Here is a 55,510-nt window from a genome sequence, read left to right on the forward strand (position 1 = left end):
GCGGACGATCACGTGCCGCACCTTGCCGCGGTCGACGCGGTCGCGCAGGTCGGCGGGGCCGAGCAGCGGGGTGGCCGGGATGACGACGGCGCGGAGCTTCATCGCGGCGAGCGCGGTCTCCCAGAGTTCGGTCTGGTTGCCGAGCATGACGAGGATGCGGTCCTCGGCACGCACGCCCCACTCCCGCAGCCGGTTGGCGACCCGGTCGGAGCGGGCGGACATCTCGGCGAAGGAGACCCGGACCTCGGAGCCGTCCTCCTCGACGATGTGCAGCGCGGTGCGCTCGTTCCCGTCGGCGATGACGTCGAACCAGTCCAGCGCCCAGTTGAAGTCCCGGGGGCGGGGCCAGGTGAAGCCCTCGTAGGCGGCGGTGTAGTCCTCGCGGTGCTCCAGCAGGAAGTCCCGCGCGCTGCGGAACAGCTCCGTGGCCGTCGTCATCTGTCCTCCTTCGTGCCGGACCTTGCCGGGCGGCTCTCTGCCATCGTGTAATCCGTGATGCAGGTCTCACTACCCCCGAACGGGGGTGTGCGCCCCGGGACGGGCGCTTGGGGTCTCGTTCGGATCAGGCCGGCTCCGGACGACGGTGCCGTGTACTCGGCCCGAGCGGGGTCTGGTGCGTGCAGCTGCAAGGCGGAGGAGGGCGACAGGGCGGAGCCCTGGCAACCGACGACAACGCCGCAGATGTGCGTGCCAGACCCCGCGACCCCGGCAGGATACGAACGAGACCCCCTAGGGAGGACGGATCGGGTGGCGGTGGACACGGCCGACGGAGTGGAGATCCGGGGTGCGCTGGTGCGGCTGCGGCGGGCGACCGGGCTGCCGGTCGCCTTCGGCGGGCTGGTGGAGCCGGGCCGGCGGCAGGTGCGCATCAGCGAGCTGAGCGGCACGGCGACGGCGGCGCTCAGCGCCCTCGCGGTGACCTCGGGCAACGGTCTTGGCGGCCGGGCGGTGGCGCTGTCGCGGCCCTGCGCGGTGACGGACTACTCCGTCTCCGCGCAGATCAGCCACGAGTACGACCGGCCCGTCGCCGCCGAGGGACTGCGCTCGGTGCTGGCGGTCCCGGTGGTGGTGCGGCGCCGGGTGCGCGGTGTGCTGTACGGCGCCCTGCGCACCGCGCAGCCGCTGGGCGACCGCACCCTGGGCGCGGCCGTGGCGGCGGCCCGGGACGTGGAGCAGGCGCTGGTGCTGCGGGACGAGACGGACGAGCTGCTGGCGGCGGCCCGGCCCGGCCCGGGGCACGACCCGGCGGACGCGGCGGTCTTGGAGCAGGTACGGGAGGCGCACGCGGCGCTGCGGGCGCTGGCCCCCCGGATCTCGGACCCCGCGCTGCGCGAGGAGCTGCTGCGCGCCTGCGGTCTGCTGGCGCCCGGGGGCGGGCCGGGAACGGGGCCCCGGCCCGCGCCGCGCGAGGTGGACGTGCTGGCCTGCGTGGCCGCGGGCGCGACGAACGTGGAGGCCGCGGAGCGGCTCGGGCTGGGCGCGGAGACCGTGAAGAGCTACCTGCGCTCGGCGATGCGCAAGCTGGGCGCCCGCACCCGCACGGAGGCGGTCGCCCGGGCCCGCCGGACGGGATGGCTGCCGTAGGGCGCGGAGCGGCCCGGGGATTTCCCCCGGCTCTTTGATTTCCGTGTCCGCCGGTTTGTTATTTGCCTCACCTCCTCGTCCCTCCTTAATCCAATGGCCCGTTGCCTAACATTGGCCCGGACACGACACTCGGAGGGAGCGGTCACCGTGCCACGGGACTTCGCGGAGTCTGCCGGATTCCGCTCCGACCTGGTCATCGGGCGGGAGGAGTCGTTCGGCGCGGCACGTGAGCAGCTGGCCCGGGGCGGCAGTGTGTTGCTGCACGGGCCCGCCGGAATTGGAAAGTCGACCGTCCTGCGCACCCTGGCGGCGGAATATGCCCGCACCTCGCACACCGTGTTGCGCTGCTCGGCCACGGAGTCCGAATCACATCTGCCCTTCCTCGCCCTGGCCGACCTCCTGGGCCTGGTCCTGGACGACGTGTCCCAGGCGCTGCCCGCCGCGCAGCGCACCGCGCTGGAGTCGGCGCTCACCGGACGCGGCGAGTCCACCCTCCAGCGCGACGGCCTGGCGCTGCGGCTGGCGGTGCTGTCCGCCCTGCGCGCCCTCGCCGCCGCGGGCCCGGTCCTGGTCGTCGCCGACGACCTCCAGTGGCTGGATCCGGCCAGCGCGGAACTCCTCGGCTTCGCCGCCCGGCGCCTGGGCGAGACCCCGGTGCGGCTGCTGTGCGCGGTGCGGACCGAGGGGCCCGAGACGGAGGACGCCGCGTACGACCGCCATCTGCGCGCCTCCCCGCCGGACACCCGCGCGGTCCGCCTCGGCCCGCTGACCCGCGCCCAGGTCGCGACGCTGCTCGGCGAACGCGGCTACGCGGGCCTGCACCGGGCCACGGTCCGCGACATCCACCGCACCAGCGGCGGCAATCCGCTCTTCGCCCTGGAACTGGGCCGGGCGCTGGCCGAGAGCCCCGCGGCGCCCCGGCCCGGCGAGCCGCTGCCGGTGCCGACCTCGCTGCGCGCCCTGGTCCTCTCCCGCCTGGAGATGCTGTCGGACGAGGCCCGCCGCACCCTGCTGGTGGCCAGCGCCGGCGCCCGCCCGACGCCGGCCCTGCTGCGCGCGGCCGGCCGGGAGAACGCCGAGGCCGAGACGGCCCAGGCGGCGGCGCTGGGACTGCTGGCGACCGACCCGGAGGGTCCGACCGTACGGTTCGCGCACCCGCTCATCTCGGCCGCGCTGTACGCCGAGGCCCCGGCGCCCGAGCGGCGGGCCGCGCACGCCGCGCTGTCCACGGCCGCCTCCGACCCGATCGAGCGCGCCCGGCACCTCGCCCTGGCCACCACCGGCACCGACCCGGAGGTCGCGGCGCGGCTGGCGGAGGCCGCCTCGCTGGCCCGGGACCGCGGGGCGCCGTCGGTGGCCGCCTCGCTCGGGCTGCTCGCCGCCCGGCACACCCCGGCGGACAGCGTGCCGGGACCGGACGAACGCCGGGTGGCGGCCGCCGAGGACGCGATCACGGCGGGCGAGCAGGATCTCGCCCGGGACATCGCCCGCGAGGTGCTGACCCGGGCCACCGCCCCCGGCGACCGGGTCCGCGCCTGGATGGTGGTGATCGAGGCCGCCGGGCAGGCCATCGGCGAGGTCGACGCCGTCTTCCCGCAGGCCCTGGCCGACGCGGGCGACGACCCGCGGCTGCTCGCCCAGGTCCACTACCAGCTGGCCTGGCGCTCCTTGGTGGTGCAGGGCGACTTCGCCCAGGGCCGGGAGGAGGCCGCGCACGCCGCCCGGCTGGCGGCGCGGGGCGCCGACCGGCGCACCGAACTGCTCGCGCTGGCGTTCCAGGCCCAGTGCGAGACGCTGATGGGGCATCCGGACGCCCCGGCGACCATCGGGCGGGCGCTGGCCGAGCCGCAGGACCCGCGGGTGGCGTGCCACCACAACGGGGCCGGATCGTCCCGGTTCCGGTGGCTGGTGATGAGCGACCGGCTGGCCGAGGCGCGGGCCACCGTCACCACGCTGCTGCGTGAGGTGCGCCGCCGCGGCATGGCCGAGAGCGAGGTCCACTACCTGCGCTTCCTGGCCGAGACCGAGCTGCACTCCGGGCACTGCGGCCGGGCCCTGGAACTGGCGCGGGAGAGCCTGACGCTGGCCCGGGACGCGGGCATCGGCGAGGGTGCCGGCGCGATGCAGGCCGCGCTCGCCGAGGCCGCGGGCGGCGACCCGGGCCGGGCCCTGGAGCTGGCGCGGGAGGCGGTGCGGCGGGCGGAGGAGGACGGTGACGCCGTGTACCTGTCGCGGGCGCTGGCCGCGCTCGGCCACGCGAACCTGGTGGCGGGCGACGCGGGTGCGGCCGTGCGGGCGCTGCGCCGGGTGCGGGAGCTGGAGGCCGGGGCGGGCATCACCGACCCGGCGCGCGGACGGTGGCAGGGCGATCTGGCGGAGGCGCTGGTGCGGACCGGCGAGCCGGCCGAGGCGATGGACGTCATCGAGGTCAGCCGGGCGCACGCGCTGCGGCTCGGGCGGGGCAGCGTGCTCGCCGTGCTGGACCGGGCGGAGGCCCTGGTGCGCGCGGATCGGGGCGAACACCGGGCGGCCGTCGCGCGGTTGACCTCGGCGCGGGAGCGGCTGGCCGGGCTGGGGTACGGCCTGGAAGAGGCGCGGGCGGCCTTCGCGCTGGCCGAACTGCACGCCGAACGGCCGGGCCGGGCGCCGGGGGCGGCGTCGTACGACGAGGCGACGCGGCTGTTCCGGCGCTGCCGGGCGCTGCCCTGGCTGGAGCGGGTGGAGGCGGCCGTCGCGGCACGGTCGGCCGGGCCGCCCCCGGCACCGGCCGCCACGCCGGACGGTCTCGCGGGGCTGGCCGCGATGGAGCGTCAGGTGGCCGCGCTGGTCATGGAGGGCGCGACGAACCGGGAGATCGCCGCCCGGCTCTTCGTCAGCGTCAAGACCGTCGAGGCGACCCTGACCCGGGTCTACCGCAAGCTCGGGATCCGGTCCCGGGTCGATCTCGTCCGGCTGGCGGCGGGCGGGCGAACGGACTGAGAACGGCGGGGGTTTACCGGCCGCGCACCGAGGGTTTTCCCTGCCCGCCTCCCCTAGGGGGTTCCCCCATTGGGGTGCCCCGACCGCCGGTTCTAGCGTGAACACGTGCCGCTCGCCCGGGCATACGGGGGTCTGTCCCGAGACCCCCGTGCAACCCCCCACGTCCGTGCGACCCCCCACCGGCAACCCCTTGAGGAGACTCATGTTCGGGCTCACCCGCGCCAGATCGGCAGCCGCCGTGCTGGCCGCCGCCGGCGCAGCCGCGCTGCTCGCCGCCCCCTCCGCCGTCGCCGCGCCGCAGCCGATCGTCGGCGGCACCACCACCACGACGGCCGCCTACCCGTACGTCATGCAGGTCACCGACGCCTCCCAGAACCAGTTCTGCGGCGGCACCCTCGTCTCACCCACCAAGGTCGTCACCGCCGCGCACTGCATGGCCGGCGAGAGCGCGCGCAGCGTCCGCGTGGTCGGCGGACGCACGTACCTCAACGGCTCGAACGGCACGGTCGCCCGGGTCAGCCGGATCTGGGTGCACCCGGACTACACCGACGCCACCAACGGCGACGACGTGGCGGTGCTGACGCTGGCTTCGTCGATGCCGTACAAGCCGGCGAAGTACGTGTCCTCCTCGGACACCTCGGTCTACGCGGCCGGCAACGAGGCCCGGGTGCTCGGCTGGGGCACCACCCGGGAGAACGGCAGTTCCTCCAACCAGCTGCGGACCGCGACCGTGCCGGTCGTCTCCGACTCGGACTGCGGCGGCTCGTACGGCTCCGACTTCGTCGCGAGCGACATGGTGTGCGCCGGGCTGCCGTCCGGCGGCGTGGACACCTGCCAGGGCGACAGCGGCGGACCCCTGGTCATCGGGGGCGTCCTGGCAGGAATCACCTCTTGGGGCGAGGGCTGCGCGAGGGCCGGTTACCCGGGGGTCTACTCCCGGCTGACCACGTTCTCGGACCAGGTGACCGCGCAGGTCACCTCGTAGCCCCGCCCCGGCAGGGTCTCCTGATCTCCTGAGTACTCCTCAGGTGCAAGCCAGGGGGCGTTGCGAGCCTCCACGAGCGGCCCGCAACGCCCCCTCTCCAACGCCTCAGCCGCGTACCGTCCCGAAGCGGACGCCGTACGCGGCTTCCGGCTGCATGACGGCCAGCATCCGCTCCCCCTCGGCCACGACCTCGGCCCGGCGCTCCTCGGGCAGGCGGTCGAAGGGTTCGACGACGAGGGCGTCCTCCTCGGTCTTCCACAGTCCGGCCACGAAGCCGTCGACGACGAGGACGCGGTGGGCCTGGTTCCCCGTCCAGGTGCGGCCCTTGTGGGCGGGCGGGACGACTCGGGCGCGGTCGGCGTGGGCGAGCAGCAGGTTGTCGAACTCGGGCAGGAAGCGCGGCGGGGCCGGGGTGTCGGGGTCGGGGCGCGGCGCGTCCGGGAGGTCGAAGAGTTCGGTGCCGTCGGGGGCGCGGAAGGTGACGAGCCGGGGGCGGAGCCGTTCGAAGGCGTCCCGCAGCCGGGTCAGGCCGGCCCACGTCTGCATGTCCTTCACGGAGGCGGGTCCGAAGGCGCCGAGGTAGCGCAGGACGGTGTCGTCCGGTGCGGGCGCGGGCCGAGCGGGGCGGGCCAGCCAGTGCTCGGCGGTGGTGAGCGTGACCTGGCCGCTCCTTCCCCACAGTCCGCGCGGGGTGACCTGGACGAGGGGGAGGCGGCAGCGGGCGGCGACGGCCAGGGACTGCGGGTCGGCGTCGGGCCACTCGGCGAGCAGGGCCTCGCGCAACTGGGCCATGGTGCGCGGCTCGGCCTCGACCAGTTCGCGGGCGAGGCCGGCGAGCCGGTCCAGGTCGACGCCCGCCAGGCCCTTGCGGAAGGCGTGCAGCTCCCGGTCCCGGGCGGCCTGCACCAGGGGGCGCAGGGTGAGGCAGTCGTCGGCGGTGTGGGTGTGGATGGTCGAGCGCATGGTGACGAGGCGGGCGACCCGTCGGCCGGCCATCGCCTCCGAGAGGTCCTCGGGCGTGAAGCCGTCGAGGCGGGCGGCGAGCGCGTAGTACGGGGGCTTGACGTTCTGCGCCTGGAGTCCGACGAGATGCGCGACGGCGGCCTCGGCGGACATGGCCGTGCGGCGCAGCAGCAACTGCCGGGCGAGGGTGGCGCGGTTGAGGGCGCGGATGCCGAGGACGGGGGCGCTCGGGCCTGCCTTGGTCGTCATGGGTGCACGGTAGCGGGGCTCGCGGACGGGTTCTGTCCGCGATCGGCCCGGCTCAGCTCCACGACGAACCGGGCACCGGCCAGCAGGGAGAGGTGAGAGACCCACAGCCATACCAGGAAGACCACGACTCCGGCCAGGGAGCCGTAGAGGCGGCCGTAGGTGCCGATGCCGGAGGCGTAGAGGGAGAAGACGCCGGAGGAGGTGAGCCACAGCAGTGCCGCCAGGGCGCCGCCGGGCACCGCCTCCCGGCTGCGGCGGGCCGGGGCGGGGCCGGTCCGGAACAGGACGAGGACCAGCAGCGCGACCCGGCACAGCAGCAGCGGCCAGCGGAGCAGGGACCAGGCGGCGGTCGCCGTCGTGCCGATGCCGGCCAGCCTGCCCAGGGGCCGGGCCAGGGGTCCGGTCAGCAGCAGGACCAGGGCGCCGGCGACGAGCAGTCCGAGCAGACTCAGCGCGGTGAGGACGATGCGGTGCAGCCGGTGCCACAGGGGGCGCTGGTCGGGCAGGCCGTGCATGTCGTGCAGGGCGCGCCGGAAGACCGCCAGGTAGCTGGAGGCGGACCAGAGCGCGCCCACGCCGCAGGCCACGGCCACGGTCAGCGCGGCGGAGCGCTCCCCGGCCATCTCGTGCAGGGTGCGGTGCAGTTCGGCACCGGACTGGGCGGGCGCCCAGGACGTCACGTCGGCGATCAGACGGTCCGTCAGGTCGGGCGCGACCAGGCCGATGACGGAGGCGGTGACGACGAGGGCGGGCACGAGGGCCAGGACGGCGTAATAGGTGAGGGCCGCCGCCCAGTCCGAGTCGTTGTCGTCCCACATGGCGCGCGGCACGCGGCGCAGCGCGCCGGTCCACGGCACGGAGCGTTTCCGCAGCCGGGTCAGCCTGGTCTCCAGGTACGCCGCCATCGTGGTCATCGGGTACGCCGCTCGCGACGGGACCGTACGCCCATGCGGACGTGGGTGCGCAGCGGGTGCGGGGCCAGGGAGGCGCGGGCCTCGTCGAACGGGCCGTGGGTGAGCTGTTCGAGGACGTGGCCGGGTGCGGCGCCGGGTTCGAGCAGCAGCCGGACGCGGGCCCGTGAGCGTTTCCGGCCGGCGGGCAGCCGTACGTGGGCGCGGGCGACGCCCGGGGTGGCCTCCGCCTGGTGGGCGACCGCGTCGGCCAGCGCGCGGGAGCGCAGGGTGAGGTGCGGGCCGGCCAGCGGCAGCCGCCGGTCACCGCTCGGGCGCGGCTGGGCGAGGAGCCAGGTGAGGCACAGCAGCAGCGCGGCGGCCGTACCGGCGACCACCACGGGGGTCCACCAGTCCGCACCGCGCAGGTCGGCGAGACGGGCCCGGTCCAGCAGGGCGGTGCCGTCCTCGGGCCGGGGCCACCAACCGGGCAGCCGGTCGGCGACCGCGACGCCGCTGAGCCCGAGCCACCCGCCGCCGGCCAGCAGGGCCGCCCCGGTCAGCGCGAGCAGCGTCCGGTTGGCGGCGTTGCGCAACGGGTTCACGATTCGGTCTCCTTCGGGAGCGGCGGCGGCCCGGTGACGGGTCCCGGCTCGGCGGGCGGCGCCGTCGGTGCCGGCTCCGGTGGGCGCCAGTGGGGTTCGGGGCGCAGGGTGACGCGGGGTTTGAGGGGGCGGGTGAGGCCGAGGGCGTCGAGGGTCGTGGCGGTGGCGGTGCGGACCGCGGTGCGGGTCGTGGTGCGGTCGCCGAAGCCGAGGCGGGCGCGGACGCGGACGCGCCGTCTGCCGCAGCGCACGCGGACGTCCGTCACCCCGGGTACGGCGGTGCCGGCGTCCCGGAGGAGTTCGGCCACCGCCGACCGTTCCAGTACGGCCCGCTGCGGGCCACTCCCGGGCACCGGGGCCATCGGGAGCACGCCGCGCAGGCCCGGGGTGAGCGCCAGCCACAGCAGCCAGGCGCCCAGGGCGGCCGCGACGGCGCCGCCCGCGACGACCGGGGTGTTCCCGGGGCCGTGTGTGGCCGCCCAGTCGACCGCGTCGGTGCGCCAGGCGGCCGGGTCGTGGCCGGCGACGTGCACGGCCAGGACGTCGTACAGCAGGAGCGCACACGCTCCCGTCCCGACGAGGGCGACCAGCGCGGCGGGCACCCGGCGTCCCGACCAGGGCCGCCGGGCCCGGCGCGAGGGACCGGCACCGTCGGCCGGGTGCGGCGACGGGGCCGCCCGGTGAGCGGCCAGCGACTGGACGCGGACCGTCGCCGCCCGCACCGTCAGGCCGCTCAGCTCGGCGACCCGGTCGGCCATCCGGCTCCGGACCCGCTCCCCCGTCTCGCCGAGCGCCGCCGGATACGGCAGCCGCACGTCCACGCGGACGTCGGCGTGGCGCCCGTGGACGGCCGCCGTGCCGTGCGTCACCCGGGCGCGCCGCCCGCCGAGGTCGGCCTCGGTGGCGGCGCGTTCGGCGATGCGGCGCACGGCGCGGTCGGCGACGACGGTCCTGCCGCGTTCGGCCGGTGCCGCCGTCACCTGATCCTCCGGTCCCGGGGTGCCAGGAACTCACGCCAGTCGGTGCCGTCGTCGATCAGGCGCCCCAGCACGGCGCCGACCGCGCCCAGCGCGGCCACCAGCAGGAACGCCCCGAACCCGCCGAAATATCCGGCGAAGGCCAGCGCCATGCCGACCAGCATGCCGATCACCGCTCTGCTCATCACTCACCTCCGCCTCGCACCTGCTCCGGAAACCGCTCCTCACTCCACGCGCGCCTCCACCGGCCGCTCCGGGTCCTCGTCGTCGGGCAGGTGGACGTCGTTGACCGTGATGTTGACCTCGACGACCTCCAGGCCGGAGATGCGCTCGACGGCGTCGATCACGTTCTCCCGCACCTCCCGGGCGAGGTCCGCGATCGGGACGCCGTACTCCACGACCAGGTCCAGGTCGATCGCGGTCTGCCGCTCGCCGACCTCGACCTTCACGCCGCGGCCCACGTTGGGCCGGCCGCCGGGCACCCGGTCGCGGACCGCGCCGATGGTGCGGGACAGGCCGCCGCCCATGTCGTACACGCCGGGGATCTCGCGCGCCGCCATGCCCGCGATCTTGACGACCACCACGTCGGCGATGGACGTACGGCCCCGCGTGCCGGCCGGTTCGGTGGCGCCGGTGGAGCCGCCGCTCACGGTGGTCGCCCCGCCCTGCGCGCCGATGCCGGTGCCACCGCTCTTCTTCTCGATCGTGGCCGCCTGCGGTGTGGTCGTCATGGTGTCCTCCGTCAACGGTGGTCGTTTGGTGTTGCTGGACGTTGGACACGGGTCGCGGTGCGGCGTTACGCGGTCCCGGAAGATTTCTTCTCCCGCGGCTCTGCGCGTAACGCCGGGAGCGGACGGCGTGTCCAACCGGGGAACCCGCCCATGGGAACCGTGGGGAACGACGGAAGGGAGCGCACGTGCCGGGCGACGACGGACTGCTCGCGGTGCGGGCCGCCGAGGGCGACGAGGACGCCTTCGAGGCGCTCGTGCGCCGGCACGCGCCGGGCCTGCTGCGGCTGGCGGCGAGCATGCTGGGCAGTCCCTCCGAGGCGGAGGACGCGGTGCAGGACGCGTTCGTCAGCGCGTGGCGCAGGCTCCCGGAGTTCCGGGGGCAGTCGGCCTTCGGCACGTGGCTGCACCGCATCGTCGTCAACCGGTGCCTGAACATGCTGCGTTCCAGACGCCCCGTCACGGACCTCGACAGCGTGCCCGAGCCGCAGGCGCCGGACCACGCGGTCTCCCCCGCACGGGCCGCCGAGTCGCACGCCGCCGCGGTGGCGCTGGGCAGGTCGCTGTCCGAGCTCTCCCCCGAGCAGCGGGTCTGCTGGGTGCTCAGAGAGCTGGAGGGCCAGTCGTACGAGACGATCGCGGAGACGGTCGGGATCAGCCCCGAGGCTGCCCGCGGCCGGGTGTTCCGCGCACGACGCTGCCTGACGGAGGCGATGACCGCATGGCGATGAACACCGGCGCTGAGCTGCCCGGGCCCGGCACCGGGCCCGGCGGTGCGCACGGCACCGGCGACGACGAACGGCTGGAATGCGGGCGGCTGCTGTCCGCGGTGTGGGAGTCCTGGGAGGACGCCGCGGACGACCCGCACCTGCGGGACTGCCCGCACTGCTCGGCCGCCGTCCGGCAACTGGACCTGCTCGGGGCAGCGGTGCGCGAGGCGGGGAGCGGGCGGGAGCCGGAGTGGGACGCCGGGGCGCTGACCGAGCGGGTCATGGACGTCGTCCGGCTGGAGTTGCGGCCCGGCCGGCCGCTGCCTCTCGGGGAGCGCGCGGAGGACCTGTGGGTGCGGGAGGCGATGGCGGCCAAGGCGCTGCGGGCCGCCGCCGAGACCGTGCCGGGGGTGGGCGCGGGCTCCTGCCGGATCCGGCCCGCCGAGTCCGGCACCGGGCCCTCGCGCGGACCGGTCCGGGTACGGCTGGAGGTCGTCGTACCGCTCACGGCGCACCTGCCCGACCTGGCGGAGGAGATCCGGCGGCGGGTGCGCGAGGCGGCCGACGACGCCCTGGGACTGCCGGTGGACCACGTCGACGTGCACATCACCGATGTGACCGTGCCGGCCGGCACGGAAGAAGGGAGCTGACCGTGACCGCTGCCGCAACCGGCCGTGACGCGCTCGCCGGAACCGTCGCGCGGGTGACCGCCGACGTGCCCGGCGTCGCCTTCCTGCGCCCGGGGCTCGCGGACCTGGTCCGGGGCTCCGCCCGCACCGGACCGCCGCGCGCGGCCGGGCGGGCGCCCGCGGGCGTTCGGGTGGCCCGGGCCTCCGGGGCGGAGCCGTGGGAGGTCGACGTCCAGATCGTCGTGCACCGCGGCCACCGCGCCCTGACCGTCGCCCGCGCCGTGCGCGACGCCGTGACCGCCGCGCTCGCCGGGACGGCGCCCGGCGCGCAGGTGACGGTCACCGTGACCAACGCGCTGTGAGCCGGGGGCGTCACGGATGGCCGTCATACCCTCCGGCGCCGACGTGCGCGAGGCCTTCGAGCCGGGCGCCGGGCGATGACGGGCCGGTCGCCGGGGGCGGTTCGGGCAGGGCCAGGCGGTAGACCTGTTCCACCGCGTCGGCGACCCGGGCCCAGGTGTGGTGGCGCAGGACCCGTTCGCGGCCGTTCCTGCCGTACTGGCGGCGCAGCCGTTCCTCGGCGAGGAGCGCGCGGACGGCGTCCGCGAGGGCGGCGGGGTCCCCCGGCGCGACCAGGCGGCCGGTGCTGCCGTCCGCCACGCAGTCGCGGTGGGCGCCGACGTCGGTGGCGAGGACGGGCACCGCGCACGCCATCGCCTCCAGCGGCACGAAGCCGAACGGTTCGTGGACGGGGGTGCACAGCACCAGGTCGGCGCTGCGGAGCAGGGCGGGCATGTCGTCCGGGGGGACCGCGCCGAGCAGCCGGACCCGGTCGGCGACACCGGCGCGGCGGGCCAGCGCGGTCAGGCGCCGGGCCTCCGGGTCGGCCGCCACGGCACCGGCCGGCGGGCCGCCCGCGACGAGGAGTTCGGCGTCGGGGACCTCGGCGAGGGCGCGGACGGCCTGGTCGTAGCCCTGGCCGGGCACCAGCCGTCCGCAGGCGAGCAACCGGTGCCGTTGGCGGCGTTCGGGGGTGCGGCCGGTGTCGGCGGCGGGGTGGAAGTGCTCGGCGTCCACTCCGCAGGGCACCACCGACACCCGGCGGGCGGGTACGCCCAGGACGCCGAGGGCGTCGGCCTCGTCGGTGCTGACGGCCAGGGCGCGTCGGCAGGCACGGCCGAGCAGCCGTTCGGCGCCGACACGTTCGGGCGGGCCGCCGGTGCCGGTGCCGAGGGTGTGGAAGGTCTGCACGAGGGGGATGCCGTGCGGCCGTACGCCGGTCCGCGCGGCCAGGCCGGACAGCCAGAAGTGGGCGTGCACCACGTCCGGCCCCTCCCGGGCCCAGACCCGGGCCAGGTGTGCGCCGAAGCCGCCCATGTGCGGCAGGAGCCCGTCCACGGGCAGCACCTCCGGCGGACCGGCCGGCACGTGCTCGACCACTGCGCCGCCGGGCAGCGCGACCCGGGCGGGCAGGTCGGCGGCGTCGCGGCGGGTGTGCACCGTGACGTCGTGGCCGCGCGCCGCCAGCTCCTCGGCGAGACGGGCCACGTAGACGTTCAGCCCGCCGGCGTCACCGCCGGGCTCGCTGAGGGGGCTCGCGTGCCCGGACACCATGGCGATCCTCATCGGGCCACCTCCTTGGGGGGCCGCTCCAGGCGCCCGCGGTCGGGCCGTTCGGGACGGCCGGGCTTCGGGGGGCTCATGCGGGCGTCTCCCGCCAGGCGGGGGCGTTGCGGTGGCGCCACAGGCCGCTCAGCCGGTGCCAGGTCGCGGTGGGCGGGATGAGCGCGCTGGTGACCAGCACGGTCGTGACCTCGTGGCGGGTGCGCGGGCCGGGCGCGATGCGGGCCCAGGCGAACTCGGCGGTGCCGGCCGCCCAGCCCAGGCCGGTGACGGCCGCGACGCGGGGCCGCCCGGCGACGGTGAGGGCCACGGTCGCGGCGCCCGCCGCGGTGATCGCCGCATGGCGCCGGATCCGGCCCCGGGGCGCCACCGCCTTGGCCCACCAGTCGGGGCCGTGCAGCCGTCGCATGAGGGCGTCGTCGGCGTTGGCCCGCTGCTGGCCCAGGGACACCCAGCGGGCGGCGGGCGGCACGGGGTGCCGGGTAGTGCGGCGGCCCCGCCGGATGCGCCACCCGGCGTCGAGGACGCGCAGCGCGAGGTCGGCGTCCTCCCGGAAGGCGCGGGTGAACCGTTCGTCGAAGCCGCCGACCTGCCGGAGCACGGTGGTGCGATACGCCATGTCGGCGTTGGTCCAGCGGGCCCGCGCCAGCCCCGCGGTGTCGCGCTCCCAGTCGGTGGGGCGGCGCTCGCCGGGCAGCGGGACGGCGATCACGCCCTGCACGGCACCGGTGTCGGCGGCCGCCTCGGCGAGGTCCTGGATCAGCTCCCCGCACCAGTGCGGGCCGACCTGGACGTCGTCGTCGAGGAACGCCGTCCAGGGCGCGGTGACCGCGCGGAGCCCGGTGTTGCGGGCGGCGGCGGGGCCGCGTCCGCCGCTGCGCAGGACCACCGTGCGCTCGCGCAGGTCGCCGAGGACGGTCAGCGGGTGCTCCAGCGCGCCCGGGTCGGCTCCGGGCCCGGGCCGGTCGTCGACCAGGACCATCTCGTCGGGGCCGGGGCCGGTCGCGGCGGCCAGCGCGGCCAGGCAGTCGGCCAGGGAGTCGCGGACGAGAGTGGGGACGACGACGGCGTAGCCGTTCCCGGGGCCCGCGCCGCCGTGTCCGGCGCTCATGCGGCCGCCCTCCCCCGCCGCGCCGCGGTGCCGGGGCGCTGCGGGTGGCGCGGGTCGTGGGACGTGGCGTCGGTACCGAGGTTGCGCATGAGGGGTGCTCCGAGCGGCGAGGTGTCGCGGGGGTCCGTCTCGGCTTCGCGGGTGCCGCGGCGCGGTCGCCTCAAACGCTCATGGACGCACTCCGTTTCCGGACAGGCGTCCACATGTCACCGAGCGTGAGGTCTGCGATGGCCTGCTGATGGAGCGGCACCGCCCGGACCCGCCGGCGGCACCCCGGGGCCCGCGTTCCCTACGATCGTCGCGTGGTCACCTTCTCGCTGGAACGCACCGCCCCACTCCCCCTCGACGAGGCGTGGCGGCGCCTCACCACCTGGTCCCGCCACGGCGACGCCGTACCGCTGACAAGGGTCACCGTCGAGACGCCCGGGCCCACGCGCCGGGGCACGGTGATCGTGGCCCGCACCGGTGGCGGCCCGTTCGCCTTCGACGACCGGATGGAGGTCACCGTCTGGCAGCCGCCCGGGGACGACACGCCGGGCCGGTGCCGGCTGGAGAAGCGCGGCCGGCTGGTGCGGGGGTGGGCCGAGATCGAGGTGCGCCCGGGTCCCGGCGGCCGGACCCGGGTCCGGTGGCGCGAGGAACTGGACGTCCGGCTGCTGCCGTCCGCCTTCGACCGCGCGCTCGGCGGGTCGGGGCGCTACGTCTTCGGCCGGGCGGTCAACCACCTGCTGAGGCACCCGTGAACCCGGGGTGGCGGACGAGGTACGGGCCGGCGACGAGTTCGCGCGGCGCGGCTCGCGGCGCCCGATTCCCGCGTACCGTGCCGTCATGTCTGCCAGAGCGCGCACCTTCGTCCAACTGTCCGTAGCGGGAGCCCTGTTGACGCTGGCCGTGGCGGCCCCGCCCGCCTCCGCCGGCCAGGGGCGCACCGTTCCGCTGCGCATCGCCACCTACAACATCCACGCCGGCACGGGCTCGGACGGCGTCTTCGACCTCGACCGGCAGGCCGCCGCGCTGCGCGCCCTCGACGCGGACGTGATCGGCCTCCAGGAGGTCGACGTGCACTGGGGTGACCGCAGCCAAGGGCTCGACGTGGCCGGGGAGTTGGCGCGGCGGCTCGGGATGCGGGTGTCGTTCGCGCCGATCTACAGCCTCGACCCCGTCACGGTGGGCGGCCCCCGGCGCGAGTACGGCGTGGCGGTGCTGTCCCGCTTCCCGATCCGGTCCGAGGCGAACCACGAGATCACGCGCCTGTCCACGCAGGACGAGAACCCGGTACCGGCTCCCGCGCCCGGGTTCGGCGAGGTGACGCTCAAGGTGCGCGGGGTGCCGGTGCAGGTGTTCGTGACCCACCTCGACTACCGCGCCGACCCGGCCGTGCGGGTCGCGCAGGTCGCCGACACGCGGCGGATCATGGCCCGGGAGCGGGCGGACCGGCCCGGGGCACGCCAGGTGCTGCTCGGCGACTTCAACGCCGAGCCGACGGCCCCCGAGCTGGGGCCGCTGTGGCGGGAGCTGCGCGACGCCGGGACGGGCACCGGTGGCACGTTCCCGGCCGCGGCCCCGGTGAAGCGGATCGACTACGTGACCGTGGGCGAGGGCGTGCGGGTCCGCGGCGCCGCCGTACCGGAGGAAGCGGTGGCCTCGGACCACCGGCCGGTGGTGGCGGACGTGTCCCTGACGCGCCGCTGAGGGGGCCGGGGGCCGCCCGGGCTAGCCGAGCCGCGGCGACCCCGACCGGGCATGCGGCAGCAGGTCCGGACCGCCGCCCGCGCCATCGGCCCTCAGACCGGCCCTAGGCCACCGAACCGATCCGCCCCGCCGGTGTCGTCGGGCCGTCGTGGTGGATCGGGGTGTGGGCGCCGGTCAGGGAGGCGCCGGTGCCGCCGCGGCGGGTGGCGACGATCTCGGCGGCGATGGAGAGGGCCGTCTCCTCGGGGGTGCGGGCGCCGAGGTCGAGGCCGATGGGCGACCTGAGGCGGGCCAGCTCCAGGTCGCTCACGCCGACCTCGCGCAGGCGCGCGTTGCGGTCCAGGTGGGTGCGGCGCGAGCCCATCGCGCCGATGTATGCCACCGGCAGCCGCAGCGCCAGTTTGATCAGCGGGATGTCGAACTTGGCGTCGTGGGTCAGCACGCACAGCACCGTGCGCGCGTCGACCTCCGTGCGCCGCAGGTACTCGTGGGGCCACTCGACGACGATCTCGTCGGCGTCCGGGAAGCGGAGCCGGGTCGCGAAGACGGGGCGGGCGTCGCACACCGTCACGTGGTAGCCGAGGAACTTTCCGGCGCGGACCAGCGCGGAGGCGAAGTCGATCGCACCGAAGACGATCATGCGGGGGGCGGGCACCGAGGACTCGATCAGCAGCGTGAGCGGCGCCCCGCAGCGCGAGCCCTGCTCACCGATCTCCAGCGTGCCCGTGCGGCCGGCGTCCAGGAAGGCGCCCGCCTCGGCGGCCACCGTGCGGTCCAGTTCGGGGTGGGCGCCGAAACCGCCGGCGCGGGAGCCGTCCGGGTGGACGAGGAGCGCGCGGCCCATCAGCTCCGCCGGGCCGCTGACGACCCGCGCCACCGCCGCCGCCTCCCCCCGTGCGGAGGCGGCGAGCGCGGCGGCCAGCACCGGCCGGGCGGGGTCCGCCGCCCGAACCGGAGTCACGAGGATGTCGATGACCCCGCCGCAGGTCAGACCCACGGCGAAGGCGTCCTCGTCGCTGTAGCCGAAGCGCTCCAGGACGGTTTCGCCGTCCTCCAGCGACTGCCGGCACAGCTCGTACACGGCCCCTTCCACGCAGCCACCGGAGACCGAGCCGATCGCCGTGCCGTCGGCGTCCACCGCGAGGGCGGCGCCGGGCTGGCGGGGGGCGCTGCCGCCGACGGCCACCACGGTGGCCACGGCGAAGTCGCGTCCCTGCTCGACCCACCGGTTCAGCTCGTCGGCGATGTCCAGCATCTGTCGGTCCTCCTAGGACGAGGGTTACGTGAAAGGGTTCCCGTCGTGGCGGCTAGTGCACGCCCAGCCAGTTCTCGATCGGGTTGAGGGCGAAGTAGACGACGAAGATCACCGTCAGGGCCCACATGAACGCGCCGATCTCCCGGGCCTTGCCCTGGGCGACCTTGATGGCGACGTAGGAGATCACTCCGGCGGCGACACCCGCCGTGATGGAGTACGTGAACGGCATCAGGACGACGGTCAGGAAGACCGGGATCGCGGTGGCCCGGTCGGCCCAGTCCACGTGCCGGGCGTTCATCATCATCATCGCGCCGATGACGACCAGGGCGGCCGAGGCCACCTCCTGCGGCACGATCGCGGTGATCGGCGTGAAGAAGAGGCAGGCCGCGAAGAACGCGCCGGTGACGACCGAGGCGAGCCCGGTGCGGGCGCCCTCGCCGACGCCGGTCGCCGACTCCACGAAGACGGTCTGGCCGGAGCCGCCCGCCACACCGCCGATGGCGCCGCCGGCGCCGTCGATGAACAGCGCCTTCGACAGGCCCGGCATGCGGCCCTTGTCGTCGGCGAGCTTGGCCTCGGTGCCGACGCCGATGATGGTGGCCATCGCGTCGAAGAACCCGGCCAGCACCAGCGTGAAGACGATCATGCCGACCGTCATCGCGCCGACCTGGCCCCAGCCGCCGAACTCCAGGGTCCCGAAGAGCGAGAAGTCCGGCATGGAGACCGCGCTGCCGTGCAGTTCCGGAGCGCCGTTCGCCCACTGCTTGGGGTCGATGACCCCGGTGGCGTTCAGCACCGCCGCCACGATGGTGCCGGCGACGATGCCGATCAGGATCGCGCCCGGGGTGTTGCGCGCCTGGAGCATGAAGATCAGGAGCAGCGTGCCCGCGAAGAGCAGCACGGGCCAGCCGGCGAGTTCACCGGCGGGGCCGAGGGTCAGCGGGGTCGCCTCGCCGGCGTGCACGAAGCCGCCCTTCACCAGGCCGATGATGGCGATGAAGAGGCCGATGCCCATCGTGATGCCGTGCTTGAGGGCGAGCGGGATGGCGTTCATGATCATCTCGCGCAGCCCGGTGACCACGAGCAGCATGATGACCACGCCGTACATCACGCACATGGCGAAGGCCTGGCCCCAGGTCATCTGGGGGACGACCTGGCCGGCGATGACGCCCGACACCGAGAGTCCGGCGGCCAGGGCCAGCGGCACCTTGCCGATGAAGCCCATGAGGAGCGTGGTGACCGCCGCGGCGAGCGCCGTCGCGGTGATCAGAGCCTTCTGGCTCAGGGTGTCGCCCGCGACGTCCTTGCCGCCGAGCAGGACGGGGTTGAGCAGGACGATGTACGCCATCGCCATGAAGGTGGTGATGCCGCCGCGCACCTCACGCGCGACCGTGGATCCTCTGTGCGATATGTGAAAGTACCGGTCGAGCCAAGACCGGCCGGAGGGGACGCGGGAACCCGCGCCCGCGTCCTCGGCGGTGGTCTTGGGCTCCACTGACTGCTGGGTCATGGGGCCGTCTCCCAAGGTTCAAAGGGGCACCCGCGCGTGCCGCTGGGGCGGCTGCGGGGATTTGGGATGTGCACGACCCGGGGGACGGCCCGAGACGAACGCATGTGGGTGGGTACTTCGAGGCCCGCGAGCGGGACGGGACCCGGTCGGTGCTCCGGGCGGCGCGGAGTGTGTGACGTTCCGTGCGCCGCCCGGAGGTTCAACTCACGCCGTGCCGGTGAGGTGTTCCGGCCGTACCGGCGTGCGGTCGAGCGCCAGCCCCGTCGCGTTCCGGATGGCCGCGAGGACCGCCGGGGTGGACGACAGGGTGGGGGCCTCGCCGATGCCGCGCAGCCCGTACGGCGCGTGGTCGTCGGCGAGTTCGAGCACGTCGACCGGGATCGTCGGCGTGTCGAGGATGGTGGGGAGCAGGTAGTCCGTGAAGGAGGGGTTCCTGACCTTCGCCGTCTTGGGGTCGACGACGATCTCCTCCATGATGGCGATGCCCAGCCCCTGGGTGGTGCCGCCCTGGATCTGCCCGATGACGGACAGCGGGTTGAGCGCCTTGCCGACGTCCTGCGCGCAGGCCAGTTCGATGACCTTGACCAGGCCCAGCTCGGTGTCGACCTCGACGACGGCGCGGTGCGCGGCGAAGGAGTACTGGACGTGGCCGTTGCCCTGGCCGGTGCGCAGGTCGAAGGGCTCGGTCGGCCGGTGCCGCCACTCCTCCTCGACCTCGACGGTCTCGCCCTCCAGGACGTCGACGAGGTCGGACAGGACCTCGCCGCCGTCGGTGACGACCTTGCCGCCCTCCAGCAGGAGTTCGGCGGTGGCCCAGGCGGGGTGGTAGGAGCCGAACTTGCGGCGCCCGATCTCCAGGACCTTCTCGCGCACCAGCTCGCAGGCGTTCTTCACGGCGCCGCCGGTGACGTACGTCTGCCGGGAGGCCGAGGTGGAGCCGGCCGAGCCGACCTGGGTGTCGGCCGGGTGGATGGTGACCTGGGTGACGCCCAGCTCCGTGCGGGCGATCTGCGCGTGCACGGTGACGCCGCCCTGGCCGACCTCCGCCATGGCGGTGTGCACGGTGGCCACCGGCTCGCCGCCGATGACCTCCATGCGGACCTTGGCGGTGGAGTAGTCGTCGAAGCCCTCGGAGAAGCCGACGTTCTTGATGCCGACCGCGTAGCCGACGCCGCGGACGACGCCCTCGCCGTGCGTGGTGTTGGACAGACCGCCGGGCAGCTGGCGCACGTCGGCGCCCTCGCTGGACTCCCACTGGCGCTCCGGCGGCATCGGCATCGCCTTGACGCGGCGCAGCAGTTCGGCGACCGGCGCCGGGGAGTCGACCGGCTGGCCGGTGGGCATGATCGTGCCCTGCTCCATGGCGTTGATCCGGCGGAACTCCACCGGGTCCATGCCGAGTTCCTTGGCCACCTTGTCCATCTGCGCCTCGTAGGCGAAGCACGCCTGGACCGCGCCGAAACCGCGCATGGCGCCGCAGGGCGGGTTGTTGGAGTAGAGGGCGATGGCCTCGATGTCCACGTCGTCGATCACGTAGGGGCCGACGGCGAGCGAGGAGGCGTTGCCGACGACCGCCGGGGAGGCGGAGGCGTAGGCGCCGCCGTCCAGGACGATCCGGCACTTGAGGTGGGTGAGCTTGCCGTCCTTGGTGGCGCCGTGCTCGTAGAAGAGGCGGGCCGGGTGGCGGTGCACGTGGCCGAAGAAGGACTCGAACCGGTTGTAGACGATCTTGACCGGCTTGCCGGTGCGCATCGCCAGCAGGCAGGCGTGGATCTGCATCGACAGGTCCTCGCGCCCGCCGAAGGCGCCGCCGACGCCGGAGAGCGTCATGCGGACCTTGTCCTCGGGCAGGCCGAGGACCGGGGCGATCTGCTTCAGGTCGGAGTGCAGCCACTGGGTGGCGACGTACAGCTCCACGCCGCCGTCCTCGGAGGGCACCGCGAGGCCGGACTCGGGGCCGAGGAAGGCCTGGTCCTGCATGCCGAAGTAGTACTCGCCCTTGACGATCACGTCGGCCCGCGCGGCGGCCGCGTCGGCGTCGCCGCGGACGATCGGCTGGCGGTGCACGATGTTGGGGTGCGGGACGTGGCCGATGTGGTGGTCGTCGCGGCCCTCGTGGACGAGGATCGCGTCGGGCGCCGTGGCGGAGGCCTCGTCGGTGATGACGGGCAGCTCGCGGTACTCCACCTTGATCTTGGCGGCGGCGCGGCGCGCGGTCTCCGGGTGGTCGGCGGCGACGATGGCGACGGGCTCGCCGTGGTGGCGGACCTTGCCGTGGGCGAGGACGGGGGTGTCCTGGATCTCCAGGCCGTAGTTGCGTACCTCGGTGGGCAGGTCGTCGTACGTCATGACGGCGTAGACGCCGGCCATCGCGAGGGCCTCGCCGGTGTCGATGGAGACGATCTCGGCGTGCGCGACGGTGGAGCGCAGGATCTGGCCCCAGAGCATGTCCTCGTGCCACATGTCGGACGAGTACGCGAACTCGCCGGTGACCTTGAGGGTGCCGTCCGGGCGGAGCGTGGACTCGCCGATGCCGCCCTTGGTCTGGGAACCCTGGGTGATTTTGGTGGGTGCGCCGGTGGCAGCCATGTTCAGACCCCCTCGGACTGGCGGGCCGCGGCCAGGCGGACCGCGTCCATGATCTTCTCGTAGCCCGTGCAGCGGCACAGGTTGCCCGACAGCGCCTCACGGATGTCCGCGTCGGACGGGTTCGGGTTGCGCTCCAGCATCTCGTCGGCGGCGACCAGCAGTCCGGGCGTGCAGAAGCCGCACTGGACGGCGCCGGCGTCGATGAACGCCTGCTGGATCGGGGCCAGTTCGGTGCCCTCGCCGGTCTGCGAGTCGGTGCCGCCGGCCTGCCAGCGCTTGGCCTGGTCGAGGGTGGTGCCCTTGCCGGCGCCGCTTCCGCAGGCGCCGGTGGCGCAGCCCTCGGCGCGGTCCTTGGCGAACTCCGCCAGGCCCTCGACGGTGACGACCTCGCGGCCCTGCGCCTGGCCGGCCGCGACCAGGCAGGAGCAGACCGGCACGCCGTCCAGGCGGACCGTGCAGGAGCCGCACTCGCCCTGTTCGCAGGCGTTCTTGGAGCCGGGCAGGCCCATCCGCTCGCGCAGCACGTACAGGAGGGACTCGCCCTCCCACACGTCGTCGGCTTCCTGCGGACGTCCGTTGACAGTGAAGTTGACGCGCATTACGCAGCTCCCTCCGTGGCGTTGCGGGTGCCGCGGTACGACTCCCAGGTCCAGGTCAGCGTCCGGCGGGCCATGACGCCGACGGCGTGGCGGCGGTAGTTCGCGGTGCCGCGGACGTCGTCGATCGGGTTGCAGGCGCCGGAGCACAGCTCGGCGAACTGCTTGGCGACCGACGGGGTGATGATCTTTCCGCTGTCCCAGAAGCCGCCCTCTTCGAGCGCCGCGTTCAGGAACTCCTCGGCCGCCTTGGCCCGTACGGGGGTGGGGGCGGCGGAGCCGATGCCGGTGCGCACGGTGCGGGTCTCGGGGTGCAGGGCGAGGCCGAAGGCGCACACGGCGATGACCATGGCGTTGCGGGTGCCGACCTTGGAGAACTGCTGGGGTCCGTCGGCCTTCTTCACGTGCACGGCACGGATCAGCTCGTCGGGCTCCAGGGCGTTGCGCTTGACGCCCGTGTAGAACTGGTCGATCGGGATCAGGCGCCGCCCGCGCACCGACTCGGCCTCGACCTCGGCGCCGGCGGCGAGCAGCGCCGGGTGGGCGTCGCCGGCCGGGGAGGCGGTGCCGAGGTTCCCGCCCACGCCGCCGCGGTTACGGATCTGCGGGGAGGCGACCGTGTGCGAGGCGAGGGCGAGACCCGGCAGCTCGGCGCTCAGGCTCTCCATGATCCTGGTGTAGGGCACGGAGGCGCCGAGCCGTACGGAGTCCTCGCCGACCTCCCACTCGAAGAGGTCGCCGATGCGGTTGAGGTCCATGAGGTACTCGGGCCGGCGGTGGTCGAAGTTGATCTCGACCATCACGTCGGTGCCACCCGCGATCGGCACAGCGGTGGGGTGCTCGGCCTTGGCGGCGAGCGCCTCCTCCCAGCTGGCGGGGCGAAGGAAGTCCATGACCGGCTCTCTTCTTCGTCTACTTGTGGGGCGTACAGATTGAGCCAATCCGTGTGCGGCGGGCCCGGCTCGTTCATGTGCTGTTCACGTGGATTGGCCTCAGTACACCGTCCTGTGCTCCACCGGGGTCAGTCGCAGAAACCATGAAGGAGTTGGCTGGCCAGGGCAGGCATCTTGTAGATTCGTATGAAAGGAGGTCCTCAGTAACCTCCTCGTTTTCCTCCGGAAACGCGCGCCACAGCCGCGTGACCTGGAACACTTCGAGACAAAGATCGGCGGCGACGAGAATGCGGCTGCGCGCACTGCTGGACACCGACGCGCTGGGCCTCAGGCTGCTCGGCGGCGAGGACGAGCTGGACCGATCGGTCCGCGGCGTGATGACCACCGACCTGCGGGACCCCAGCCGGTACCTGTCGGGCGGTGAGCTGGTGCTGACCGGCCTGGCCTGGCGACGGGACGCCGACGATTCCGAGCCTTTCGTGCGTCTCCTGGTGCAGTCCGGCGTGAGCGCCCTGGCCGCCGGCGAGGCGGAGCTGGGGAGCGTGCCGGAAGACCTGGTGCTGGCCTGCGTGCGGCACCGGCTGCCGCTGTTCGCGGTGCACGAGTCGGTGGCCTTCGCGACCATCACCGAGCACGTCGTCCGGCAGGTCTCGGGCGAGCGGGCCGGTGACCTCGCGGCCGTGGTGGACCGGCACCGCCGCATGATGACCTCGGGACCCGCCGGCGGCGGCCCCGACGTGGTGCTCGACCTGCTCGGCTCCGACCTGGACCTGCGGGCCTGGGTGCTGTCGCCGACCGGGCGGCCGGTCGCGGGCTCGAAGGCGGCGGGCCCCGCGCTGCCCGCCGAGGTGTGCGCGCGGCTGGCGGCGGAGCACCTGGCCGCCACCCGCGCGGGGCGGCGCGCACCGCACCGGGTCCCGGTGGCGGGCAGCACGTACAGCGTCTTCCCGGTGCGGGCCGGCGCCCGCGCCCCGCAGGCGGTGGGTGCGTCCCGGGAGGTGCGGGAGACGGTGCTGTCGGACTGGCTCCTCGTGGTCGAGGCGGACGCCGGGGACTGGGCCGAGGAGCGGCTCGACCTGCTGTACGGGGTCACGCAGCTGATCGCGGTCGAGCGGGACCGGCGGGACGCGGCCCGCACGGTGCGGCGGCGGCTGGCGCAGGAGGTGCTGGAGCTGGTGCAGACGGGCGCCGCGCCCGCCGAGATCGCGGCCCGGCTGCGGGTGGCGGCGCCGGTGCTGCTGCCCGGCCTCGGCGCCGCCCCGCACTGGCAGGTCGTGGTGGCCCGCGTCGAGTGGGAGGACGGCGCGACGGAGACCGGCCCGGTCGCCCAGTCGCTGCTGGAGGAGATCCTCGTCGACCCGCACGCCACGGGCCCCGAGCACTCCGACCGCATCGCCGTGGCGCACACCGGTGACGAGGCCGTGGCCCTCGTACCGCTGCCGGCGGTCTCCACCGAGCACGACGGCTCCGAGACCGGCGTGCTCGCGGACGCGCTGCTGGAGTCCGTGCGGGAGCCGCTGTCCGCGGGCCTGGACGGGGACGGGCGGGTCACGCTCGGCGTCAGCGCGGCCGTGCACTCGGCGGAGGGGCTGCGCGGGGCGCTGGAGGAGGCCCGGCACGCACGGCGGGTGGCCGCGGCGCGGCCCGGCCGGGTCTGCGCGGCCGGCCACCAGGAACTGGCGTCGCACGTGCTGCTGCTGCCCTTCGTCCCCGACGACGTCCGGCGCGCCTTCACCGCGCGGCTGCTCGACCCGCTGCGCGACTACGACCGCCGCCACCGCGCCGAGCTGATCCCGACGCTGGAGGCGTTCCTCGACAGCGACGGCTCCTGGACACGCTGCGCGAACCGGCTCCACCTGCACGTCAACACGCTGCGCTACCGCGTCGGGCGGATCGAGCAGTTGACGGGGCGTGACCTGTCGCGCCTGGAGGACAAGCTGGATTTCTTCCTCGCACTGCGGATGAGCTGAGGCGCGGGCGCTTTCGGGCCCGGGGGATCCCCAAACCTCGGGCGCGGGAAGTCGCACGACTTTGTGAAATCTTTCACCCATCCCCTTGGCCGGGCCGCCGGATCCGTGCTGAGATGCGGCCACCACTCGAGAGCTCGATGGCGTGCTAAGGGGAGGGCGACGTGGCGCATTCCGCCATGGCTGGTTCTGGTTGGGGAACGACCGAGGGTGACGATCCGCTCCAGACCGCGGTATGGCGGTTGCGCTCGCGCGCCTGCTGGGCCGACGCGGCGGCCCTGCTGGAGCCGGTCACCGCGGCCCCCGCCTTGCAGCGGACCGCGCTGCTGGTGGAGCGGTGCCTGTACACCGAGCAGGGCTGGGCGGAGGCCGAGGACGCGCTGCGCACCGCGGAGGCGCTGGCCCACAGCGACGACGAGCGCGGGGCCGCCGCCTGCGAACGCGGGCAACTCGCCTACGCGGCCACCGTGCACCAGGTGCGCGACCGGGCCGACGAGGCGCGGGCCGCGCTCGGCCGGGCGGCGGCGCTCATCGCGCCGGGGGCCGGCGGGCGGGCGCTGCTGGACTTCCGGCGCGGACTGGTCGCGGAGAACCTGAGCCGTTCACCGCAGTCCGCCCGCGCGGCGTACCGGCGCGCGCACGCCGGGGCGACCGCGCACGGGCAGCCGCTGCTGCTGTCCTTCACCTGGCGGCATCTGGCCGGACTGGCCCTGCGGGAGGGCGAGTTGGCCGAGGCGCGGCACGGCTTCGCCGAGTCCCTGCGGATCCGCGAGGAGCTGGGGTACCTCGTCGGTACGGCGCCCGCGCTGGCGTCCCTCGCGGACGCGGAGACGGAACCGGAGGCGTCCCGGCTGCGGGAGGAGGCCCGACGGCTGTTCCGGCTGCTGGGCGGCGTACCGACCTGGCTGGCCCAGCAGCTCGCCCCGCCGGCCCCGGACGCGGCGACGGCCTGACGTCCCTCACGGGAACCTGCTCCAGCGCGGGGCGGTGGCGGCCCACGCGGCGTCCCAGGCGGCGAGGTCGCGGCGCCACAGGACGAGCCCGGCGACGCCGTGGGCGGCGAGGCCGGTGAGGACGACGCCGAGGAAGGCGAGGATGGCCCAGCCCATCGTCCGGCTGCGCAGCTGCTCCGTGCTGAGCGGGGGCCCGGTGATGCCGCCCGCCGGGTCGACCCAGACGAGCACGGTGCTGCCCGCGGCCCGGCCCGGCTCGACGTCCGTGCGCCCGGTCCGCGACGTCCCGTCCGGTCCGGTGAAGCGGACCTCGACCGGATACCGGGCGTGCCTCGCCTCGTCGGATCCCGGTTCCGGATGCCGTGGGGCGTCCCGGACGAGGACGGCGGGGCGTTGGTCCCGGGACGCGGCCTCGTGGGCGGCGACGCTCCGGTAGTGGCGGTGGGCCGCGTCGCCGACGGTGAACATCGCCGCCGGGGCCGTCACCAGCACGCCGAGCACCAGCCCGAGCGCGAGCCAGGTCCGCAGCCGGTCGGTGCGGCGACGCAAGGGGTTCCGGCGCCACCGCCACAGGAGCGGCGGGCGCGACCCCGCGGGACGGGGGCCGGGAACGCCCGGTGGCGGCTGGGCGGGTGGGATCTCACCGGCCACGGTGTGCCTCCTTCCCGGCTCATGGCAGCCGGAACGGGGCCGTCGGCGCCGGACGCGGCGCCGACGGCCAGGGGGGGGTTGCCTCGAAGGGCGGGACGTTCCCGTGCGCCGGGTGCCGCCACCGGTTCAGCCGGTGCGGTCCCCCGGCGGGCCGATCTCCGTGGGCCGGGGGCGGGAGCGCGGGGCCTCCAGGAGCCGCGCGGCGCCGCGGACGGCCGCCGTGTGCGGGGCCGGCACGGTGCGCAGGGCCGCGTACGCGAGGTGGCGGGTGATGTCGGGGCGCAGGGCGCCGCCGCCCGCGAGCAGCGGCCCCCGGCCGAGCGCGTCGACGGTGAGGGACGTGCGGTCCTGCCGCAGCATCGACGCCGTCATGTGGGCCACCGCCTCGGCGATGCGCGAGGCCGGGGTCGCGTCGTCGACGTCCGCGGTGCCCAGCGCGGTGCGGCGCGCGTCGAAGACCGCGCCGTCGACCAGGAGCACCACCTCGGTGAGGTGCGCGCCGAGGTCCACCACGAGCAGCGGGGCGGACAGGTCCGCGCCCGCCGCGAGGGCGACCGCACGCGCGGCGGGGACGGTGACCACACCGCGCGGCCGCAACACCTCGACGGCCGTGCGGGCCGCGTTCCGGTAGGCGTACCCGTCCAGCACCGGCGCGGTCAGCACGACCAGCGGCCGGGAGAGGCGGGGCAGGCGGTGGCCGAGCAGCCGGTCGAGCATCCGCGCCGTGCCCCCGACGTCGACGATGGCGCCGCGCTGGACGGGGTACACCGCACCGGCGCCGGGGAAGGTCACCGTCGGCACGTCGAGGATCAGGCCGCGCCCGACGGCCCAGGCGCGGGTGCGGGCGCTGCCCAGGTCGAGGGCGACGGCGGGGCACCGGCGGCCCGGCTGCCACGGAAGGTGACGGCCGAGGACGGCACGCCGCGGCCGGAGCGCGGTCATCGCCCGGCCTCCCGCACCTGCCGGCAGCGGGCGCAGTAGCGGGCCTGCGGCACGATCATCAGGTGCGCGCGGTCGATGGGCCGCCGGCACAGGTGGCAGTGGCCGTAGCTGCCCTCCGCCAGGCGCCGCAGCGCCGCCTCCACGTCGGCGAGGACCATGCGCGCGGAGGCCGCGAGCTCGGTCCGCACCTCGGTCCGGGCGGCCGAGTGCCGCGGGTCCGAGTGATCGGCGCGGGGCGGCGCGGCGGAGAGCTGCCGCACCTGTTCCTCGCGGAAGAGCCGCTGCTCGTGGAGGCTGTCCAGGAGCGCGGCGAAGTCTTCGGGCGACAGCCGCGCGTCGCGGCGGCCCGTGGTCTGTGTGTTCACACTTCACCCCTCGGGCAGGGCGGGAGACGGGGACCGACGCGGTCAGGCGGCGGCACGGCGCTGGCAGGCGACGCAGTACCGCGTGTAGGGAAGGATCTCCAGACGCTCCCCCGGGACGGGCTTGCCGCAGCCCAGGCAGGCGCCGTAGGTCCCGTCGTCGACGCGGGCGAAGGCCGCCTCGATCTCCTTGAGGACCCGTCCGATGGCGTCCTGCTGCGCGGCGATGAGCTGGCCGTCCGCCTGGCCGCTCTCGTCGAGGGCCCGGAGCTGGGTCAGCCGGGTGTCGCGGGCGTGTTCGAGGCGTTGGCGCGCCTCGTGGGCGGTCAGCCGCTCGGGGCGGGGTTCGGTACGGGGGGCGTCGAGCGACACGGTGATTCTTCTTTCTCGGAGGTCCCGGAGTTCCCGGAGTTCCCGGAGTTCCCGGAGCGCGGGTACGGCGATCGCCGGGCCGTTCGGACCCGGTCTGCCCAACCATGGCCGGACCGCGCGCGGAAGCCCATCGGGCGCAGACCCCATTCCGGTGGGGTCGCGGGATCCACTCGGCGGTGCGGGCCGGCGGCCGTATGGGTGTGCGGCCGGCCGGAAATGGGGGTCGGACCCCATCGACCGCCGGCGGCGGACGGGGGAAGCTGGTCGCTTGCGCGGTCGCGACCTGGGCCGCAGCTCTCCCGAGGGTGCGCGATGACCGACAGTGGAGGCGTACCAGTCGGAGCGTCGCAGAAGGAGGCGTACCCCCGGTGTCCCTGTTCTGGCGGATCTTCGGGCTCAACGCGGTGGTGCTGGGCTTCGCCACGGCACTGCTGCTGTGGGCTCCGGTGACCGTCTCCGTCCCGGTCCTGCTGACCGAGGCCGTCATCCTGGTGGGCGGCCTGGCCGTGATGCTGGTGGCCAACGGCGCCCTGCTGCGCTGGGGCCTGGCCCCGCTGGACCGGCTGACGAGGCTGATGACCACGGTGGACCTGCTCCGCCCCGGGCAGCGGCTGCCGGTCTCCGGCGGCGGCGAGGTGCCCGAGCTGATCCGCACCTTCAACGCGATGCTCGACCGGCTGGAGCACGAGCGGGCCACGAGCACCGCCCGGGTGCTGCTCGCCCAGGAGGCGGAGCGCCGCCGCATCGCCCAGGAGCTGCACGACGAGGTCGGGCAGAGTATGACCGCGATCCTGCTGGTGCTGGGCCGCGCGGCGGACGACGCCCAGGAGCCGCTGCGCGAGGAGCTTCAGCAGGCCCAGGAGATCACCCGGGAGAGCCTCGACGAGGTGCGGCGCCTGGTGCGCCGACTGCGGCCCGGCGTGCTCGACGACCTGGGCCTGATCAGCGCGCTCTCCTCGCTGACGCACGACTTCGCCGCCCACACCGGTCTGCGGGTGGTGCGGCGCTTCGACGCGGATCTGCCCGCGCTGGACCCGGAGACCGAGCTGGTCCTCTACCGCGTGGCGCAGGAGAGCATGACCAACACCGCCCGGCACGCGGACGCCGAGCGGCTGGAGGTGAGCCTCTCCCCCGCCGACGGCGCGGTGACCCTCACCATCGCCGACGACGGCCACGGCATGGAGGCGGCGTGCGAGGGCGCCGGAATCCGCGGCATGCGCGAACGGGCCCTGCTGATCGGGGCCGCCCTCGACATCACCTCGGCGCCGGAGGCCGGCACCCGGATCCGGCTCACCGCACCCGTCCCCAGGAAGCAGCCCTGACCATGTCCGACCCGAAGATCCGCATCCTGCTCGCCGACGACCACGCGCTGGTGCGCCGCGGTGTGCGTCTCATCCTCGACCGGGAGCCGGACCTGGAGGTGGTCGCCGAGGCCGGGGACGGCGCGGAGGCCATCGACATGGCCCGCGCCCACGACGCCGACCTAGCGGTCCTGGACATCGCGATGCCCCGCCTCACCGGCCTCCAGGCCGCCCGCGAGCTGTCCGCGCTCCGGCCGGAGCTGCGCATCCTGATGCTCACCATGCACGACAACGAGCAGTACCTGTTCCAGGCGCTGAAGTCGGGGGCCAGCGGATACGTGCTCAAGTCGGTCGCCGACCGCGACCTGGTCGCCGCCTGCCGCGCCGCGATGCGCGACGAGCCCTTCCTGTACCCGGGGGCCGTGACCGCCCTGATCCGCAACTACCTGGACCGGGTCCGGCACGGCGAGGAGAGCGCCGACCACGTCGTCACCCCGCGCGAGGAGGAGGTCCTCAAGCTCGTCGCCGAGGGCCACTCCTCGAAGGAGATCGCCGAGATCCTCTTCATCAGCGTCAAGACCGTCCAGCGGCACCGGGCCAACCTGCTGCACAAGCTGGGCCTGCGCGACCGCCTGGACCTGACCCGGTACGCCATCCGCGCCGGTCTCATCGAGCCCTGACGGCCCCGGAGCCCCGGGCTCCCCAGGGCCGGCCCCCCACAACGAAAGAGGACGGTGCATGCGCCGGCGGTTCGCGTCCGTACTGACCGTCCTGCTCGGTGTCCTGCTGCCGCTGGTCCCCGCCTGGCCCGCCGCCGGCGTCCACGTCGGTCCCGGTGGCCCCCTCGCGGTGGCCGCCGCCACGGCACTGCCGCACCCCGCCCCCGACCTGCACGCGGACGACGGGTGCGCTCCGGCCTGCGCCGCCCAGCCCCGGGCTCGGCACGATCAGCCGGGCGAGGGCCCGACGGCACCGGACCACCAGGCGACCGCCACCGCGCACGGCGCGGGCACCGCCCGCGGGGCACACGCACGGACCGCGGCCGCGCCGGGTCCGGTGCCGGTCTCCCCCGGCCGCAGGAGCCATGACAGCGGTCGGGCACCACCCCTTGCCTCCGGCACGTGAGCCACCTCGACCCCCGACCTTTCCCCTTCTTCCGCCGCGGCCGCGCTCGGCCGCCGCCGCGGCGTGCCCGCCGGAGGCCCCTGTTGAAACGCTCCCGTCCCCCGTCCCGCCCCCGTACGCGCTCGCGGTCCCGTTCCCTGAACGTCCGCGCGCTCGTCGCACTCGCCGTGATGGCCGCGTCCGTGGCCATCGCCCTGACCCTCCCGGTCCGCCTCGGGCTCGACCTGCGCGGCGGCACCCAGATCGTGCTGGAGACCAAGTCCACCGAGACGACCGAGGCCGACCGTGAGGCCACCGACCGCACCGTGGAGGTACTGCGCGGCCGCATCGACGCCCTCGGTGTCGCCGAGCCGACCATCGTCCGCTCCGGCGAGAACCGCGTCGTCGTCGAACTGCCGGGCGTACAGGACCCGGAGCGGGCCGCCGACGTGCTGGGCCGCACCGCGCAGCTCACCGTCCACCCGGTGCTCGGCGCGGCGGAGAACGCCACGGACGCCGAGGACGGCGAGCGGGTGGTGCCGGACGAGTCCGGGCAGTACCTGCGGCTGGAGGACGCCGCACTGACCGGGCAGGACGTCAAGGGCGCCGACGCCCGCTTCGACCAGCAGGGCGGCGCGGGCTGGCACGTCACCGTCGACTTCGAGGACGCGGGCGGCGACCGCTGGGCCCGGGTCACCGGCGAGGCGGCCTGCCACCCGGCCGGCGACACCCAGCGCCGGGTCGCCATCGTGCTCGACGACAAGATCATCTCCTCACCGCAGGTCGACCCCTCCGTGGCCTGCGGCGCGGGCATCACCGGCGGCTCCACGCAGATCACCGGCTCGTTCGACGACGCGGAGGCCCGCGAACTGGCCCTGCTCGTCAAGGGCGGCGCCCTGCCCGTACCGGTCGAGACCATCGAGCAGCGCACCATCGGCGCGACCCTGGGAGAGGAGGCCATCTCGGCCGGCGCCTGGGCCGCCGTCGTCGGAACCGCGCTGACGGCGCTGTTCATCATCGTCGTCTACCGGCTCATGGGCGCCCTGGCGACCGGGGCCCTGCTCTGCTACGGCCTGATCTCCTACGCAGCTTTGGCCGCGGTCGGCGCGACCCTCACCCTGCCCGGCCTGGCCGGCTTCGTCCTGGCGATCGGCATGGCGGTGGACGCCAACGTCCTCGTCTTCGAACGGGCCCGCGAGGAACAGGCCGCCCGTACCGGGCCGAGCACGCGGTCGGCGCTGACCGCAGGTTTCCGCAGCGCCTTCAGCGCGATCGCCGACTCCAACGTCACCACGCTGATCGCCGCCGCCCTGCTGTTCTTCCTGGCCTCCGGCCCGGTGAAGGGCTTCGGCGTCACCCTCGGGATCGGTGTGCTGGCCTCCATGGTCAGCGCCCTGGTGATCACCCGCGTGCTGGCCGAGTTCGCCGCCGGCCGCCCGGCCGTCCTCCGCCGCCCGCGCGTCACCGGCATCTCCTCCACCGGTCCGGTCCGTGACGTCCTGCTGCGCCGGGACCCGTTCCTGATGCGCCGCCCGCGCCGCTGGCTGGCGGCCTCCCTGGTCGTCCTCGTGGTGGCGGGCTCCGGCATCCTGGTGCGGGGCCTGGACTTCGGCATCGAGTTCACCGGCGGACGGCTCGTCGAGTACTCCACCGCCACCCCGGTCGATGCCGACCGGGCCCGGGACGCCCTCGCCGACGCGGGCTTCCCGCGCGCCGTCGTCCAGTCCTCCGGCGACGGCGACCTCACGGTGCGCACGGAGGAACTGACCGACGCCGAGGCGGCGACCGTCACCCGGACCGTCGCCGGTCTGGGCGGCGGGGCGGAGCGGGTCCGCGACGAGCTGATCGGCCCGAGCCTCGGCGAGGAGCTGCGCCGGGACGCCCTGATCGCCCTCGCCCTGGCACTGGCCGCCCAGCTGGCGTACCTCGCGGCCCGGTTCCGCCTGCTGTTCGGCACGGCGGCGGTCGGCGCGCTCGCCCACGACGTGGTCGTCCTGGTAGGGGTGTTCGCCTGGCTGGGCAAGCCGGTGGACGGGGTGTTCCTGGCCGCGCTGCTGACCGTGATCGGCTACTCGGTCAACGACTCGGTGGTCCTCTTCGACCGCGTCCGGGAACTGATGGGCCGGGAGCGGAAGACACCCTTCGACCGGCTCACCAACGACGCGATCCTGCAGACCCTCCCGCGCACGGTCAACACGGGCATGGGCGCGGTCCTCATCCTCGCCTCGCTGGCGGTCCTGGCCGACGGCTCGCTCACCGACTTCGCGCTCGCGCTGCTGATCGGCGTGGCGGTGGGCACGTACTCGTCGGTCTTCACCGCCTCCCCGCTGGCCATCCAGCTGCACGGCCGCGACGCGGGGTCCCGCTCCGGGAGGTCCGGCGAACCGGGGAAGAACGGCGCGCGCGTACCGGCCGGCCGCACGGAACGGCAGGAGGTCCCGTAACGGGCCGGGGCGTCCCCGGGGCGCCCTCGCTCAGCGGGCCCCGGTGAAGTGCTCCCCCACCAGGGTCCGCACCAGCTCCTGGTCGTCGGCGATCAGCGCGTCCAGCAGGGCCGTGTGCTCGTGCGCGTCGGCGATCAGGTCGGCCCGGCCGCGTGCCGCGGGGAGGCCGGCCGGCGGCCACTGGGCGCGGCGGTGCAGGTCGCCGGCGATGTGCACGAGCTGCTCGTTGCCGGCCAGCGCGAGCACCGCGCGGTGGAAGGCGCGGTCGGCCTCGGCGTAGGTGGCCGGGCAGCCGGCGGACGCGGCCCGGACGGCGGCCTCGGCGAGGGGGCGCAGCTGAGCCCAGCGCTCGGCGGGCACCGTGCGGGCCAGGCGCAGCCAGACCGGGACCTCGATCAGCGCCCGGACCTCGGCCAGCTCGGCCAGTTCGCGGTCGCCGCGCTCGACGACGCGGAAGCCCCGGTTGGGGACGACCTCGACGGCGCCCTCCAGGGCGAGCTGCTGCATGGCCTCCCGTACGGGGGTGGCCGAGACGCCGAACCGTTCGCCGAGCGCGGGCCCCGAGTAGACCTCGCCTGGGCGCAGCTCGCCGGTGACCAGGGCGGTGCGCAGGGCGTCGAGGACCTGCCCGCGTACGGAGGAGCGCTGGACGAGGGGGCGCGGGCGGGGCGGCGGGGGTTCGCCGTGGGTGTGCTCGCCGCGCGCGGTGGCGACCGGTTCCCCGGCGCCGCGCGTCCTGGACCGGTCCGCGTTCCCCGCCCGGTCCACGTCCGCGGCCCGCTGCTGGGCCGGCACCCGCACCTGGGCGGCGGCCTCCGCCTCAGGGGCACCCTGCGCGCTGGGCCTCACGGGTCCTCCTGTGGGACGTGTCGGTACTTGGGGTCATTACGGCGGGTTGTCACCTGTCCGTCAAGCACCATAAGCGCAGGGGGCGTCAGTTCAAATCCCAAACATCTTGGGTAAGGTAAGGCTTACCTTTAAGCAGCCCGTCCTCCCGGTTCGGATCGGTGGTCCCGCATGCCTGTCGCCCGCACGGCCCTCACGGACGCCTACGCGCGCCTGTCGGCGGCTCTTCCGGGACTGGGCGTCACCGAGTTGGAAGCCGACGGCGAGGTCCCGCGGGGCGGTGGCTGGGTCAGCGGCGACGCGCTCGCCGCGGGCGGGGCGGAGCTGGCGGACTTCCTCGCCTGGGACGAGGCGCAGGTGCTGCGGGACTACGGGCAGCGGGCCCGCCCGGACGTGATCGCGAGCTTCGGACTGCACCGGTACGCGTGGCCCGCCTGCCTGCTGATCACCGTGCCGTGGTTCCTGCACCGCAGGGTGCCCCGCTACCCCGCGGCCCACGTCGCCTACGACCGCACCGCCGAGGGCCTGCCGCTGGGCCGCATGGCGGTGCGCGGCGCGGGCTTCGCCTGTCTGCCCGGGGACCCGGCCGCCGCGCTGCCCGGCGCCCGGGTGGTCGCGGACGAGGAGGCACTGCGCGCCGAGGTGCGGGCCTCGGTCGCCGAGCACCTGGAGCCGGTCCTGGCCGGATTCGGCCCCCGCATGCGGCGGCGCGGACGCGCCCTGTGGGGCATGGCGACCGACGAGGTCGTGGAGGGCCTGTGGTACGTCGCCCACCTGCTGGGCGAGCAGGAGCGGGCGCGGCACGAGCTGGAACTGCTGCTGCCGGGCGCGACCAAGCCCTACGTCGGTGACGCGGCCTTCCGCGAGCTGAAGGGGCCGGACGGCGAACCGCTGCACACCCGGGACCGGGCGAGCTGCTGCATGTTCTACACCCTGCGCCCCGAGGACACCTGCGCCACCTGCCCGCGCACCTGCGACGCGGACCGCGTGAACAAGCTGCTCGCCACGGCGGGTTGAGCGGTACCCCGCACCCTCCCCTCCAAGATCGTCGGCTAGGATCCCGACGTCGATTCACAACTCCCCCACGCGTCGCGGCTGGTTTCCGCCGAACCACTCGTACGGGTAGTCTTATTCGAACTCAACTCCCGCCCCTCATGCGGCAGTTCGAGCAGAACGCCGCCCTGGGCACCCCCTCGCACTCCCTTGGCGGCCTCTTGCCGCGAAACCCTCTGAGGGCCGCTGGGTTTGGGCCACCATGGCGGGCGTTACGCCCTATCCCACTGCAAGGGACCCCAGATGAGATTGACCGACATATCGCTGAACTGGCTGCTTCCGGGCGCCGTGCTGCTCCTGGGCATGCTGGCGGCGGTGGCGGTGCTCGCGCGCGGCAAGCGTGCCCCGGGGAAGGACGCGGGCGCGGACGACTCGTGGGAGCGGATGGAGGAGCGGCGCAGGCGCAAGGAGGCCCTGTACGGCACCGTCTCCTACGTCCTGCTCTTCTGCTGTGCCGCGGTCGCCGCGGCGCTCTCCTTCCACGGCCTGGTCGGCTTCGGCGAGCAGAACCTCGGCCTGAGCGGCGGCTGGCAGTACCTGGTCCCGTTCGGTCTCGACGGGGCGGCCATGTTCTGCTCCGTCCTCGCGGTGCGCGAGGCCAGCCACGGTGACGCGGCGCTCGGCTCGCGCATACTCGTGTGGACCTTCGCGTTCGCCGCGGCCTGGTTCAACTGGGTGCACGCGCCCCGCGGCCTCGGCCACGCGGGTGCCCCGCACTTCTTCGCGGGCATGTCCCTGTCGGCGGCCGTGCTGTTCGACCGGGCGCTGAAGCAGACCCGCCGGGCCGCGCTGCGCGAGCAGGGCCTGGTGCCGCGTCCGCTGCCGCAGATCCGCATGGTGCGCTGGCTGCGGGCCCCCCGGGAGACGTACCGCGCCTGGTCGCTGATGCTCCTCGAGGGCGTGCGCAGCCTCGACGAGGCGGTCGAGGAGGTGCGCGACGACCGGCGCCAGAAGGAGGAGACCAAGCAGCGGCGGCGCGAGCAGGAGCGCCTGGAGCGGGCCCAGCTCAAGGCGATCAGCCGCGGCCACGGCCACCGGGGCTTCCCCGGCCGCGGCGGCCGTCAGGTCGAGGTCGAGGTGCAGCAGGTGGAGCGGGGCACCGAGCGCGCCACCGCGGAGCCTGCGATATCGGCTCCGGAGCTGCCGGTACGCCAGCGTCCCTCCCTCCAGCCGGTGCGGGGCGGGACCGAGCAGGTCACCGTCGACCTCACCGCGGAGGACGACACCCAGGCCCTGCCGCGCCTGGACTCCCTGGAGCGCAAGCTCAAGGACCTGGAGCAGCAGTTCGGCTGACGGACCGCACACCGACGTGAAGCCGCCTGAGGCGCCGGTCCGCCGGCGCCTCAGGCGGCTTCGGCGTCCAGTTCGAACCAGACCGACTTGCCCACCTCGCAGGGCCGTACGCCCCAGTCGTCGGCCAGCGAGCGCACCAGGACCAGTCCTCTGCCGTTGGTGCTCTCCTCCGGGTCGGGGGTGCGCGGCCGGGGCGGCCTGCCGACGTAGTCCCGCACCTCGACCCGCAGCGCGCGCGGCCCGACCGTGGCGGTCAGGACGGCGCCCTCGTCGGTGTGGACCAGCGCGTTGGTGACCAGCTCGCTGGTGAGCAGTTCGGCTATCTCCGACTGCCCGGGCCCGCCCCAGTGCCGCAGCAGCTCGCGCAGGGCCCGCCGGGCCTCGGGCACCGCCCGCAGGTCCGCCCGGCCGAGCCGCCGCCTGAGGTCCGGTGCCGCCCGCTTCCTCATGTCCCCCGTCGGCGTGCTGATGTCGTCTCCCCCTCCTGGTCGAGCCTGTTCACGGTCGAACATCCTCACGGGGGAAGCCTTGCCCATTCGGGCGCCCGGCAGTCATACGGATTGGCGGTGACCGCCACGTCCGGTCACGGCCGCGGTACGTTGCGCAGGTTCGAGCGGGCCATCTGGAGCATGCGCCCGACCCCGCCGTCCAGGACGATCTTGGAGGCGGACAGCGCGAAGCCGGTGACCATGTCGGCGCTGATCTTCGGCGGGATGGACAGCGCATTGGGGTCGGTGACGACGTCGACGAGGGCCGGGCCCCTGTGCTTGAACGCGGCCTTCAGCGCGCCCGGCAGATCCTTCGGCTTCTCCACCCGCACCCCGAAGGCGCCGCACGCCTCGGCGACGGCGGCGAAGTCGGGGTTCTTGTTGGCCACGCCGTGCGAGGGCAGGCCCGCGACCAGCATCTCCAACTCGACCATGCCGAGCGAGGAGTTGTTGAAGAGGACGACCTTCACCGGCAGATCGTGCTGGACCAGGGTGAGGAAGTCGCCCATGAGCATGGTGAACCCGCCGTCGCCGGACATCGAGACGACCTGCCGGCGCCGGTCGGTGAACTGGGCGCCGATCGCCATCGGCAGCGCGTTCGCCATCGAGCCGTGCGAGAACGAACCGATGATGCGGCGCCGCCCGTTGGGCGAGATGTAACGGGCGGCCCAGACGTTGCACATGCCGGTGTCCACCGTGAACACCGCGTCGTCGTCGGCCAGGTCGTCCAGCACGGCGGCCACGTACTCGGGGTGGATCGGGACGTGCTTGTCGACCTTGCGGGTGTACGCCTTGACGACGCCCTCCAGCGCGTCCGCGTGCTTCTTGAGCATCCGGTCGAGGAAGCGCCGGTCGTGCTTCTCCCGCACCCGCGGGATCAGACAGCGCAGGGTCTCCCGGGCGTCGCCCCACACCGCGAGGTCCAGCGTGGAACGCCGGCCCAGGTGCTCCGGCCGGACGTCGATCTGCGCGATCTTGACGTCGTCGGGCAGGAAGGCGTTGTACGGGAAGTCCGTGCCGACCAGGAGCAGCAGGTCGCACTCGTGGGTGGCCTCGTAGGCCGCGCCGTAGCCGAGCAGACCGCTCATCCCCACGTCGAACGGGTTGTCGTACTGGATCCACTCCTTGCCGCGCAGCGCGTGCCCCACCGGGGACTTGATCTTCTCCGCGAACTCCATCACCTCGGCGTGCGCGCCCGCCGTGCCGCTGCCGCAGAACAGGGTGACCCGGTCGGCGTCGTCGATCATCCGCACCAGGCGGTCGATCTCCTCGTCGCCGGGGCGGACGGTCGGCCGGGAGGTGACGAGTGCCGTCTCGGCGGCCTCCTTGGGGGCGGGCTCGTCCGCGATGTCGCCGGGCAGCGAGACGACGCTGACGCCGCCCTGGCCGACGGCGTGCTGGATGGCGGTCTGGAGCAGCCTCGGCATCTGCTTCGGGCTGGAGATCAGCTCGCTGTAGTGGCTGCACTCGCGGAACAGCTGGTCGGGGTGGGTCTCCTGGAAGAAGCCCAGGCCGATCTCGCTGGACGGGATCTGCGAGGCGAGGGCGAGGACGGGGGCCATGGAGCGGTGGGCGTCGTAGAGCCCGTTGATGAGGTGGAGGTTGCCGGGGCCGCAGGAGCCGGCGCACGCGGCCAGCTTCCCGGTGATCTGGGCCTCCGCGCCGGCGGCGAAGGCGGCGGTCTCCTCGTGCCGGACGTGCACCCATTCGATGCCCTTGTGCCGACGCACGGCGTCCACGACCGGGTTCAGGCTGTCGCCGACGACTCCGTAGAGGCGTTCGACCCCGGCGCGGGTGAGGATGTCGACGAACTGTTCCGCGACGTTCTGTTTGGCCATGGCTCTACGTATGGCACAGCGAGCGGCCTCACGCCTCCCAAACGGCGGCCGCCGTACGGTCGTCCGCGTACCCCTTGACCCGGACGCCGGTGTCGGCGAGGAAGTCCCCGAGTCCGGGCGGGGTGCGGCCCGTCCACCGCCGGGCGAGGAGCCCGCCCAGCTCGGGCTCGGTCAGCATCGGCTCGGCCAGGCCCGTGGTGCACATCAGCAGCACATCACCCGGGCGGGCTACGGAGGCCCGGAAGCGGAACGGGCGGCGGGGCGGCTCGTCGGGGGGCGGCGCGTCGTACGGGCCCGGGGGCGCGGCGACGCCGAGGTCCATGGTGAGCCGGTCGCCGTCGGGTGTCTCGCTCGGCCGGTCGGCGGGCGTCCCCCTGGGCAGCGAGCCGAAGCCGAGGACGGGCTCACCGGTGACGTCGCCCGCGGTCGGCTCCATGTCCCGCCAGGTGCCGTCGCGCAGCCTCAGCAGTCCGCCGGGGCCGACTCCGAAGAACACCCTGGTGCGGCAGGCGGGGTCGGCGGGGAGTATCAGGCAGCGCAGGGAGGCGGCGTACTCCTGCGGGGACAGGCCCTGTTCGGCGGCGCCCGCGCGGAGCCGGCCGAGGCTGCGGTCGGTGAGGCGGTGCAGGCCGGACTTGAGGTCGCCGCGGCGGGCGGCCCGCAGGTCCTCGGCGAGCCGGGCGTGGCTGCGGCCCACGGCGGCTCCGATCCACCGGCAGACCTCGGCCGCCGCCCGGTGCGCCCCGGCGGTCGCACGGGTGCCGGTGGCCATCGCCACCAGGACCAGCGCGTGCTCGCCCGCGCCGAACCGGGCGACGAGCAGCGCGTCGCGCCGCGGCTCGCCCCGGTACCGGGCGGAGTCGCCGCGCACCGAGACGGCCCGCAGGGTGCACGTCCCGTACCGGGCGCCGTCCAGCACGGTGTCCGGCACCAGGTCGTCGAGCCCGTCGGGGTCGGCGGCCGGCAGGGCGGTGGGCTCGGGGTCGTAGGTGGGCGGTCCGGACCCGACGAAGTCCCGCGCGGCCCCGGCGCCCGGTTCCGGCAGCGGCCGTGGCGCCACCGACGGAAGGAACGGGGGCGGCAACGGCGGCAACCCCACCTCCGGCGGCTCGCGGAGATCCGCGGGCCCACTCCCGGAGGCGGTACGCCCACGCGGCTGCCCGGGCACCGCGCCCGGTGCCGATGGTGGCGGAGGCGGCTCGGGCTGCGGGGACGGCGCGGCCGATGCCTGCCGGGGTGACCCGGGCTGCGGGGACGGCTGAGCCGGGGGCTGCCGGGGCGGCTCGGGCTGCGGGGGCACGGAGGGCAGGGGCTGCCAGGGCGGTGCGGGCTGCGGGCGTGCGGGGGACGACGAGCCGGGGCGCGGGGGGTCCGGGGGCGGCGCGGACGGTGGTGGGGCCGGGGGCCGCGAATCGGCCGGGGGCCTGTCCGGGGAGGGGGCGGATCCTGGGCCGTCCTGGGGCTGTGCGCCTTCCCGGGGCGCGGCCGGGTGTGAGCCGTCCGCCGGCTGTGCGGCGGCCGGCGGTGGCGCAGGGGATCGCGGGTGGTCCGGGCGCGAGGGCGCCGGGCTCCCGGCCGGTGGGGGCGGGAGGTTGGGCGGGGCGGCCGGTGGCGCGGGTGGGGGCTCCCGGCGGGAGCCGGCCCGGGGGCCCGGGACGGTGGGCGGGCCGTTGCCCGAGCCGTCCGTCACCGTGCCGGACGCCGAGGCGAAGCGGTCGTCCAGGGAATCCGGTGCGGCCGTGGGGCCGGTGTCGTCGGTGGAGTCGTCGTACAGCTGCCCCCACCAGTCGTCCTCAGGACCGGTGGGCCTTCCCCCCTGCTGACTCATGCTCCTGATTGTCCACCGAAGGAGCGGGATGGAAACGGGGCATCGGGAAATTCCGGCGGAAGTGGCCGAGCGGTCCCACCCCCCACGGGAGAACCGCTCGGCGTCGCCACCTTGGCAGAGTGACCGGCGGTACGGCGATGATGTGCGGAGGCGGGTTTGCGCCGTGGCCGTTTTCCGCCACGGACGCTGGTTTCTCGGGGAGGGACGACGGCTGATGCTGGGAGTGCTGGGGCTGGAGGACACGCACGAGTCGGCGTACCGGGCGCTGGTGTCCCTGGGCGCCGCCGACGTGCCCGACCTGGCCAGGCGGCTGGCGCTGGGTGAGCGGGACACCGAGCGCGCGCTGCGCAGGCTGGAGCAGAACGGTCTGGCCGCCCAGTCCTCGGGCCGTCCCGGCCGCTGGGTCGCCGCGCCGCCGGGCGTGGCGCTGGGCGCGCTGCTCACCCAGCAGCGGCACGAACTGGAGAAGGCGGAGCTGGCGGCGGCGCTGCTGGCGGAGGAGTACCGGGCGGCGGCGGCCGAGCCCGCGGTGCACGACCTGGTGGAGGTGGTGACCGGCGGCTCGGCGGTCGCCCAGCGTTTCCTCCAGCTCCAGCTGGGCGCGACCGAGGAGGTGTGCGCGCTGGTCACCGGCAACCCGGTCGCCGTCACCGGCATGGAGAACGACGCGGAGGAGCAGGCCACCGGCCGCGGTGTCCGCTACCGGGTGGTGGTCGAGCGGTCGGTGCTGGACCAGCCGACCGGCATCACCGAGCTGAGCGCCGCGCTGGGCCGGGACGAGCAGGTGAGGGTGGTGGACCGGGTGCCGACCAAGCTGGTGGTCGCCGACCGGGCGCTCGCCCTGGTGCCGCTGACCGCGCGTTCCTCGGAGCCCGCCGCGCTGGTGGTGCACGCCAGCGGGCTTCTGGAGCTGCTGTCGGGCCTGTTCGAGGCGGTGTGGCGGGAGGCGCTGCCGCTGCGCCTGGGCGCCTCCGGTGTGACCGAGCACGGCCCGGAAGCCCCCGACGGCACCGATCTGGAGATCCTCTCCCTGCTGCTGGCCGGGCTGACCGACGCCAGCGTCGCCAAGCAGCTCGACCTGGGCCTGCGGACCGTACAGCGCCGGGTGAAGCGCCTGATGGAACTGACCGGGGTCACGACCCGGCTCCAGCTGGGCTGGCACGCGTACGAGAGGGGCTGGGTCGCCAGGGAGGGCTGACCCCCGACCGCGCCCGGCCTCGCCCCCGCGCCGACATCTGCGGACCGGGCCGGACTCCTGCACCCTGGACAGATGGGAGCGTGGGACCTCCTGCTGACCGGCCTGGTCATTCTGCTCGGGCTGTGCGGCGTCCTGATTCCCGGCTTGCCCGGGTCGTGGCTGGTGTGGGCCGGGGTCCTGTGGTGGGCGCTGAAGGATCCGCAAGCGCTGGCGTGGGCCGTGCTCGTCGGTGCCACCGTCGTCCTGCTGCTGGCCCAGGCGGTGCGCTGGGCGCTGCCGACCCGCAGGCGCCGCCGGGACGAGGCGATGCGCCGGCTCACCGCGTACGGCGGCGCGGGCGCGGTCATCGGCTTCGTCCTGATTCCGGTGCTCGGCGCGATCCCCGGCTTCATGGGCGGCATCTACCTCGCCGAGCGGCTGCGGCTCGGCCGGCACGGCGAGGCGAAGGCCGCGCTGCGGACGGCGATGCGCTCGGGCGGCGCCGACGTGCTGGCGGAGCTGTTCGCCTGCCTGCTGATCACCGGGGCGTGGGTGGGGGCGGTACTGGCCGGCTAGGACCGGCCGGACCGCTCCCTCAGGGCTCCCTCCAGGGTGAGCAGCCGGGTCTTGCGGTCCAGGCCGCCCGCGTATCCGGTCAGGGAACCGTCGGCGCCGATCACCCGGTGGCAGGGGCGCAGGATGAGCAGCGGGTTGGCACCGATCGCGCCGCCGACGGCGCGGACCGCGGGCCGGGAGGCACCGATGCGCGCCGCGATCTCGCCGTAGGTGGTGGTCGCCCCGTAGGGGACGTCGTCGAGGGCGGCCCACACCCGTTCCCGGAAGGCGGTGCCCTCGGCGCGCAGCGGCAGCCGGAAGCCCGTCGGCTCACCGGCGAAGTAGGCGGCGAGCTGCTCCTCGGCCGCCCGGAAGGGCCCGGTGTCGTGCCGCCAGTCGTCCTGGACGCTCCGGCCGCCCTTCTGCCCGGGCACGGACAGCGAGGTGAGCGCGCCGTCCGGGGCCGCGGTGAGGAGCAGCGTTCCGACGGGGCTGTCGGTCTCGGTCCAGTACGTCACGGACGTGCCGGTGGTGGTCGTGGTCATCGGTCCTGCTCCCAGTCTCCTGCGGCGCGCAGGTGGTTCACGGCGTACGAGCGCCAGGGGCGCCAGCTGTCGGGCACGGTCGGGTCGGGCGGGGCGGTGTCGGGGTCGCCGAGGGCGCGGGTGCGGACGACGGCGGCCGTCCGGGCGTCCAGGCCGGGCACGGCGAGCAGGGCGCGTTCGGCGTCGTCCCGGTCGGCGCCCGGGTCCAGTCGTACGGTGCCGTCGGCGAGGGCGGCGGCGAGCGCGCCCACGGGGCCGTCCGGCTCGGCGGCGGCGAGGACCGCCGGTTCGGGGAAGAGGTGGGTGAGGGTGCCGCAGGGCGCGTCGAGGACCTTGCCGTACCGCTGGACCAGCCGCTCGGCGGCCGCGCGCCCGGCCAGGGCCCGGACGGCGAGTTCGTCGGGGTCGGCGGTGCCGGGTGAGCGCAGCCCGGGGCGGGCGGCGACCAGGGGGGCGAGGCGGGGGTCGGCGCCGAGGCGTTCGTCCACGGCGTACGGGTCGGCGTCCAGGTCGAAGAGCCGCCGCAGGCGCTGCACGGAGGTGGTCAGGTCGCGCAGGTCGGTGAGGTGGAGGCGGGCGTCGAGCCAGCCGCCGCCGTTGCCCTGGACGCGCGTGCGCTCCTCGACGGCGACGATGCCGGTGCCGTACGGCAGCCGCAGGGTGCGCCGGTAGCGGCGCCGGCCGGGCGGGCCGCTCACCTCCTCCACGCCGGCGACGGCCTCCCGCTGGAGCAGGTCGAAGACGGGTCCGGCCTGGTAGGGGCCGCGGTGGGCGAGGCGCAGCGGGACGCCGGCGGACGGGGTGGCGGTGCGGGAGGCCGCCCGGTCGGCCGCCGGGGCGGCGGCGCGGACGTCGCTCGGGGTGGCCGCGTACACGGCCCGGATGGTGTCGTTGAACTGCCGCACGCTGGCGAACCCGGAGGCGAAGGCGATCTCGGTGACCGGCAGTCCGGTGGTCTGGAGCAGGACGCGCGCGGTGTGCGCCCGCTGGGCCCGGGCGAGGGCGACGGGCCCGGCGCCCAGCTCGGCGGTGAGCTGCCGCTGCACCTGGCGGGCGCTGTAGCCGAGGCGGACGGCGAGTCCGGCGACGCCCTCGCGGTCGACGACGCCGTCCCCGATCAGCCGCATGGCGCGGCCGACGACGTCGGCGCGGACGTTCCAGTCCGCCGAGCCCGGTACGGCGTCGGGGCGGCACCGCCGGCAGGCCCGGAACCCCGAGCCCTGCGCGGCGGCCGCCGTCGCGAAGAACCGCACGTTGCGCCGGTTCGGCGTGACCGCCGGGCAGCTGGGCCGGCAGTAGATGCCGGTCGTGCGCACGGCGAAGAAGAACGCGCCGTCGAACCGGGCGTCCCGGCTGCGTACGGCCTCGTACCTGCTGTCCTCGTGCGCTGTGCGCTGTGCTGTCCCGGTCACGCTGTCCAGTCTCCGCCAGTCCGGCGGACCGGGCTGGCGGAAATCGGACATGGCATCGGACATGACGTCCGAGCGTGGCCGGAGCGGGCGGCTACCGGGGGCCGCCGCCCCGCTTGGCCTCCATCGCCGCCCGGCCCATGGCGCCCCGGCGCTTCCACTCCTTGCGCATCTCCGCCCGCACCCGGGCGTCGGTCTTGGCGATGATGCGCTGGTTCTCCCGCATCAGCTTGCGGTAGCTCTCCAGCCGCCGTTCGGGCAGCTCGCCGGAGTCGAGGGCGCCGAGGACGGCGCAGCCCGGCTCGCGCTCGTGGGCGCAGTCGTGGAACCGGCAGTCCCGGGCCAGCTCCTCGATCTCGGCGAACACCTGCCCGACGCCGCTGCTCGCGTCCCACAGGCCGACGCCGCGCAGCCCCGGGGTGTCGATCAGCACGCCGCCGCCGGGCAGGGCGAGCAGGTTGCGGGTGGTCGTGGTGTGCCGTCCCTTGCCGTCGACGTCCCGGATCCGCTGGACGTCCATGACGTCCTCGCCGAGCAGGGCGTTGGCGAGCGTGGACTTGCCGGCGCCGGACTGTCCGAGCAGCACCGCCGTGCCGCCGCCGACGACGGCGCCCAGCACGTCGAGCCCCTCGCCCTGCTCGGCGCTGACGGTGAGCACCGGCACGCCGGGCGCGCTGGTCTCCACGTCCTGGACGAGATGGGCCAGGGTCACCGGGTCGGGCACGAGGTCGGCCTTGGTGAGGACGACCACGGGCTGCGCCCCGGACTCCCAGGCGAGCGCGAGGAACCGCTCGATCCGGGCGAGGTCCAGCTCGGCCGCGAGCGACACGGCGACGATCGCGTGATCGACGTTGGCGGCGAGGATCTGCCCCTCGGACCGCTTGGAGGAGGTGGAGCGCACGAAGGCGGTACGACGCGGCAGACATGTGCGTACGTAGCGCGGGTTGCCGTCCGGTTCGAGGGCGACCCAGTCGCCGGTGCAGACGACCCGCAGGGGGTCGTGCGGGGTGACGAACGCGGTGTCGGCCCGCACGGTGCCGTCGGCGGTGACGACGTCGCACTGGCCCCGGTCGACCCGTACGACGCGGCCGGGCAGGAGCCCTTCGGCGGCGTACGGGGAGAAGGCGTCGGCCCAGTCCTCGTCCCAGCCGTAGGGGGTCAGGGCGGAGGAGGGGGAGGTGGACGGGGTGGAAGCGTGGGAAGACAAGGGGTGACCCTTCGAGGGGCGGCCCCGGCCGGGAGAACTGCGGGAAGTGGTGTCAGCCGGCGGCCACGGAGGTGGACTTGACGGATTCCTGGATGCGGGCAGCGCCCTTCGCAACGACAGCCATCGGTCAACACCTCCCGGGTCACGTACAGCGAGCAGCGGCGGCAGAGCAGCCACCGGAACGAACAGAACTCTAGCGGCGTCCCGCGAGGCCCACCAGCGATTTACTGCGCTTCGCGCCGGAGGAACGCCGGGTCGAATGGACGGTGCGTCACTGAACGCTGGTGCGGGCCACGGCCTCCAGTCGGCCGGGGTTCACGGGTTCCCGCCCCCTGTCATGCATCAGTTCGAGTCCGTCGTCGGTGCTGTTCACACGCCGGACGGCGCCGTGCCGGTTCTCCCACTCGACGAAGCTGCCGGGAGCACCGTCGAGCAGCTCCAGTTCCCGCACGAGCGTGTCCACGGGCGCGAAGCCGCGGGCGTCGCCCTTGCTCATGCTCTGGGTACGGGTGTTGTCGTAGCGCATCTTGACGAACGGCACCTCGGTACGGTCGAGCTTGTTCGGCTGGAGCATCTTGCGGAACCTGCCCCAGGCCTCCTCCTCGTTCTCCCCGCCGGAGATCTCACTGGCGTAGGCGGGAAAGACGGCGTAGGTGAGGGCGGACAGCTCCGGGTTCTCGGTGGCGTGGTAGCCGTGCACTTCGGGGACGGCCACCCCTACGGTGTCGAACCGCCTCCCGTCGTGGTGGAAGCCCCCGACGGCCACCAGGGGCCGTCCCTTCCCCACGAAGGTGTCGTCATGGGCGCGAGCGTGGGCGAGCAGCGCCGTGACGAGCACCTCGTCGTAGCGGCCACGTACGTTGACCTGCAAGTTGTGCCGACCGTCGGTGGAAAGTGCGGCGGTGAAGGTGAACATCGGGTTCGGCGACCACCGCCACGCGGATGCCAGACCGGGGACGGGAGCGGCGCCGGGCATGGCGGGCAGGACGGATGCAGGGTTCATGCGGGTGGCTCCTGCGCTCGGGGACGGGGCCCCAGCCGCACGACTGGCGGGCGGGACGGACCTCCTGACGGTAGAGGGCGTCCATGAGCGCACCGCCGCGGGTTCTCGCCTCTGGGGGCGGTGAGCCGGGACGACTGCCACTGCCTGTGGGCCGGGCCACCGGTGTGACCCTGCCCTCGCGACGGCGTCGGGTCAGATGTCGCGTCGTTTCAGGGGCTTGGTCGCCGGGCCCTCGATCACCTTGCCGTCCGTGTCGAAGCGGGAACCGTGGCAGGGGCACTCCCAGGCGCGTTCGGCCGCGTTGAAGGCCACCAGACAGCCGAGGTGCGTGCAGCGTGCCGAAAGGGCGTGCAGCGCGCCCGCCTCGTCCCGGTAGACCGCCAGCCGGTCGCCGCCCGCCCTGACCACCGCGCCCTCGCCCGGCGGCAGCGCGTCCACCGGCGGTACGGGCCGCAGCCGGTCGCCGACGAAGTGACCGGCCACCTCGGCCTGCGCCCTGAGCAGCGCGGGCGCCTCGCGCACCGCCGTACGCAGCCGGCGCGGGTCGTACAGTCCCGCCCACGCGCACTCCTCGCCGGTGATCGACGCGGTGAGCAGCCGGCCCGCCATCATGCCGCCGCTCAGCCCCCAGCCGCCGAAGCCGGTGGCGACGTACGTGTGCCGTGCCCCCGGGTGCAGGGGGCCCACCATCGGCACGGTGTCGGAGGGGTCGATGTCCTGGGTGGCCCAGGCGTGGGTGAGGTCGACGCCGGGAAAGTGCTCGCGCGCCCACGCGGACAGGCGCGCGAAGCGCTCCCGGGTGTCGCCCGTGCCGGGCGTGAAGTGCTCGCCGGTGACGACGAGCAGCCGGCGCCCCGGGTCGGCGTCCGCGCCGTCCAGCGGTGCCGTACGGACCGAGCGGGTGTTGTCCTCCGGCGTGATGAACATGCCGTCGACGTCGCTGTCCGCCTCGACGCTCCCGGCGACGACCAGCTCGCGGCGCGGGGAGAGGCGGGCGAAGAGCAGCGCCCGGTCGAAGACCGGGTAGTGCGTGGCGACCACGACGTCCCGGGCGGTGACGGTGAACCCGGTGCCGGTCGACACGCGGCACGGCGTGCCCTCGTCCAGACCGTGGACGGGGGTGCCCTCGAAGATCAGGCCGCCGTGCGCCTCCAGGTCCTCGGCGAGGGCCAGCAGGTACTTGCGGGGATGGAACTGGGCCTGCCCGGTCACCCGGACCGCGCCCGCGACCGGGAACGGCAGCCCCGTCTCCGTCACGAACGACGCGGGCAGCCCCGCCTCCCGCGCCGCGTCCGCCTCGGCCCGCAGCTCGTCCACCCGGCCCGGGTCACGGACGTACGTGTACGCGTCCCGGGTCTCCCAGTCGCAGTCGATGCCCAGGTCCGCCACGACGTGGGCGGCCCGCTCGACGGCCTCGGACTGCGAGCGGGCGTACAGGCGTGCGCCCTCCGGGCCGCGGGTACGGCGCAGCCGGTCGTAGATCAGCGTGTGCAGGGCGGTCAGCTTCGCGCTGGTGTGCCCGGTGACGCCGGCGGCGACCCGCCCGGCCTCCAGCACCGCGACCCGGCGCCCGGCCCGCCCCAGCTCCCAGGCCGCGCTGAGCCCGGCGACTCCGGCGCCGATCACGACGACATCGGCTTCCAGGTCCTCCGCGAGGGCGGGGCGCGGCACCCCACCCGGCGCCGTCTGAAGCCAGTACGAGGCGTTGACCTGCGCATTCTCCGTCATGCGGGCCGAGTACCCCGATGCTGCGGCTCCACGGCGCGGGCCCGCTGGAAGGTGTAGCGGGTGTGGCTGAACACCTGGCCGTCGTGCCCGAAGCCGTACGCCGTGCCGGGTGCCACCGCGAACAGCAGGTCGGCGCCCTCGCGGATGCTGTCGCCGAAGCCGTGGAACACCCCCTCCGGCGAGGTGATGTGGTCCCCGTACTGTGCCTCGAACGCGGCCAGGACCTCGTCCTGCCGGGCCGGATCCGTGACCCGCTCCGCCGTGCCCTCGACCACGATGTCGAGGCCTTCGGAGAGTGAGTTGTGCCCCGTGGTCAGTGCGCAGTGGGGATTGGCGGCCAGGTTCTTCGCCTTCTGCTCCCCCGCCCCGGTGCTGAAGTGCAGTGCCCCGTCGTGCCAGGCGGCGATCAGCGGGGTGACGTGCAGGCGGCCGTCCGGCCGGATCGTGGTGATCCAGAAGACCTCGGAGTCCCGCAGCCGGCGCTGGGCCTCGGCCCAGTCCGTGGCGGTGACGTTCTCCGCGCCCGGGCGCGGGTTGAGGGCAGAGCTGTAGCGGGCGTCGAGTTCGGTCCTGGGCTGCTTCGGCGTCATGCGGAACTCTTTCCCTTCCGGTCACCAGGGCTACGCGGCCTGCACCGAAGGAACGCTCGTCCGCCGCAGGTCAATGCATCCCGTCGGCACACCCGCTTCGGGCACGCCCACCCGTCCCGCTCAGGTCTGCTCCTCGATGCCGATGGCCGTGCGCAGGGAGCGCTGGGCCGGGCCGGGTTCGCCCTGCTGGGACTCCAGCAGGGCGGCGGCTATGGCGTCGAGCTTGCGCTGCACGGCGTGCTCGGCCCTGCGCTCACTGTTCTTCAGCAGCGCCAGCAGCAGAAGGGTGACCGCCGTCATGGACTCACCGGCGAGCAGCATCCAGGTGAGCGGCGCCTTGGCGATGTGCACGCCTATGACGATGCCGACCAGCAGCAGGCAGACCCCGAAGAACGCCGGGCTGCTGGTGAAGTTGGACGCCCGCTCGGCGAACCGCTCGAAGGGGCCGCGTCTGCTGCCGCCGCGTTCGGCAGGGTGCTCCAGGGTCATGTGCCGCCTCCTTCGGTGCCGGGTGCCGGTGGCGGTCCACGTACCCGGCCAGGGCGTCGGCAAAGGTGCCGCGCCGCCCGGACCGGCGGTCTCAGTCGGTGATCGAGGCCCGGAAGCGGTAGCGGTCGCCGCGGTAGATGGCGACCGTCAGTTCCAGCGGGCGGGCGTCCTGGTTGTACGCCAGCTGGGTGGCGACCAGTACCGGTGTGACGTCCGTGATCTCCAGCAGCTCCCGTTCCTCCGGAGTGGGCTGGCGGGCCTCGACCGAGTAGTCGGCGACCCGGGGGAACTGCCCCGGGGTGGCCGCGCGCAGGGTGGCGTACAGCGAGGCCGTGCCGAAGTCGGTGTCGGCGAGCCGTGGGCACAGCGCGAGGGGCAGCCTGTTGTGCTCGACGACCACCACCAGGTCGTCGAGGTAGCGCAGGCGCCGCATCTCGAACAGGGGCGCGCCCGGGGCGATGCGCAGTTCCTCGGCCTCCTGGACCCTGGCCGGGCGCACCGCGGAGGCCAGCACCCGGGTGCGGGCGGCGAGTCCGTGGCGCAGCGCGTGGTCGGCGAAGCCCTGCACGGAGCGGCCGCCGGGCGCGGCGGCCGGAGTGTCCCCGGCCTCCGCCGTCCCGCCTCCGGCACCCCCGCCTCCGGCACCCCCGCCCGCGGTCGCACCCGTACCCGCGCCCGTGCCGGTGCTCGTGCCGGTGCTCGTGCCGGTGCTCGTGAGGAACCAGCCCCGGGCCGGGGACGACTCGATCACGCCCCGGCCGGCGAGGTCCGCGAGCGCCGAGCGCATGGTGACGCGCGAGACGGCGTACCGCTCGGCCAGCACGCGTTCCGAGGGGAGCCGGTCGCCGGCCCGGGCGCCCCCGGCGGTGATGTCGTCCATCAGGCGCGCGGCGACCTGCGCGTACAGCGGCAGCGCGTCGGCGTCGAGAAGGCCGCGCGGGAGCGGCGACTCAGTAGGCATACCAGTACAATACCAGATGTCTTTCATTGACGGCCAGTATTAATACCAGTATGGTCGCGGCAGACCGGGGCCTCCCGCCCGACGTCCCGGCACACCCCGTACCACCTGCCACTTCCCCGTACACACCTGCACCAGAACCGGAGACACCATGCCGAGCCCGTGGGACCAACTGGTACGAGACCAGAAGTCCGGGATCCCGGTGGGGATCGCGTCGGTCTGCTCGGCCCACCCCCTGGTCATCGAGGCCGCGGTCCGCCAGGCGCTGGCCACCGGGCGCACCCTGCTCGTCGAGGCGACCTCCAACCAGGTGGACCAGGACGGTGGTTACACCGGCATGCGCCCGGCCGGCTTCCGCGACCTGGTCCACCGGATCGCCGCGGAGCACGGCCTGCCGGCCGACCGGATCGTGCTGGGCGGTGACCACCTCGGCCCCAACCGCTGGCGTGCCCTGCCCCCGGAGGAGGCCATGCGCAAGGCGGAGGTGCTGGTCGCCGCCTACGTCGAGGCGGGGTTCACCAAGATCCACCTGGACTGCAGCTTCTCCTGCGCCGGTGATCCGGTACCGCTCACCGACGACCTGGTCGCCCGGCGCGCGGTGCGGCTGATCCGCGTGGCCGAGCGCACGGCGGGACCGAGGGCCGCCGGGCTCCGGTACGTGATCGGCACCGAGGTGCCGGTCCCCGGCGGTGCGCACGAGTCGCTGCACGAGGTCCCGCCCACCGCCGCGCCGGCCGCCGGGGCGACGCTGGAGCGGCATCGCGCCGCCTTCGCCGAGGCGGGTCTGTCCGGTGTCTGGCCCCGGGTGCTCGCGCTCGTCGTCCAGCCGGGGGTGGAGTTCGACCACCACCGGGTGTTCGGCTACCGGCGGGCCGCGACGGACCGGCTGCGCCGGGTCCTCGACGGCCAGCCGCACATGGTCTTCGAGGCCCACTCGACCGACTACCAGTCGGCCGCCGCGCTCGGCGAACTGGTGGCCGACCACTGGGCCGTCCTCAAGGTCGGCCCCGGCCTGACCTTCGCCCTGCGCGAGGCGCTGTTCGCGCTGGCGGCCATCGAGGACGAGCTGGTCGGCCCGGACCGGGCGTCCCGGCTGGCGGCCGTCGTCGAACGCCGCATGCTGGAGCGGCCCGGCTGGTGGCAGGGGTACTACGAGGGCGACACGCGCGAGCGCTACCTCGCCCGCCGCTACAGCTACAGCGACCGGATCCGGTACTACTGGGCGGATTCCGAGATCACGGCGGCCCAGTCCACGCTCTTCGGCAACCTCGACGCCGCCGGCATCCCGCTGCCCCTCCTCTCCGCCCACCTGCCCGAGCAGTACCGGCGGGTCCGCGCGGGCGAACTCGCGCCCACCCCGCGCGAACTGACCATCGACCGGGTCCGTGACGTCCTGCGCGACTACGACCGGGCCTGCACCCCCCTGATCAAGGAGTCCGCGTGACCGCCCCCCTCAGCCCCGCCCCCGCCGCCCCGGCCGGTGCGGAGCACACCCACCGGGAGATCGCCCAGCAGCCCGAGCTGTGGCAGCGGGTCGACCGGATCGTCGCGGACGACCGGCCGCGGCTGGACGCCTTCCTCGCCCCGCTGCTCGCCGACCCCCGGCTGCGCATCGTGCTGACCGGCGCCGGCACCTCCGCCTACGCCGGGGAGATCCTGCGCGCGGCGTTGGCCGCGCACACCGGGCGGCGGGTGGACGCGATCGCGACGACCGACATCGTCGCCGACCCGCACGGCTGCCTCGGGGAGGACCTGCCCACCCTGCTGGTCTCCTTCGCGCGGTCCGGCAACAGCCCGGAGAGCACCGCGGCGACGGCAATCGCCACCACCCTGCTCGGCACCTGCGCCCACCTGATCGTGACCTGCAACGCCGAGGGCGACCTCGCCCGGCTGCACCAGGAGCGGTCCGACTCGCACGTGCTGCTGATGCCCCCGGAGGCCGAGGACCGCGGCTTCGCCATGACCTCCAGCCTGAGCTGCATGCTCCTGGCCGTCCTCCTGGTCCTCGGGCGGCACCCCGAGGGCGGCGTGGACCCGCTCGCCCAGGCGGCGCGGGCCGTCGTCGGCGACGCGCTCGGCGCCCGTGTCGACGCCTTCACCGCCGACGCCCCGGACCGGGTGGTGTACCTGGGCAGCGGCGCGCTCAAGGCGCTCGCCGGGGAGTCCGCGCTCAAGCTCCTGGAGCTGACCGGTGGCGCGGTGGTGTCCTGGGCGGACTCCTCGCTCGGGTTCCGGCACGGGCCCAAGGCCTTCCTCACCGACCGCACCTCGGTCGTCGTCTACGTCTCCAACGACCCGTACACCCGCCGGTACGACCTGGACATCCTCGCGGAGATGCGGGCCGCCCTGCCGCCGGGGCGCGTGGTCGCCGTGGCGGGCCGCGCCGAGGGCCTCACCTTGGACGACGGCACCTGGCTGCTGCCGGGGATGGCGGACGCCGACGACGCGGCGCTCGCGCTGCCCGCCGTGGTGTGCGCGCAGCGGGTGGCGCTGAACGCCTCCCTGGGCCGCGGCATCCGGCCCGACAACCCCTTCCCCGACGGCGAGGTCAACCGCGTCGTGCAGGGCGTCACCGTGTATCCGCTGCCCGGACGCTGAGCGCGTTCGCCCGAACCGGAGAGGAGAGCCGCATGGCCTCCGTGAAGCCCGTGCGGGACGCCCGTCACCCCGCGCCCGACGCCGTGTTCCTCGGTGTGGACGGCGGGGGCACCAAGACCGCCTTCTGCCTCGTGGACGCCTCGGGCACGGTCCGTGCCAGGGCTACGGGTCCCGGCACCTCTCCCTCCGACGAGGCCGGCGGCGACGGATCGTTCGGCACCTACCCGGTGCTCGCCGAGGGCGTGGCCCGGGTGTGCGCCGAGTCGGGCGTCGCCGCCGCGGACGTGACCCACGCCTTCTTCGGGCTGCCCGCCCACGGGGAGTCGCCCGCGCTGACGGCGGCCCTCGACGCCCTCCCCGCCCGCCTGCTGGGCCACGACCGGTACGGCGTCGGCAACGACATGGTCTGCGCCTGGGCCGGTTCGCTCGGCCTGGCCTCTGGGATCAACGTGATCAGCGGCACCGGGTCGATGGCCTACGGCGAACGGGCGGGGCGGACCGCGCGTACCGGGGGCTGGGGCGAGCTGTTCGGCGACGAGGGCTCGGCCCACTGGATCGCCGTGCGGGGACTGAACGCCTTCACCCGCATGAGCGACGGCCGGCTCGCCCCCGGCCCGCTGGCCGACGTACTGCGCCGCGCGCTGGGCCTCGGCTCGGACCTCGACGTCGTGGGCCGGGTGCTGTACGGCGGGCTCGGCCGGGACGGCGTCGCCGCCCTCAGCCGCCGGGTCACCGAGGCCGCCGAGCTGGGCGACCCCGTCGCCGGGGCGATCCTCGCCCGCGCCGGGCGGGAGCTGGCGCTGCTGGCGGACGCGGCCCGGGAACGGCTCGGCTTCCCCACGACCGAGCCGGTCCCCGTGTCGTACTCGGGCGGGGTCTTCGGGGCCCGGCCGGTGGCCGATGCCTTCCGCGCCGAACTGACCCGCCTGGACGCCCGCTTCGACCTGCGCCCGCCCCTGTACGCACCCGTGGTCGGCGCCGCCCTCCACGCCGCGTCGCTGGCCGGCACCCCGCTGGACGACACGGCCCGCGCCGTACTCCGGTCACCGCAAGGCCCCCCGGCGCCGTAGCGCCGCCAAGACGCACTCGCGCCGCCCCACCTCCGGGCGGTCCCGCCGAAAGGAACCCCTGATGTCCGACACCCGCGTGCTCGTCCTGATCGGCGCGGGCAGCGCCGTGTTCACCCGCGGACTGCTCGCCGACCTGATCACCGCGGACGACCTCGGGTCCTGGGAGATCCGCCTGGTCGACGTCAACGAGGAGGCGCTGGCCGTCGCCGCGCGGCTCGCCCGGCGCATGGTCGAGGCGCGGGAGGCCGGGAACCGGATCACCGTCCGCGCCTCGGCCGACCGGCGCACCGAACTGCCGGGCGCGGACTACGTGGTGACCTGTGTCGGCGTGGGCGGACGCCCCGCGTGGCAGCGGGACCACGAGATCTGCCAGGAGCACGGCGTCTACCAGCCGGTCGGCGACTCGGTGATGCCCGGCGGCATCTCGCGTCTGCTGCGCACCGTACCGGTGATGGTGGACGTCGCCCGCGACATCGCCGACCTCGCGCCGGACGCCTTCTTCTTCAACTACAGCAACCCGATGACGGCCAACGTCCAGGCCATGACCCGGTACGCCGGCGCGCGGCCGGTGGGCCTGTGCCACGGCATGCACCACGTGCAGCGGGAGCTGGCCGCGTTCGCGGGGCTGCCCTTCGAGGAGACCTCGACGCTGTACGCGGGCATCAACCACCTCACGTTCATCTACGACTTCCGGCACAACGGCAAGGACGCCTGGCCCGGGGTGCGGGCGCGGATGGAGCGGGAGCTGGCCGAACCCGCGGACCCGGCGGACATCGGCGCCATCTGGGAGAACGGCAAGGCGTGGCACAACCCGTTCTCCTGGGAGATCTTCCGCCGCTACGGCGCCTACCCGGCCGCCAACGACCGGCACGTGCTGGAGTTCTTCCCCGAGCGCTGGGCCGGGGGCGACTACTACGGCAAGAAGCTGGGCGTCGACGCGTTCTCCGTCCCGGAGATCCTCCAGTGGGGCGAGGACCGCTACCAGGGCATGCGCGCCCAGGCCGAGGACGACGCCCCGCTGGACGCCGCCTCGTTCGAGAACTCCACCGGTGAGCAGGAGCAGCTCATCGCGATCATCCGGTCGATCACCTTCGACCGGCGCGAGATGTTCTCCGTCAACGTGCCCAACCGCGGCTCGGTGCCGGGGCTGCCCGACGAGGCGGCGCTGGAGGTCCCGGCGGTCGCCACCGCGCGCGGGCTGCGCCCCGTGTCGGTCCCCGACCTCTCGGCGCCGCTCACCTCGATCCTGGCCCGCCGTCTGACCTCGGTCGAGCTGGCGACGGAGGCCGCGATGAAGGGCGACCGCGGCCTGGTCGTCGAGGCGATGATCGCCGACGGCGCGGTCACCGACCCGGACGCGGCCGTCGCCCTCACCGACGCGCTGCTCGACGCCCAGCGGGCCTTCCTGCCCCGCTTCGCCTGACCGACCCGCGCCCACGGGTCCCCCGTATCCCCTTGGAGACCAAGTGAAGATCAGCCGTATCCGCCACCAGGGCCGGGTGTTCGCCGCCCGCGTCGAGGGCGACACCGTCCACCCGGTCGTCGCGGAGGACGACCGCTTCATGGCCGACGCCGTCCGCGACCTGATCGCCGACGGCACCGCGCACGACGTGCTCCGCGCGGACGTGCCGGGCGTGCCGCTCGCCGACGTCGAGGTGCTGAGCCCGCTCGCCGCCCCGCAGAAGATCGTCTGCATCGGCCTCAACTACGCCGACCACATCCGCGAGACCGGACTGGAGACCCCGAAGGTCCCCCTCGCCTTCGTGAAGACCGCCCACTGCCTCACCGGCCCGACGGCGGACGTGCGCGTGCCCCGCGGGGCGAGCGAGCAGCTGGACTGGGAGGCCGAGCTGGCCGTCGTCATCGGGCGGACCGCCCGCGACGTGACCGCCGAGCGGGCCATGGAGCACGTCTTCGGCTACACCGTGGCGAACGACGTGTCGGCGCGTGACGCCCAGTTCTCGGACGGGCAGTGGTTCCGGGGCAAGAACTTCGACGACTTCTGCCCGCTCGGGCCGTGGCTGGTCAGCGCCGACGACATCCCCGACCCGCAGGCGCTGGCGATCTCCGCCAAGGTCAACGGCGCCACCGTCCAGGACAGCTCCACCAAGGAGATGATCTTCGGGGTCGCCGAGACCGTCGCGTACCTCTCCCGCTACATGACGCTCCAC

The 55,510-nt window shown here is 74.8% G+C and carries 53 protein-coding genes (2 of these 53 only partly in view); 23 read left to right on the top strand and 30 right to left on the bottom strand.

Annotation, left to right across the window (positions count from 1 at the left end; translation table 11 throughout):
* Nucleotides 1-438, bottom strand: the beginning of a protein-coding gene (locus ACZ67M_RS08835; protein ID WP_469850178.1) for an AMP-binding protein. 1,233 nt of this gene lie to the left of the window's left edge; the window shows 438 of its 1,671 coding nt (coding positions 1-438); the start codon lies at nt 436-438; the stop codon falls past the left edge of the window.
* Nucleotides 439-747: 309 nt separating this feature from the next.
* Between ACZ67M_RS08835 and ACZ67M_RS08840 the strand changes: the two genes are divergently transcribed.
* From ACZ67M_RS08840 to ACZ67M_RS08850, 3 genes are all read left to right on the top strand, one after another.
* Nucleotides 748-1,584, top strand: coding sequence for a LuxR C-terminal-related transcriptional regulator (locus ACZ67M_RS08840; protein WP_467320797.1), 837 nt, complete (start codon nt 748-750; stop codon nt 1,582-1,584).
* 93 nt (nt 1,585-1,677) lie between these two features.
* The gene (locus ACZ67M_RS08845) at nt 1,678-4,563 is read left to right on the top strand and encodes an ATP-binding protein (protein ID WP_392012039.1); all 2,886 of its coding nucleotides are present in this window, start codon (nt 1,678-1,680) and stop codon (nt 4,561-4,563) included.
* 202 nt (nt 4,564-4,765) lie between these two features.
* Nucleotides 4,766-5,548: a S1 family peptidase gene (locus ACZ67M_RS08850; protein ID WP_469850181.1), complete on the top strand. Its 783-nt coding sequence runs from the start codon at nt 4,766-4,768 to the stop codon at nt 5,546-5,548.
* 105 nt (nt 5,549-5,653) lie between these two features.
* On the opposite strand, the gene ACZ67M_RS08855 is transcribed toward ACZ67M_RS08850, so the two are convergent.
* The 6 genes from ACZ67M_RS08855 to ACZ67M_RS08880 are packed head-to-tail and all read right to left on the bottom strand — an operon-like array spanning nt 5,654 to nt 9,963.
* A complete protein-coding gene (locus ACZ67M_RS08855; RefSeq protein ID WP_469850183.1) occupies nt 5,654-6,760 on the bottom strand; it encodes a winged helix DNA-binding domain-containing protein in 1,107 nt (368 codons plus the stop codon).
* Complete coding sequence (locus ACZ67M_RS08860; RefSeq protein WP_469850697.1) at nt 6,757-7,665, bottom strand: YihY/virulence factor BrkB family protein; 909 nt, start codon at nt 7,663-7,665, stop codon at nt 6,757-6,759. Before ACZ67M_RS08860 ends, ACZ67M_RS08855 begins: the two co-directional genes overlap by 4 nt.
* Nucleotides 7,666-7,670: 5 nt before the next feature.
* Nucleotides 7,671-8,255 (bottom strand): hypothetical protein, encoded by a 585-nt coding sequence (locus ACZ67M_RS08865; RefSeq protein ID WP_469850185.1) that lies wholly within the window; start codon nt 8,253-8,255, stop codon nt 7,671-7,673.
* On the bottom strand, nt 8,252-9,235 hold the full coding sequence (locus ACZ67M_RS08870) for a DUF6286 domain-containing Asp23/Gls24 family envelope stress response protein (RefSeq protein WP_469850187.1): 984 nt from the start codon (nt 9,233-9,235) through the stop codon (nt 8,252-8,254). Before ACZ67M_RS08870 ends, ACZ67M_RS08865 begins: the two co-directional genes overlap by 4 nt.
* Complete coding sequence (locus tag ACZ67M_RS08875; protein ID WP_469850188.1) at nt 9,232-9,417, bottom strand: hypothetical protein; 186 nt, start codon at nt 9,415-9,417, stop codon at nt 9,232-9,234. Before ACZ67M_RS08875 ends, ACZ67M_RS08870 begins: the two co-directional genes overlap by 4 nt.
* A 39-nt stretch (nt 9,418-9,456) precedes the next feature.
* Nucleotides 9,457-9,963, bottom strand: coding sequence for an Asp23/Gls24 family envelope stress response protein (locus tag ACZ67M_RS08880; protein WP_361358091.1), 507 nt, complete (start codon nt 9,961-9,963; stop codon nt 9,457-9,459).
* Between the two features lie 185 nt (nt 9,964-10,148).
* On the opposite strand from ACZ67M_RS08880, the gene ACZ67M_RS08885 reads away from it, so the two are divergent.
* The 3 genes from ACZ67M_RS08885 to ACZ67M_RS08895 are packed head-to-tail and all read left to right on the top strand — an operon-like array spanning nt 10,149 to nt 11,661.
* Nucleotides 10,149-10,691: an RNA polymerase sigma factor gene (locus ACZ67M_RS08885; RefSeq protein WP_469850190.1), complete on the top strand. Its 543-nt coding sequence runs from the start codon at nt 10,149-10,151 to the stop codon at nt 10,689-10,691.
* Nucleotides 10,682-11,320 carry an Asp23/Gls24 family envelope stress response protein gene (locus tag ACZ67M_RS08890; protein ID WP_451854905.1) on the top strand — a complete coding sequence of 213 codons (639 nt, stop codon included), beginning with the start codon at nt 10,682-10,684 and terminating at the stop codon, nt 11,318-11,320. Before ACZ67M_RS08885 ends, ACZ67M_RS08890 begins: the two co-directional genes overlap by 10 nt.
* A gap of 2 nt (nt 11,321-11,322) precedes the next feature.
* Nucleotides 11,323-11,661: an Asp23/Gls24 family envelope stress response protein gene (locus ACZ67M_RS08895; RefSeq protein ID WP_385793967.1), complete on the top strand. Its 339-nt coding sequence runs from the start codon at nt 11,323-11,325 to the stop codon at nt 11,659-11,661.
* Between the two features lie 10 nt (nt 11,662-11,671).
* Here the strand turns inward: ACZ67M_RS08895 and ACZ67M_RS08900 are convergent, their stop codons facing one another.
* Nucleotides 11,672-12,925, bottom strand: coding sequence for a glycosyltransferase (locus ACZ67M_RS08900; RefSeq protein ID WP_467320789.1), 1,254 nt, complete (start codon nt 12,923-12,925; stop codon nt 11,672-11,674).
* 73 nt (nt 12,926-12,998) lie between these two features.
* Complete coding sequence (locus ACZ67M_RS08905; RefSeq protein WP_469850192.1) at nt 12,999-14,033, bottom strand: glycosyltransferase family 2 protein; 1,035 nt, start codon at nt 14,031-14,033, stop codon at nt 12,999-13,001.
* Between the two features lie 302 nt (nt 14,034-14,335).
* Here ACZ67M_RS08905 and ACZ67M_RS08910 point away from each other — a divergent pair, with 302 nt between their 5' ends.
* Together ACZ67M_RS08910 and ACZ67M_RS08915 are read left to right on the top strand one after the other, a co-directional pair.
* The gene (locus tag ACZ67M_RS08910) at nt 14,336-14,776 is read left to right on the top strand and encodes an SRPBCC family protein (RefSeq protein ID WP_385793974.1); all 441 of its coding nucleotides are present in this window, start codon (nt 14,336-14,338) and stop codon (nt 14,774-14,776) included.
* A gap of 85 nt (nt 14,777-14,861) precedes the next feature.
* Nucleotides 14,862-15,725: an endonuclease/exonuclease/phosphatase family protein gene (locus ACZ67M_RS08915; RefSeq protein WP_469850194.1), complete on the top strand. Its 864-nt coding sequence runs from the start codon at nt 14,862-14,864 to the stop codon at nt 15,723-15,725.
* 103 nt (nt 15,726-15,828) lie between these two features.
* Here ACZ67M_RS08915 and ACZ67M_RS08920 read toward each other — a convergent pair whose 3' ends face one another.
* The 5 genes from ACZ67M_RS08920 to ACZ67M_RS08940 all read right to left on the bottom strand — a co-directional run bounded on the left by ACZ67M_RS08920 (nt 15,829) and on the right by ACZ67M_RS08940 (nt 22,568).
* Nucleotides 15,829-16,980 (bottom strand): XdhC family protein, encoded by a 1,152-nt coding sequence (locus ACZ67M_RS08920; RefSeq protein ID WP_385793979.1) that lies wholly within the window; start codon nt 16,978-16,980, stop codon nt 15,829-15,831.
* A 52-nt stretch (nt 16,981-17,032) separates the two neighbouring features.
* Nucleotides 17,033-18,490, bottom strand: coding sequence for an NCS2 family permease (locus ACZ67M_RS08925; RefSeq protein ID WP_161332790.1), 1,458 nt, complete (start codon nt 18,488-18,490; stop codon nt 17,033-17,035).
* A gap of 204 nt (nt 18,491-18,694) precedes the next feature.
* Complete coding sequence (locus ACZ67M_RS08930; RefSeq protein ID WP_122618772.1) at nt 18,695-21,079, bottom strand: xanthine dehydrogenase family protein molybdopterin-binding subunit; 2,385 nt, start codon at nt 21,077-21,079, stop codon at nt 18,695-18,697.
* Between the two features lie 2 nt (nt 21,080-21,081).
* Nucleotides 21,082-21,678, bottom strand: coding sequence for a (2Fe-2S)-binding protein (locus ACZ67M_RS08935; RefSeq protein ID WP_161332791.1), 597 nt, complete (start codon nt 21,676-21,678; stop codon nt 21,082-21,084).
* Nucleotides 21,678-22,568 (bottom strand): FAD binding domain-containing protein, encoded by an 891-nt coding sequence (locus tag ACZ67M_RS08940; RefSeq protein WP_392235965.1) that lies wholly within the window; start codon nt 22,566-22,568, stop codon nt 21,678-21,680. Before ACZ67M_RS08940 ends, ACZ67M_RS08935 begins: the two co-directional genes overlap by 1 nt.
* Nucleotides 22,569-22,855: 287 nt before the next feature.
* Here ACZ67M_RS08940 and ACZ67M_RS08945 point away from each other — a divergent pair, with 287 nt between their 5' ends.
* Nucleotides 22,856-24,538, top strand: coding sequence for a PucR family transcriptional regulator (locus ACZ67M_RS08945; RefSeq protein ID WP_467320782.1), 1,683 nt, complete (start codon nt 22,856-22,858; stop codon nt 24,536-24,538).
* Between the two features lie 161 nt (nt 24,539-24,699).
* Nucleotides 24,700-25,488: a hypothetical protein gene (locus ACZ67M_RS08950; protein WP_385793986.1), complete on the top strand. Its 789-nt coding sequence runs from the start codon at nt 24,700-24,702 to the stop codon at nt 25,486-25,488.
* A 6-nt stretch (nt 25,489-25,494) separates the two neighbouring features.
* Here the strand turns inward: ACZ67M_RS08950 and ACZ67M_RS08955 are convergent, their stop codons facing one another.
* From ACZ67M_RS08955 to ACZ67M_RS08970, 4 genes are all read right to left on the bottom strand, one after another.
* A complete protein-coding gene (locus ACZ67M_RS08955) occupies nt 25,495-26,139 on the bottom strand; it encodes an Rv1733c family protein (RefSeq protein ID WP_392012065.1) in 645 nt (214 codons plus the stop codon).
* 126 nt (nt 26,140-26,265) lie between these two features.
* Nucleotides 26,266-27,081, bottom strand: a complete 816-nt coding sequence (locus ACZ67M_RS08960; RefSeq protein ID WP_361363776.1) for a rod shape-determining protein — start codon at nt 27,079-27,081, stop codon at nt 26,266-26,268.
* On the bottom strand, nt 27,078-27,446 hold the full coding sequence (locus ACZ67M_RS08965) for a TraR/DksA family transcriptional regulator (protein WP_469850198.1): 369 nt from the start codon (nt 27,444-27,446) through the stop codon (nt 27,078-27,080). The genes ACZ67M_RS08960 and ACZ67M_RS08965 overlap by 4 nt, the downstream gene beginning before the upstream one ends.
* A gap of 42 nt (nt 27,447-27,488) precedes the next feature.
* Entirely contained in the window at nt 27,489-27,815 is a 327-nt protein-coding gene (locus ACZ67M_RS08970; protein ID WP_385793994.1) for a TraR/DksA family transcriptional regulator, read from the bottom strand.
* Nucleotides 27,816-28,183: 368 nt separating this feature from the next.
* On the opposite strand from ACZ67M_RS08970, the gene ACZ67M_RS08975 reads away from it, so the two are divergent.
* The 4 genes from ACZ67M_RS08975 to secD all read left to right on the top strand — a co-directional run bounded on the left by ACZ67M_RS08975 (nt 28,184) and on the right by secD (nt 32,664).
* On the top strand, nt 28,184-29,137 hold the full coding sequence (locus tag ACZ67M_RS08975) for a HAMP domain-containing sensor histidine kinase (RefSeq protein ID WP_361363784.1): 954 nt from the start codon (nt 28,184-28,186) through the stop codon (nt 29,135-29,137).
* 2 nt (nt 29,138-29,139) lie between these two features.
* Nucleotides 29,140-29,796, top strand: coding sequence for a response regulator transcription factor (locus ACZ67M_RS08980; RefSeq protein ID WP_361363787.1), 657 nt, complete (start codon nt 29,140-29,142; stop codon nt 29,794-29,796).
* Between the two features lie 58 nt (nt 29,797-29,854).
* Nucleotides 29,855-30,241, top strand: a complete 387-nt coding sequence (locus ACZ67M_RS08985; protein ID WP_392235971.1) for a hypothetical protein — start codon at nt 29,855-29,857, stop codon at nt 30,239-30,241.
* An 83-nt stretch (nt 30,242-30,324) separates the two neighbouring features.
* Nucleotides 30,325-32,664, top strand: a complete 2,340-nt coding sequence (gene secD / locus ACZ67M_RS08990; RefSeq protein WP_469850202.1) for a protein translocase subunit SecD — start codon at nt 30,325-30,327, stop codon at nt 32,662-32,664.
* A 30-nt stretch (nt 32,665-32,694) separates the two neighbouring features.
* Here the strand turns inward: secD and ACZ67M_RS08995 are convergent, their stop codons facing one another.
* The gene (locus ACZ67M_RS08995) at nt 32,695-33,513 is read right to left on the bottom strand and encodes a GntR family transcriptional regulator (protein WP_469850204.1); all 819 of its coding nucleotides are present in this window, start codon (nt 33,511-33,513) and stop codon (nt 32,695-32,697) included.
* Nucleotides 33,514-33,681: 168 nt separating this feature from the next.
* Between ACZ67M_RS08995 and ACZ67M_RS09000 the strand changes: the two genes are divergently transcribed.
* Both ACZ67M_RS09000 and ACZ67M_RS09005 read left to right on the top strand, forming a co-directional pair.
* On the top strand, nt 33,682-34,527 hold the full coding sequence (locus ACZ67M_RS09000) for a (2Fe-2S)-binding protein (RefSeq protein WP_469850206.1): 846 nt from the start codon (nt 33,682-33,684) through the stop codon (nt 34,525-34,527).
* Between the two features lie 279 nt (nt 34,528-34,806).
* Nucleotides 34,807-35,856: a DUF2637 domain-containing protein gene (locus ACZ67M_RS09005; protein ID WP_161330576.1), complete on the top strand. Its 1,050-nt coding sequence runs from the start codon at nt 34,807-34,809 to the stop codon at nt 35,854-35,856.
* A 50-nt stretch (nt 35,857-35,906) separates the two neighbouring features.
* Here ACZ67M_RS09005 and ACZ67M_RS09010 read toward each other — a convergent pair whose 3' ends face one another.
* The 3 genes from ACZ67M_RS09010 to ACZ67M_RS09020 form a co-directional block, all read right to left on the bottom strand.
* A complete protein-coding gene (locus ACZ67M_RS09010; protein ID WP_392235977.1) occupies nt 35,907-36,305 on the bottom strand; it encodes an ATP-binding protein in 399 nt (132 codons plus the stop codon).
* Between the two features lie 134 nt (nt 36,306-36,439).
* Complete coding sequence (locus ACZ67M_RS09015; protein ID WP_361363800.1) at nt 36,440-38,182, bottom strand: pyruvate dehydrogenase; 1,743 nt, start codon at nt 38,180-38,182, stop codon at nt 36,440-36,442.
* Between the two features lie 28 nt (nt 38,183-38,210).
* Nucleotides 38,211-40,010 (bottom strand): protein phosphatase 2C domain-containing protein, encoded by a 1,800-nt coding sequence (locus ACZ67M_RS09020; protein ID WP_469850209.1) that lies wholly within the window; start codon nt 40,008-40,010, stop codon nt 38,211-38,213.
* Between the two features lie 214 nt (nt 40,011-40,224).
* Between ACZ67M_RS09020 and ACZ67M_RS09025 the strand changes: the two genes are divergently transcribed.
* A complete protein-coding gene (locus ACZ67M_RS09025; RefSeq protein ID WP_361363805.1) occupies nt 40,225-41,208 on the top strand; it encodes a helix-turn-helix domain-containing protein in 984 nt (327 codons plus the stop codon).
* A 72-nt stretch (nt 41,209-41,280) separates the two neighbouring features.
* Nucleotides 41,281-41,763, top strand: coding sequence for a DUF456 domain-containing protein (locus ACZ67M_RS09030; protein ID WP_361363808.1), 483 nt, complete (start codon nt 41,281-41,283; stop codon nt 41,761-41,763).
* Here ACZ67M_RS09030 and ACZ67M_RS09035 read toward each other — a convergent pair.
* From ACZ67M_RS09035 to ACZ67M_RS09070, 8 genes are all read right to left on the bottom strand, one after another.
* Nucleotides 41,760-42,287 carry a methylated-DNA--[protein]-cysteine S-methyltransferase gene (locus tag ACZ67M_RS09035; protein ID WP_469850212.1) on the bottom strand — a complete coding sequence of 176 codons (528 nt, stop codon included), beginning with the start codon at nt 42,285-42,287 and terminating at the stop codon, nt 41,760-41,762. The genes ACZ67M_RS09030 and ACZ67M_RS09035 overlap by 4 nt on opposite strands.
* Nucleotides 42,284-43,750: a DNA-3-methyladenine glycosylase 2 family protein gene (locus ACZ67M_RS09040; RefSeq protein WP_469850699.1), complete on the bottom strand. Its 1,467-nt coding sequence runs from the start codon at nt 43,748-43,750 to the stop codon at nt 42,284-42,286. Before ACZ67M_RS09040 ends, ACZ67M_RS09035 begins: the two co-directional genes overlap by 4 nt.
* 40 nt (nt 43,751-43,790) lie before the next feature.
* On the bottom strand, nt 43,791-44,903 hold the full coding sequence (gene rsgA / locus ACZ67M_RS09045) for a ribosome small subunit-dependent GTPase A (protein ID WP_122618201.1): 1,113 nt from the start codon (nt 44,901-44,903) through the stop codon (nt 43,791-43,793).
* 271 nt (nt 44,904-45,174) lie between these two features.
* Entirely contained in the window at nt 45,175-45,906 is a 732-nt protein-coding gene (locus ACZ67M_RS09050) for a hypothetical protein (RefSeq protein WP_392101039.1), read from the bottom strand.
* Nucleotides 45,907-46,098: 192 nt separating this feature from the next.
* Entirely contained in the window at nt 46,099-47,634 is a 1,536-nt protein-coding gene (locus ACZ67M_RS09055; RefSeq protein WP_469850214.1) for an FAD-dependent oxidoreductase, read from the bottom strand.
* A complete protein-coding gene (locus ACZ67M_RS09060) occupies nt 47,631-48,224 on the bottom strand; it encodes a pyridoxamine 5'-phosphate oxidase family protein (RefSeq protein WP_469850215.1) in 594 nt (197 codons plus the stop codon). Before ACZ67M_RS09060 ends, ACZ67M_RS09055 begins: the two co-directional genes overlap by 4 nt.
* 120 nt (nt 48,225-48,344) lie before the next feature.
* Nucleotides 48,345-48,713, bottom strand: a complete 369-nt coding sequence (locus ACZ67M_RS09065; protein ID WP_307015808.1) for a low affinity iron permease family protein — start codon at nt 48,711-48,713, stop codon at nt 48,345-48,347.
* A gap of 91 nt (nt 48,714-48,804) precedes the next feature.
* Complete coding sequence (locus ACZ67M_RS09070; RefSeq protein ID WP_469850217.1) at nt 48,805-49,674, bottom strand: GntR family transcriptional regulator; 870 nt, start codon at nt 49,672-49,674, stop codon at nt 48,805-48,807.
* Nucleotides 49,675-49,822: 148 nt separating this feature from the next.
* Here ACZ67M_RS09070 and ACZ67M_RS09075 point away from each other — a divergent pair, with 148 nt between their 5' ends.
* The 5 genes from ACZ67M_RS09075 to ACZ67M_RS09095 all read left to right on the top strand — a co-directional run.
* Complete coding sequence (locus ACZ67M_RS09075) at nt 49,823-51,115, top strand: D-tagatose-bisphosphate aldolase, class II, non-catalytic subunit (protein ID WP_469850218.1); 1,293 nt, start codon at nt 49,823-49,825, stop codon at nt 51,113-51,115.
* Nucleotides 51,112-52,269: an SIS domain-containing protein gene (locus ACZ67M_RS09080; RefSeq protein WP_469850219.1), complete on the top strand. Its 1,158-nt coding sequence runs from the start codon at nt 51,112-51,114 to the stop codon at nt 52,267-52,269. Before ACZ67M_RS09075 ends, ACZ67M_RS09080 begins: the two co-directional genes overlap by 4 nt.
* A gap of 32 nt (nt 52,270-52,301) precedes the next feature.
* Complete coding sequence (locus ACZ67M_RS09085) at nt 52,302-53,339, top strand: N-acetylglucosamine kinase (RefSeq protein WP_392101047.1); 1,038 nt, start codon at nt 52,302-52,304, stop codon at nt 53,337-53,339.
* A 61-nt stretch (nt 53,340-53,400) separates the two neighbouring features.
* Nucleotides 53,401-54,762, top strand: coding sequence for a family 4 glycosyl hydrolase (locus ACZ67M_RS09090; protein ID WP_365642494.1), 1,362 nt, complete (start codon nt 53,401-53,403; stop codon nt 54,760-54,762).
* A gap of 43 nt (nt 54,763-54,805) precedes the next feature.
* Nucleotides 54,806-55,510: the 5' portion of a fumarylacetoacetate hydrolase family protein gene (locus tag ACZ67M_RS09095; RefSeq protein ID WP_392012100.1), read on the top strand. It continues 144 nt past the right edge of the window; only the first 705 of its 849 coding nucleotides appear in the window; its start codon is at nt 54,806-54,808; its stop codon lies off the right edge, out of view.

The organism is Streptomyces sp. NPDC107500 (assembly GCF_055582785.1).

Coding starts and splice junctions, on each gene's coding strand:
- ACZ67M_RS08860 (WP_469850697.1), bottom strand. CDS start 7,665: ATGGCGGCGTACCTGGAGACCAGGCTGACCCGGCTGCGGAAACGCTCC.
- ACZ67M_RS08960 (WP_361363776.1), bottom strand. CDS start 27,081: ATGACCGCGCTCCGGCCGCGGCGTGCCGTCCTCGGCCGTCACCTTCCG.
- ACZ67M_RS08935 (WP_161332791.1), bottom strand. CDS start 21,678: ATGCGCGTCAACTTCACTGTCAACGGACGTCCGCAGGAAGCCGACGAC.
- ACZ67M_RS08920 (WP_385793979.1), bottom strand. CDS start 16,980: ATGCTGGACATCGCCGACGAGCTGAACCGGTGGGTCGAGCAGGGACGC.
- ACZ67M_RS09075 (WP_469850218.1), top strand. CDS start 49,823: ATGCCGAGCCCGTGGGACCAACTGGTACGAGACCAGAAGTCCGGGATC.
- ACZ67M_RS09090 (WP_365642494.1), top strand. CDS start 53,401: ATGTCCGACACCCGCGTGCTCGTCCTGATCGGCGCGGGCAGCGCCGTG.
- ACZ67M_RS09085 (WP_392101047.1), top strand. CDS start 52,302: ATGGCCTCCGTGAAGCCCGTGCGGGACGCCCGTCACCCCGCGCCCGAC.
- ACZ67M_RS08985 (WP_392235971.1), top strand. CDS start 29,855: ATGCGCCGGCGGTTCGCGTCCGTACTGACCGTCCTGCTCGGTGTCCTG.
- ACZ67M_RS08875 (WP_469850188.1), bottom strand. CDS start 9,417: ATGAGCAGAGCGGTGATCGGCATGCTGGTCGGCATGGCGCTGGCCTTC.
- ACZ67M_RS08890 (WP_451854905.1), top strand. CDS start 10,682: ATGGCGATGAACACCGGCGCTGAGCTGCCCGGGCCCGGCACCGGGCCC.
- ACZ67M_RS09040 (WP_469850699.1), bottom strand. CDS start 43,750: ATGTCCGATTTCCGCCAGCCCGGTCCGCCGGACTGGCGGAGACTGGAC.
- ACZ67M_RS08980 (WP_361363787.1), top strand. CDS start 29,140: ATGTCCGACCCGAAGATCCGCATCCTGCTCGCCGACGACCACGCGCTG.
- ACZ67M_RS09035 (WP_469850212.1), bottom strand. CDS start 42,287: ATGACCACGACCACCACCGGCACGTCCGTGACGTACTGGACCGAGACC.
- ACZ67M_RS08945 (WP_467320782.1), top strand. CDS start 22,856: ATGCGGCTGCGCGCACTGCTGGACACCGACGCGCTGGGCCTCAGGCTG.
- ACZ67M_RS09010 (WP_392235977.1), bottom strand. CDS start 36,305: ATGAGGAAGCGGGCGGCACCGGACCTCAGGCGGCGGCTCGGCCGGGCG.
- ACZ67M_RS09050 (WP_392101039.1), bottom strand. CDS start 45,906: ATGAACCCTGCATCCGTCCTGCCCGCCATGCCCGGCGCCGCTCCCGTC.
- ACZ67M_RS08940 (WP_392235965.1), bottom strand. CDS start 22,568: ATGGACTTCCTTCGCCCCGCCAGCTGGGAGGAGGCGCTCGCCGCCAAG.
- ACZ67M_RS08925 (WP_161332790.1), bottom strand. CDS start 18,490: ATGACCCAGCAGTCAGTGGAGCCCAAGACCACCGCCGAGGACGCGGGC.
- ACZ67M_RS08915 (WP_469850194.1), top strand. CDS start 14,862: ATGTCTGCCAGAGCGCGCACCTTCGTCCAACTGTCCGTAGCGGGAGCC.
- ACZ67M_RS08900 (WP_467320789.1), bottom strand. CDS start 12,925: ATGAGGATCGCCATGGTGTCCGGGCACGCGAGCCCCCTCAGCGAGCCC.
- ACZ67M_RS08850 (WP_469850181.1), top strand. CDS start 4,766: ATGTTCGGGCTCACCCGCGCCAGATCGGCAGCCGCCGTGCTGGCCGCC.
- ACZ67M_RS09070 (WP_469850217.1), bottom strand. CDS start 49,674: ATGCCTACTGAGTCGCCGCTCCCGCGCGGCCTTCTCGACGCCGACGCG.
- ACZ67M_RS09005 (WP_161330576.1), top strand. CDS start 34,807: ATGAGATTGACCGACATATCGCTGAACTGGCTGCTTCCGGGCGCCGTG.
- ACZ67M_RS08855 (WP_469850183.1), bottom strand. CDS start 6,760: ATGACGACCAAGGCAGGCCCGAGCGCCCCCGTCCTCGGCATCCGCGCC.
- ACZ67M_RS09000 (WP_469850206.1), top strand. CDS start 33,682: ATGCCTGTCGCCCGCACGGCCCTCACGGACGCCTACGCGCGCCTGTCG.
- ACZ67M_RS09065 (WP_307015808.1), bottom strand. CDS start 48,713: ATGACCCTGGAGCACCCTGCCGAACGCGGCGGCAGCAGACGCGGCCCC.
- ACZ67M_RS09025 (WP_361363805.1), top strand. CDS start 40,225: ATGCTGGGAGTGCTGGGGCTGGAGGACACGCACGAGTCGGCGTACCGG.
- ACZ67M_RS08880 (WP_361358091.1), bottom strand. CDS start 9,963: ATGACGACCACACCGCAGGCGGCCACGATCGAGAAGAAGAGCGGTGGC.
- ACZ67M_RS09020 (WP_469850209.1), bottom strand. CDS start 40,010: ATGAGTCAGCAGGGGGGAAGGCCCACCGGTCCTGAGGACGACTGGTGG.
- ACZ67M_RS08905 (WP_469850192.1), bottom strand. CDS start 14,033: ATGAGCGCCGGACACGGCGGCGCGGGCCCCGGGAACGGCTACGCCGTC.
- ACZ67M_RS09015 (WP_361363800.1), bottom strand. CDS start 38,182: ATGGCCAAACAGAACGTCGCGGAACAGTTCGTCGACATCCTCACCCGC.
- ACZ67M_RS09030 (WP_361363808.1), top strand. CDS start 41,281: ATGGGAGCGTGGGACCTCCTGCTGACCGGCCTGGTCATTCTGCTCGGG.
- ACZ67M_RS08930 (WP_122618772.1), bottom strand. CDS start 21,079: ATGGCTGCCACCGGCGCACCCACCAAAATCACCCAGGGTTCCCAGACC.
- ACZ67M_RS08845 (WP_392012039.1), top strand. CDS start 1,678: ATGGCCCGTTGCCTAACATTGGCCCGGACACGACACTCGGAGGGAGCG.
- ACZ67M_RS09055 (WP_469850214.1), bottom strand. CDS start 47,634: ATGACGGAGAATGCGCAGGTCAACGCCTCGTACTGGCTTCAGACGGCG.
- ACZ67M_RS09060 (WP_469850215.1), bottom strand. CDS start 48,224: ATGACGCCGAAGCAGCCCAGGACCGAACTCGACGCCCGCTACAGCTCT.